The sequence below is a fragment of the Tistrella mobilis KA081020-065 genome, from assembly GCF_000264455.2.
In the GTDB taxonomy this organism is placed as follows: Bacteria; Pseudomonadota; Alphaproteobacteria; order Tistrellales; family Tistrellaceae; genus Tistrella; species Tistrella mobilis.
In genome coordinates this window covers 589817-647487 of the sequence record NC_017956.1, presented here as the reverse complement: position 1 = coordinate 647487, position 57671 = coordinate 589817, and the positions used below count along the sequence as shown (strand labels likewise).

The window sequence follows — 57671 nt, the reverse complement described above, 5'->3', positions numbered from 1 at the left end:
GGAAGCGGTGGACGAGCTTGGTCACGAACGGCCTCTCAGGGTCGGTTTTGAAGAACGGCTCGGGGGTAGAGAATGGCAGCGGCCACCGGTTCAGCCAAGCCCTGCGGCCGGGCGGCCGATCGAGCTGTAGGCGAAGCCGCGGGCGGCCATCTCTTCCGGCTTGTAGACATTGCGCAGATCGACCATGACCGGAGCCTTCATCGCCGCCTTGACCCGGTCAAGGTCGAGCGCCCGGAACTGGTTCCACTCGGTGACGAGCACCGCGACATCGGCGCCGGTGACGGCATCATAGGCATCCTCGGCCCAGACCACACGGTCGAGCAGGCGGCGCGCCTCGGCCATGCCTTCGGGATCATAGGCCCGGACGGTGGCGCCGGCGCGGATCAGCGCCGGCACGATGTCCAGGCTCGGCGCCTCGCGCATGTCGTCGGTGTTGGGCTTGAAGGTCAGGCCCAGCACGCCCACGGTCTTGCCGGCAAGGCTGCCGCCGGCGGCGGCGATCACCCGGTCGGCCATGCGGCGCTTGCGGGCCTCGTTGGACGCCACGACCTGCTCCACCAGCGAGAGAGGCGCGTTGTATTCCTGGGCGGACGAGACCAGGGCGCGGGTGTCCTTGGGGAAGCAGGATCCGCCAAAGCCCGGGCCGGCATGCAGGAATTTGCGGCCGATGCGGCCGTCCAGGCCGATGCCGCGGGCGATGTCCTGCACATTCGCGCCCACCTTCTCGCACAGATCCGCCACTTCGTTGATGAAGGTGATCTTGGTGGCGAGGAAGGCGTTGGCGGCATATTTGATCAGCTCGGCGCTCTCGATCGTGGTGTGGACGATCGGCGTCTCCGCCAGGAAGAGCGGCCGGTAGAGTTCGGTCATCAATTCGCGCGCCCGCGCGGTTTCGGTACCGACCACCACGCGATCGGGGCGCATGAAGTCTTCGATCGCCGAGCCTTCCCGCAGGAATTCGGGGTTCGAGGCGACGTCGAAGGGAAGATCCGGACGGGTTTCGGCCAGAAGCGCCTTCACTTTGGCACCGGTGCCGACCGGCACGGTGGACTTGGTGACCACCAGCCGGTAGCCGTCGGCAGCCATCGCCACCTGGCGCACGGCCTCGAAAACATAACTGAGATCGGCATGGCCGTCGCCGCGGCGGCTGGGCGTGCCGACCGCGATGAACACGACCTCGGCATCGCGCACGGCCTGGGCCAGATCGGTGGTGAAGCCCAGATGGCCCGAGCGCACATTGCGGGCGACCAGATCGTCGAGGCCGGGCTCGTAAATCGGGATCTCGCCGCCGAGCAGCCGCTCGATCTTCGACCGGTCATTGTCGACACAGACGACCGAATGGCCGAATTCGGAGAAGCAGGTGCCCGACACAAGGCCGACATAGCCCGTGCCGATCATCGCGACGCGCATGGAAGCCAATTCCTTTGCCAGTGAGCGCGAACGGCGCGCAAAGCCCCCGATCCTGCCCCCTGGAGGACGGGATCGCGGGCCCTGCGCGCCGAACTATAGCCTTACTGGGCGGCGTCGCGGTAGGTCGAAAGGCGCTCGGCCAGGAAGTCCTTCACCTGGTCGCGCAGATCGACGCGGGCCAGCGAGAAGGCGATATTCGCCTGGATGAAGCCGGCCTTGTCGCCGCAATCGAAGCGCTCGCCATCGAAGCGCACCGCATGGAAGGGGTGGCTTTCGACCATGGCGCGGATCGCGTCGGTCAGCTGGATCTCGCCGCCCGAACCGCGCTCGTGGCGGCCCAGATGATCGAAGATCTCGGGCTGCAGGATGTAGCGACCGATCACTGCGGTGCGCGAAGGCGCCTCGTCGGATTTCGGCTTCTCGACCATGCCGCGGGCGGTGACCAGACGGCCATCATCCTGGGCGATGTCGATGATGCCATAGCGCGAGGTGTGCTCAGGGGCGACATCCATCGCAGCCACGACATTGCCGCCCTTCTGCTCGTAGACCTCGACCATCTGGCTGAGGCACGGGCGGTCGGCAAGGACCAGATCGTCGGCCAGCAGCACGGCGAAGGGCTCGTTGCCGACCAGATGCCGGGCGCACCACACGGCATGGCCCAGGCCCATCGGCTCCTGCTGGCGGGTATAGGACACATTGCCGGCCTTCGGCAGCCAGCGGCGCAGCTGGGTCAGCTGGTCGTGCTTGCCGCGCTCCTGCAGCGTCCACTCCAGTTCAAACGACTGGTCGAAATGGTCTTCGATGGCGGTCTTGTTCCGGCCGGTGACGAAGATCAGCTCTTCGATGCCGGCGGCACGCGCCTCTTCCACGGCGTACTGGATCAGCGGCTTGTCGACGACCGGCAGCATTTCCTTGGGCATGGCCTTGGTGGCCGGAAGGAAGCGCGTGCCCAGGCCACCGACGGGGAAGACGGCTTTGCGAACGGGCTTGGTGTTGCTCATGGACCTAATCGCTGGATCGAATTCTTGAGGCGTTCTTCGGAACGATCGTCCGACCGGTCACGTGTCATTCGATATCGCGGCTCATGCTGCCCACATGGTCCGCAGCGGATGCACGGCACTGCCTCGCCTCGGGCAGGCGCACCGTCGATCCGCCGATCGACCCTACATATATTGCATCGCAACAGAACACGATGCGACGCCTATTTTGACCTGCCCCCAATTTGTCACCAGAGGCGATCTCACGGCATCGATGGTCACATGTCTGACCGACGAACGGCACAACTTATAGCCTTGAACGGCCGCAGACGCAAATCGCAGCCCGCGGGCGGAAGGGGCGGCCGCCCCCGGATCACGCACGCGACCGGGTGCCCAGAAGGCGATCGCGGGCGGCATTTACCCGCGCTGCAAGAGCTGCACTGCCCCCATGATCGGGGTGCACCCGGGCCATCATCCGTCGCCACGCGGCGGTGATCTCGGCGGCCCCGGCACCGGCCTCCACCCCCAGAATGGCGCGCGCCTCGGCCTCGGACATCTCGTCCGCAGCCGTAGCATCGTTCCCGGTACCGGCGCTGCCCGGAGAAGGGTCGGACCAGCCCGGCCCATAGGTCCGCTCCCCCCAGTTTTCCAGCAGACGGGCGCCGTCCGGATCCTCCACCCGCAACCGCCGCAGCAGCGCGATCAGCGTCTCGACGCGCAACTCCTCAAGGCCCTGCCCCCGCTCCGGCCCGTCCAGGACCACGCCCGACATGGCGCCGGTATCGGTCTCCAGCGTCATGCGCAGGCTGCGGGTCTCGATCGTGCGCAGGCGGCTGCGGGCCGTGCCTGCCGTCCCGAGCCCCGCCCCGCCCTGGGGCCGGGCCCGGCGAAACAGGTGCCAGACGGGCACAAGCCCGAGGGCGGTGCGCGCCAGCCGCATCACCACCGGCAGGGTCGCCGCCGCCACGGCGGCAACGGCCGGCCATTTGCCGGTTACGGCAAGCAGAACGGCAGCAACCGCCGCCAGCACCACCAGGCTCCACAGGCCGATGCGCTTCAGCACGGCCCGATCCACCCGCCCCAGACGTCCGCCCAGGGTCAGCACGGCAATCAGGCTGACGAAACCGGCAAGCAGGGCCCAGATCACCACCTCACCCCCATAACGCTCACCTCTCGCCCATGCGCCCGATCAGCAGGCTGAGCGCCTTGGGATCGGCCCGGCCCGGCCGCTCCAGGGCCGCCGCCCCCCGGGTTGCAACCGCAGCGACGGCGCCCAGCAGAGCCCGCAGCCGGTCGGGGGCAGCGGGATCGAAGGGCAGCAAGGCTCCGCCGGTGATCCGGGCGATCCGTCCGAAGGCTGCGGCGACCTCGGGGTGGCCGCCTTCCTGGAACATGAAGGCCCGCACCCCCAGCATGGCCAGATCCGCCGCCCCCGCCTCCAGCGGCGCCACCGGTTCCTCCAGCGCATCGCCGACGAAGATCAGCCCGTGGACCGGGGCGGCCCGCGCCTCGGCCACGGCATGAGACAGGATGCGGGCCAGCTGGGTGCGACCGGCCCGGCAGTCGATCCGCGACATCACGCGCGCCAGGGCCAGGGCATCGCCGGCCCAGCGGCTGGCGCGGCATTCGTCGAACCCACGGTAATAGACCAGCTGGACCGCAAGCCCGCCATCGCCGGCCACGCGGAACATCTCCCCCTGCAGCCCCTGGGCAAGATCCCAGCCGGGCTGCCGGCTCTGGGTCGCGTCCATCGCCAGGATCAGGCGCGCGGCGACCCCGCCATGGGTGGTCGATCGGGGGGTGGCCGGCCGGGCCGGCACGCTCCGGCGCGCCTCGGCCAGGAAGCCATCGACCTCGGCAGAGCTGGCCGGCGGGCGCGCGGGGTGGCCGGGGCGAAGGTCTCGGGTCATGCCGGTCTCCCACAGGTCTGACGGCGCATGAAGCGGATCTTCACACACTCGTTTCCTACATGGGGGCTTGCGGCGTCGTGGAAAGGGGGCCGATCAGAGGATCAGGTCGCGGCCGTCCAGCATCGGCAGCCGCAGGGCCTCGATCAGGCCGCGCACCTCGTGCCGGGCGGCGATATGCGACATCGACAGCGAGATGTTCGCATCCACGTCGCGCAGGTCGAGCATGGTGAGCCCGCGCAGGAACAGCTCGCGATAGATCACCCGGTCGCCGAAGCCCGGCGCGACGCGGAAGCCCACACGTCGCGACAGCTGCTCCACCACCCGGCTCATATCGCGCTTGTTGCGGCTTTCGGTCGACGAGAGGCGGTTGCGCATCACCACCCAGTCGATGGTGCCGCGATCACGGATCGCCCGGGTCTTCTTCTCGTTCCAGACCATCTCGGCATAGACGCTGGGGCCCAGCACCTTCAGCGTCTCCGGGTCGACCCGGGCCAGCACGTCCAGATCGATGAAGCTGTCGTTGATCGGGGTGATCAGCGTGTCGGCGAAGGAATGGGCCAGGCGGGCAAGAAAATGGTCACTGCCGGGGCTGTCGATGATGACGACATCGTTGTCGCGGGCAAGCCGTGCAAGCGCGCCCACGAAGGCCTCGCGCTCATCCGCCTCCATCTCCGCCCGGCTCGGCTTGTCGGAGCGCGGGATGACCGCGCTTTCCGGCACCGGCATCCAGGCCTGCTGTTCGCGGGCAAAGGCGGCACGGTTCTCGATATAGCGGCTGATGGTGCGCTGACGGCTGTCGATATCGATCACGCCGACCTTCTGGCCAAGCTTCATCAGCCCCACCGCCAGATGCATCGCCGTGGTCGACTTGCCGGAGCCACCCTTCTCGTTGCCCAGCACGATGATATGCGCAGGGATCTGACCGCCCATGCCTCGCTTCCCCTCAGCCCGCGCGAACCCGGTCCTTCCGGCCGCCTCCGCACCGTCCGGACGTCATCATGACCTGAAACGTCCCGCCCCAGAAGAGGCCGCCGCACGATAGCCGGGTGAGACGGCGGGTCAAGCACCCGTTGCCCGGGGCTTCAGGAAAATCCCAGACGGGACAGAGGAATATGATCTGCCCTGCGTCGGAAGCGGCCGCAGAAAAAAGAAACGGCCGGCGGATCCTGGGATCCGACCGGCCGTAAAGTCGACAGTGTGGAGAGGTAACCGAAGAGCCTAAGCAGAAGATGGATGAAGAGGCACCAAAACTTCGAGAGGCGATCCGGGTTGAGGGTCGAGCGGAAAGCACTCACCCCCGCTTCAAGCACTCCGTCCGTGCCCTCAACCCGGCCAGTCCTGCCTTTCGGAAGGACATTCAGTCTCGTGAAGCCGTCCCTTCGAGGTGATTAGACCAACTTTACTTAGGTCGGTCAAATCTTTTTTTCGCCCTCTTAGTTTCGATACCAGTTCGTCTTCATAAGACCAGCAGGCGACACATCGAATACTGGTGGCGCGCTGTGCATCACCAGGATCCGACTGGGGCGCTCCCCGCCCCGTCACCTGCGTCCACAGGATTATTAGCAATGCCCGTGCCAAATCTCCCAAGCGGCGGAATCGCAGGGGTTTGGAGGCCACATACCGCCCCTTGCTCAGCTGTCGGCTGCAGTTCTGCACATTTTTAAGGCGACACTCCCCGATCTGGGGAAGCACCGCCCATTCATTGTGCAATGCACCCTCGCAAAAGCGAAGGGGCGCCGCCCTCGCAGGCGACGCCCCTTCCGATGCAGACGGACGGATCAGAGGAACTTGCGGCCCCGGGTCCAGTCGTCCGGCACGTCGAGGCCCAGTTCACGCAGCTGCGGCACGATATGGGCGCAGTAGCGCTGGCGGGCCTCCTCGTTGGTATATTTGCGCAGGCCCCACTTCACGTAGAGCTTCGAGCGCTCGCTCTCGGAGCGGCCGAAGAGGTCGAGCATGGTCGACCACCACACACCTTCCAGCTCGGCCTGCACCAGGGCGCGGCCCTCGGGCGTCGCGCAGAACTGCTTCACGATGCGGCGGCCCTGGGCGACGTGGTTGTACTCGTCCATGACGATCGAGATGCACATGTCGGCGATCGGCTTGTACGAGGACTGGGCCATTTCCTCGATCATCGCGAGCACGGCGCCCTCGCCGATCATCGAGAACAGACCGCGCTGCACCCAGCTGTCGATCTTGCGCACCGCATCGGTGCGGTAGTGCTGCCGCTCCTGGAAGTGCTGATCCATCATGTAGTAGACGTCGATGCCCAGATCCTTGAGCACCTCGGCACCGCGGATGAAATGGTCGACCTCTTCGGCGGCCCGCTCGCAGCACATCTTGCGCTCATACGGATCCGGCGCCATCGGATAGAGCAGCTGGGTGTAGTCGTCCGCGCCGGTCAGCTCGCCCTCGGTATGGGCGCGAAGCTGATGGATGACCAGATCCTGATATTCCTTCGGCATCTTGTAGAACTGCTCGGGCCCCTCGACGATCAGGGGGGCTTCGGCGGCGCTTGCAACGGACTCGTTCATGTCCTGTCTCCGGATTTACCTGTGATTGAGAAAATGGCCACAGTAACCCCCTGAGGCCGATTGGCTGGCGGTGCATGGCCGCCGGCTCGTTGGATCAGATCCGGGCGACCAGCCCCGTGGCGGTCGCACCGATCCGGCCCTGATCATCGACGACCGTCACCTCGACCGTGAACAGGTCGCCCTGCCGGCCGACCACCCGCCCCCGTCCCTCGAAAGGGCCGGGCTTGAGTGGTTCCGCCAGCTTGATGGCGCTTTCGAGCGTGGCGCACCGCGCCCCGCCGGCCGCCAGAATGGCGGGTACGGCCAGGGCGCAATCGGCCAGCCCCATGATCATGACCACGTTGATCACCGGTCCCGCCGCCCCCTGCTCGACATGCTCGGGGCCCGGATCCGCCACCCGCGCGACCACCGCCCCATCGGGGCCGGCGGTCACACGGATGCCGGAATGGACCAGCACATCGAGCGCGTTCAGGCGGGTGAGCACGGCGTCGGGGGTTCCCCCCTCCGGACCCGTGATCAGATCTGCAGCCGTCATCTCCCCTCCTTCCTGCGAGATGCGACCCGCAGGATGGCGATCAGTGTCCGACGCCCTGGAACTGAGCAGAGACGGGGACCGCCGGTGCATGCGGCACCCGCGCGGGCACATGGCCACCGTCCTCGACCTCTTCCACCGGCCCGGCCCGCTCCGCCTTCATCGTCTGATGGGCGGCGGCATAGGGGTTGAAGGGCGTCCAGATGAACTGATTCCAGTAGCCCTCGGCGATGCCGATCCAGGTCTCCAGCATCTCGCGGCTGTCCAGGAAGCGGTCCATGCTGACCATCAGCCAGGAATTCACCGCCTGGCTGTCACGGCAGCCGTCGCAATGGCCCGAGGTGCAGCAGAATTTCACCGTCTTCAGGTCCGCCGCCCAGGTGTTGAAGAAGGGCAGCACCGGGTTGCCGTTCTCCAGCCGCTCGGCATGATCCGGATGATCGATGCTGATCGACGGGCAGACGTCGTAGCCGAAATCGGCGCCCCAATGGGTCCGGCCGGTGATCATTGCTTCGATATAATAGGGATGGCTCAGCACCACATCCGGATAGAGCGCCTTGACCCTCAGCGCCTCGGCCAGCAGGGCATCCTGATGGGCCTGGGCGGTCGGATCGTCGGTGCCGTATTTGCTGTAGAAGTTGAACGACAGACGGTTGCCGTTCTCGGCGATGCGCCGGACGGTGTCCTCGATGTATTCGATCCCGTCCTCGGTCAGCGCATAGACGAAGTTCGCCCGCGGATCCTGGTGGTAGTTCTCGAGCACCGTCTCGAACAGGCCGGTGAACTGCCGGCCGCTCGGCTTGATCGCGCGCAACTCGTCGTCGAGCTTGCCGCCGCCGAACAGGGTCAGCATCACGTTCACGTCTTCGAACCCGTCCCAGGGCAGACGCCTGAGACCGTTCGACGAGACCGTCACATAGCGCAGGTGCTTCACGAACAGCCGCAGCCGGTCCGGGAACAGCGTCGGCTCGCCGCCGATCACCAGCGCAGCATTCACCCGCCGGCGCTTCGTCTCGTCGATGAGGAAGCTCTCCAGCGTCGCCAGATCCTTGACCTCGCGGGTGGCGGTGTCGTGGCCGTATTCGAAGAACCAGCAGCCCTTGCAGCGGATGTTGCAGGCGTTGGTCAGGTGGTATTCGGTGACCCTGACGTTCCGGGCGTGGGTCAGGATGCGGTTGAGGCGGGCCCCGAGGACGGGGTCCTCCGCCGTCAGGGCCTGGATGCGTGCCACACGTTCACGCGACCGGGCCTTTCGCAGCTCGGATTTCATCGTCGTCCCCCTTTGTCTCCGCCGTCGCCGGCAATGGCCGTGCCGGCCGTACCGATGCAGCGGTTCATGTCGCCCCGATCAAAAAGGGTCGGGTGGCCCCGCGCGGGTTGGGTCCGGTATCGGCCCGCTGTCGCTATCATTGAGGGTCATTGCATCCCTGGCGTGTATTAGAGCAACTTCCAGGATGTATTCTCAACATAAAAAGCGATCGAATTTCGCATCATGAACGCAGAAGGGGAATTGGACATATGCACATTCAGGATAGTTTCGGATTGCGCAACTCTCCCATGGGGCGCAAGCGCCACGGATCAGGCACCACAACCACCTGTTTTTCAAAGAAAAAGGCGAGACCCGCGCACACCTGCGCAGGACCCGCCCGATAGTCCATTACATGGACTTCTACAGTCTATCGTAGGTATTAATCATACAATGGAATGAGATTCATCTGCCTGCCCGGATAGGCAGATTTAGCCAGGAATCCGAGGGTTTACGGGCACTTCCCTGACGGGTGTGAACACCGTTTCCATCCAGGCCGCATGGGTCAGCAATGCTGCCTCATCCGCCGGCCGGCCGACCAGTTGCAGACCGAAAGGCAGATCGCCCGCCATGCGTCCGGCCGGCAGCGACATTGCCGGCGTGCCGGTCAGCGTGATCGCGAAGGTGAGCGCCAGCCACGAGACATAGGTCTCGAACCGATGCCCCTCGATTTCCTCCAGCGCCCGGATCGTGTGCGGGAAGGGCGGGGTCAGCACGGTGGGGGTCAGCACCAGATCGACGCGTGAGAGTTCATCGATCAGATCCAGCGTCATTTTCGCCCGCGCCCGCTCGGCCCGGCCAAGCGTCGCGGCATCCAGCCCCAGCCCGTGTTCGATATTCCAGACCAGATCCGGCTTCAGCCGGTCACGATGGGCCTGCAGCATATCCTCGTGCAGGGTGGCCATCAGCCCGGCGCGGAGCGCCTTGAAGGCGCTCTCGGCCTCGGCAAAGCTGGTCTCGAGCGGCACGATCTCGACGCCCTCGGCCGCCAGCCGGTCGACCGCGCGACCGAAGGCGGCGCGCACCTCCGCCGCCACCGGCACGATCCCCAGATCGACGGAAACCGCCACCCGCCGCGGCTTGCGCGGCGCAGTCGCCGCCGCTTCGAACAGCCCCGCCTCCGCCTCGCGCGACAGGGGATCGCGCGGATGAAGGCCGGCCATGGCATCGAGCATCAACCCCAGATCGGCCACGTCGCGCGCCATCGGCCCCTCGACCGACAGCGTCGAGAAGGGCGAGACCGAGGGGCCGTGGGGCACGCGGCCCGGGGTCGGGCGCAGACCCACAACGCCGGTAAAAGCGGCAGGAATGCGCAGCGAGCCGCCCAGATCCGACCCCTGCGCCAGCCAGGCCGTGCCGCTGGCCAGTGCCACGGCCGAGCCGCCCGACGAGCCGCCGGGGGTCAGGCTGGTGTTCCACGGATTGGTGGTGGTGCCGAAGACCTCGTTGAAGGTCTGGGCGCCGGCGCCGAATTCGGGCGTGTTGGTCTTGGCGTAGATGATGCCGCCGCGCTCTTCCAGTCGGGCCGCAACGTTGTCCGATTGCGCCGGCACATTCCCGGCGAAGAGCGGCGAGCCATAGGTGGTACGAATGCCAGCGGTCGCGGTCAGATCCTTGATCGCCACCGGCAGCCCGTGCAGCCGGCCCGGCTGACGGCGGCGATCGGTCGTCGGCATCCAGTGTCGGGCGGCGGCGCGGGCCTGATCGAAGGCGCGGGTAACCACGGCGTTGACGGCGCCATCCACCGCCTCGACCCGTCGCTCCAGCGCATCCAGCAGGTCGTTCGGGGTCACCTCGCCGCGCGCCAACCGCGCGACCAGATCGCGGGCGGTCGCCCTGATCAGCTCGTCCATGGGGATTTCCTCGGGCATCGGTTGCAGATCCCGGCCTCTGGCGGGCCGGGTATCGGGATCGGCGGTCAAGACAGGCTGGTCGAGATCGCGAGGCCGGATTTGAGCGTCAGCGTCACCGGCGTGCGCTCGGCGATGTCGGCCAGGCGCGCGCGCTGATCATCGTCGAGCGGGCCGTCGAGGGTCAGCACCCGCTCGATCCGGCCGGTGCCGTTCTCGACCAGATAATGCAGCGCGACCTTCGCCTGGTTGAGCGGCCACTGCTTGCGCTCGGCATACATCTTGAGCGTGATGGCGGTGCAGGCGCCCAGGCTCGCCAGCAGCAGGTCATAGGGCGCCGGGCCGGCATCGGCGCCGCCGAGCTTCTGCGGTTCGTCGGCAACGAGCTGGTGGTTGCCGGTCCGGATCGAAACGGCATAGCGTGCGGCACCGATTGCCGCCTCTGCTCTGGCCATGGGTCGGGGTCTCCTGCACGTCGGTCGGTGCCCCCCATCAGACCCCTACATGCGCCCGGCTGCAAGCCGGACGGAGGGCGCGCGCCGGCGCCCCTCCCCCCCCGGGGCCGCCCGTGGGTCCGGCTCAATCCGCGTAATCGGGCTCGCTGCGCGCCAGGATCCGCTTCACGCTTTCCAGATGCAGCCGGGCGCTTTCGGCATCCTCGTCACGCATCTGGGCGTTGGTCATGGCCGCCACATCCGCCGGCACCGGGATCAGCGGACGACCGGTCTGCAATGCCCGGATCTGCACCTCGGCGGCACGCTCCAGAAAATAGAGATCGTCCCAGGCTTCGGCGATCGAGGGGGCGGTGACCATCACGCCATGGCTGCGCATGAACAGGATGTCGGCATCGCCCATGGCCGCGGCGATCCGGTCGCCTTCGGCCGTATCCAGCGCCAGCCCGTTATAGACCGGGTCGACCGCGGTCCGGCCGAGGAATTTGAGCGCGGTCTGCCCGGCATGAGCGAGCGGTTCGCCCTCGATCATGGTCAGCGCGGTGGCATTGGGCATATGGGTGTGGAAGGCGGCCCGCGCGCCGGGCTTCTTCATGTGCAGCCGGGCATGGATGTAGAACGCCGTCGCCTCGGGCCGGCCCTCGCCCTCGATCACATTGCCGTGGAAATCGCAGACCAGCAGGCTGGAGGCGGTCACCTCGGCGAAGGCGAGGCCATAGGGGTTGACCAGGAACAGATCATCCCGCCCCGGGACCAGCGCCGAGAAATGGTTGCAGATCCCCTCGGCAAAGCCCAGCCGTGCCGCCATGCGCAGGCTGGCGGCCAGATCGATGCGCGCCTGGGCCAGCGCCGCCCGGTCGATGGAGGAATTGCGCAGCACCGCGGGTGCTTCGCCGGTGATCGTCAGTTCTTGAGCCATGGCGGTGCGACACTCCGGAAGGGGCTGCTCTCAGGACGAAGCTTTCATCGCCCGGGCGGCGGTGTCCGAGATCCGCTGCACCATGGCGTAGAAGCCGTTGCGGCGGTTGGGGCTCAGATGCCGGTCCAGACCGATGCGGTTGAAAATGTCGTTGATGTCGGTGGCGATGATCCGGTCGGCGGGCTCGCCGGAATAGGCGGTCATCAGCACTGCGATCAGCCCGCGGACGATCTGGCTGTCGCTGTCGGCGCGATAGCGGATCACCGGTGGATTGCCCGGCTCCACCTCGCTCAGCAGCCAGACCTGGCTCATGCAGCCTTCGACCTTGCTTTCGGGCGTGCGTTCAGCCTCGGGCAGGTCCGGCAGTTTGCGGCCCAGATCGATCAGATAGGCGTAGCGCTCCTCCCAGTCGTCGAACAGGGAGAAGTTCTCGATCAGCTCTTCCGTCGCGGCATTGGCCATGGGGCAGAGGTCTCCGGACCTGGCTTGGAGCAGGATGTCCGGCACCATATCGAGCAGAGCGGGAGAAGTGCAAGACAACGGTCATCCGATCCCCCGATTCGGCTCGTACATCCGTCATTCCGGCGCCATATGCTTCTTCTTCATCAACATCAACAAGACCAGCCCGACAGCGGAGCACGGCAGGAGGACGCGATGAACGAGATGAACCCCCAAGGCGGCAAATGCCCCGTCATGCATGGCGGCAACACCACCGCCGACAGCTCGGTGACGGCCTGGTGGCCGAAATCGCTGAAGCTGGAGATCCTGTCCCAGCATGACACCAAGACCAACCCGCTCGGCCGCGGCTACAGCTATCGCGAGGCGCTGAAGACGCTCGATTTCGAGGCGCTGAAGCAGGATATGCGCGCGCTGATGACCGACAGCCAGCCCTGGTGGCCGGCCGATTGGGGCCATTACGGCGGGCTGATGATCCGCCTGTCCTGGCACGCTGCCGGCAGCTACCGCATTTCCGACGGCCGCGGCGGCGGCGGCACCGGCAACCAGCGTTTCGCGCCGCTGAACAGCTGGCCGGACAATGTCAGCCTCGACAAGGCGCGGCGCCTGCTCTGGCCGATCAAGAAGAAATACGGCAACAGGGTCAGCTGGGCCGATCTGATCGTGCTGGCCGGCACCATCGCCTACGAGACCATGGGCCTCAAGACCTTCGGCTTCGCCTTCGGCCGCGAGGACATCTGGCATCCGGAACTCGACGTCTATTGGGGCCCCGAGACCACCTGGCTCGGGCGGGAGCGCTATGCGAGCGAGGCCGAAACCTCGCTGGAAAACCCGCTCGCCGCGGTGCAGATGGGGCTGATCTATGTGAACCCGGAAGGTGTCGCCGGCCAGCCCGACCCGCTCAAGACCGCCCAGGCGATCCGCGAGACCTTCGCCCGCATGGCGATGAACGACGAGGAGACCGTGGCACTCACCGCCGGCGGCCATACCGTCGGCAAGACCCATGGCAATGGCGATGCCGGCCTGCTGGGACCCGAGCCCGAGGGCGCGCCGGTCGAGGCGCAGGGCCTGGGCTGGGCCAACCCCACCGGCCGCGGCATGGGCCGCGACACGATCACCAGCGGCATCGAGGGTGCCTGGACCACCCATCCGACCCGCTGGGACAACGGCTATTTCCACATGCTGTTCAACCACGAGTGGGAGCTGTGCAAGAGCCCGGCCGGCGCCTGGCAGTGGGAACCGGTCGAGATCCGCGAAGAAGACAAGCCGGTCGATGTCGAGGACCCCTCGATCCGCTGCATGCCGATCATGACCGATGCCGACATGGCGATGATCAGGGACCCGGCCTATCGCGCGATTTCCGAGAAGTTCTACGCCGATCAGGACTATTTCTCCGAGGTCTTCGCCCGCGCCTGGTTCAAGCTCACCCATCGCGACATGGGCCCCAAAATCCGCTATGTCGGCCCCGACGTGCCGGCGGAAGACCTGATCTGGCAGGACCCGGTGCCGGCCGGCCCGACCGGTTGGGATGTCGACGCGGTGAAGGCGAAGATCGCCGCCGCCGGGCTTTCGGTCGCAGACATGGTCAGCACCGCCTGGGACAGCGCCCGCACCTATCGCGGCTCCGACATGCGCGGCGGCGCCAATGGCGCGCGCATCCGGCTTGCCCCGCAGAAGGATTGGGAGGGCAACGAGCCCGCCCGCCTCGCCCGGGTACTGGACGTGCTGGCCCCGATCGCGGCGGAAAGCGGCGCCAGCCTCGCCGATGTCATCGTGCTCGCCGGCAATCTCGGCATCGAACAGGCGGCCAAGGCGGCCGGGTTCGACATCACCGTCCCCTTCCACCCGGGCCGCGGCGATGCCACCGACGAGATGACCGACGCCGACAGCTTCGCCCCGCTGGAGCCGATCCACGACGGTTACCGCAACTGGCTGAAGGCCGACTATGCCGTCAGCCCGGCCGAGCTGATGCTCGACCGCACCCAGCTCATGGGCCTGACCGCCCCTGAAATGACCGTGCTGGTCGGCGGCATGCGCGTGCTCGGCACCAATCACGGCAGCACGAAACACGGCGTCTTCACCAGTCGCGCAGGCGTGCTCTCCACCGACTTCTTCGTCACCCTGACCGACATGTCCCTGACCTGGACGCCTGCCGGCGGCGGCCTCTACGACCTCCGCGACCGCGCCACCGGCACCACCAGATGGACCGCCACCGAACTGGACCTGACCTTCGGCTCAAACTCGATCCTGCGGGCCTATGCGGAACTCTATGCGCAGGACGACGCGCAGGAGAAATTCGTCACGGATTTCGTGGCGGCCTGGGCGAAGGTGATGAACGCGGATCGGTTTGATCTGGTGTGAGGTGAGGCGGGCGGCCGTGGCGCGGGAGCGCCACGGCCGCTGCGCACCACCGACACGAAGACGCAGCCATCTCCAAGACCCTCTCTTCCGATCGAAGATGCACTTGAAATTTAATATGTATCGCCAAAAATAAACTAGAAGGACCATATCCAAAGGAGCGTCTGGCATGGGTAGCAGCGGTTCTGGCAGGTTAACAGACTACCCAGGATCTCAATCGAAAGGAACAGGTAATGAAGTTGGTAGCGGCGCAAGCGGAGGTGACCGTTGTGGACGTGCATTCTCTTGCATTTTGGAAGAGGTAGAGCTTTGTTCCTATTTTTTAAAACATAAATCCGCCCCGCCTACGAATACAATTTTATCCATAATACATCAGCGGAGACTATTCACAGTGGACGCGAATGGAGAATCCGTGGGCGCCTTACCGACAAAATTTAACTACATAGCGGATTGCATTGTGGCGGGCTTCACCTATAAGGGCCGAGTCGTAACATCGTCATCAACTCCATTCACTTCTATTAGCGTTGATTTTGCCCCGGGTGAACCATGAGCGAAAATTCCGCACTTCTACTGATCGGCGAGATTTACATAGATTTTACCCTACCCACGACAGGTACAAGCAGTAAGTTACGGCTTGGTGGCATCATACATGCAGCACGTGGTCTCTGGGCTATCAACGCCAGCTATGCAGTAGCCGCGATCTGCCCAAGATATCTAGTAGATCAAGCACGCCACTTCCTCCAAGAACTTCAATGCAGTAATTTCATATGGCTCGGAGAAGTTAAGGGGGCCCCGAATGTTATGGTGATTAGGGACCCTCTCGAAATTGGAGACCAAAACTATGAAGATCTTCTCCTAGAAGAGAAATATTGCGAAATAAATGATGGCGAAGCAAATCTCGAAAATTATAGTTCCTGCCTGATATTTCCAGGAAAATATAACATCGGAGACCTAAAGAATATATTAGCTGATAAGGCGCAGATCAGCATAGATATCGCTTACGACATTCCCGATATTGATATTCTCTCCCCGTTTTCAGGACAGATATCTGCTCTTATTACGTCAACTTCCTCCAGATTTTTTTTAGAAAGAGCATCGGATGATATATCGGCGCTGCTGAATTGCCTACGTCACCTATCTCCGGATGTTGTTCTCTTGAAAGAAAATCGCGGTGGTAGTCGGGTATTTGATCTCCGTACTGATCAAGGGGACGAAGTCCCAGCCCTTCTTGGTCAAACTACCAATTCAGTGGGCGTAGGTGATGTTTATTCCGCTGTATTTACTTACTTGATCAGCACAGACGTATTCGGCGCAGCATGGAAAGCGGCGAGAGCTGCGACATGCTATGCGCAAACTACATACCCTGACGATTTTCGGAGAGATGTTCAACGCAGCTTGGCACTCACAGTCGAGCAAATGCGTGATCTTGGAGGAACAAATCTATCTTGGCACGTGCGACGGCTTTTTCCAATATACTTTGCAGCCCCCGATTTTTCATACATAGATCGAACGTATATTGAGGAGGTTATCAATGCCCTCAATTATCATAATTTCCTACTTCGCAGGCCGATACAAGAAAATGGAGAACTCAACCCTAACAGTGCGGAGCATCATATGCATAAAATTTACGCCGAGGACCTAAATATTCTCAGTCAGTGTGCCGTAGTATTCGCCTTACCTTTGGGACGCGATCCGGGTACTCTTATCGAGATGGGAGTGGCCATTGCAAATAAGAAGCCTCTAGTTACCTATGATCCGCTCCAAGAAAATGCCAACACTATGGTAATAGTGGGGAGCACCGTTTATTCAAGCAACCTCGATATATGCTTAAATGGTCTTTTTGATGTCCTATCAAAATTGCAGGCTGGCAACCCATGAAAAAAGCTGTCGTAATGGTCTCGGGCGGCCTAGATTCAACCACTGTGTGCTACCTACTCACCAAAATGGATATTAAAATTCAGCCAATATTTTTTGACTATGGACAGCATTGCGTTGAGATAGAGTGGAAAAATGTTAATGAATTACTGCCGCCAGAAGTCTTAAGACCTGAGCGTCTAAATATTTCGGACATTTTTATTGGATCACGCTCTCGGATGATCTGCGAGGCAGATCTTTGGAGAGAGTCAGTATCAGATGATGATCTTTACCTGCCATATCGGACCATGCTATTCTTTGCCGTGGCAGCGGCCCGTGCACAGACTCTTGGAATTCTCGATGTATATTCTGGTTTTATCAATAGCAATCATGCCAAAGAAATAGACTGTAGTACCGAGTTTATGAATGGTCTTGATGAGCTATCCAGGGGGGTGGGTGCTGTGCGTTTCCATGCACCGTTTCGAAAAAATACTAAAGCTGATGTTATACGACGAGCCCTGGAACTTAACGTGCCAATCGGTCGCACTTTCTCTTGTCAGGCCTCAAGCTCGTTTCCGTGCGGAGCTTGTCCAAACTGCGTCGAGAGATTAAAAGCCTTAGCGGAAGCGTCCACTGTGTAGTGGGTTGAGGAAAATGACGCGAAAATTAACGTATATAGATGCACTATATGCTGCACGACGCGTTGCTGATCGCGCTGTGGAGACTGGCATCATGCTGAACCGGCCCCCCTGCAGACCTATTTATCACCACATGGGCGCTGTACTAGCTGATGCTACACTTCAGGCAGGGCTAAGTTACGAGAAAATTATAAGGCCCCGGATCCATTACATACTTGAAAGATTTCCTCACGCATCGACCACTGGCTCGGTAATACAAATTATGCAGGATGAAGGAACTTCAAAATTCCTACAGTGGACGCATAATGAAAAAATATCCCGATTTGAGAATGTAGTTTCTTTTATATCAAATGCTCGAATTGAGAATACTGACGAACTTCTAATGTCTTTACGGGAGGAGACTTTTTGCTCAGGTTTGCAGAAAATCCACGGTATAGGGCCCAAAACCATTGACTATATGGCATGCTTGGTTGGCATGGATTGTGTCGCTGTGGATCGACACGTTCAGAATTTCGCAGAACTCGCGGGACTGGAGAATAACGGCTACGCTTATCTCCGAGACGTCTTCAATTTTGCGGCGGACTTACTGGATATTTCACGGCGTGATTTTGATTCACTTATCTGGCACTATCAAGCTGCCCAATATAAAAAACAATTAGAACTTGAATTTGACAAATAATCCCTTGATAAAATGACGGCTTGCCGCACAATAGAGCTGCTTAGTCCTTCAGTTATGCAGAAAATTCCTCCACTCCTATAAGTTGTCTTATTCTTCATTTTAAAACTATTATTTCTCTGCTATTCTCCCTCATGAAGCTGATCGCCGCAATCTGCTTCAGGGCGTGAGAAACCCTTCACATGCGGTAATCCGGCCTTTTCGCCCCAGGCCGGACGACTGCTTGCGGCCGGGGGCCCGAACGATGTCCAAGGGCGGTGGCCTGAAAAGTTCGGGGGCCGATATTGCATGATCGGCTGAATACCCCCGGTCGAAGCTTCGGCAGTCCAGGATGATGACCGAAGGGCGGAGGTACGCCTCCGCTCAACGCGTCTTCATGCCGGTTTTCCTGGCGGTGGACTTCCCCGCATTTCAGCACCGGATACATCCGCACCGCGATATTCCATGCGGCTAGAATAATAAAAGCTGCGACATCCTTCAGTATTTATCGCGCGGGCCGCGCATAGAGCGGTTTTCCTTTCCGTTATCCCCACCGTCATGGCATTGTCGAGCCGGGAACCGGAGGACGCAGCCGGTGCCTGGGGCGTGAGAAACCCCTTCACATGCGGTCTGCCGAACTGGAATCGGCTATCTTGGCTCTTGCGGCCGGGGGCTCGGACGTATGTCCAAGGCTCCGCCTAAAGGTCCGAGGGCCGCTCATGTGACGGTTTTCTCAACCCCGGCCACCAAGCCAAAAGCTCAAGCGCATCTCACGGCGGGCGCGCCGTCCTGCGCTTCAGTTGGTGGACCGGATGAGAAGGACAGGAGCGGCATGCGCCGCCGCCTTGGCGGTGGCGTTGGCGTCGCCCCATGCTCTCGCCCGGGAACTGGCCGGCGAAGCACGGGTGATCGACGGCGACACATTGGAAGTTGCGGGTGAGCGGGTCCGGCTTTACGGCATCGACGCACAGGAGACGGACCAGATCTGTACCGACGGCGAAGGCCGGCCCTGGGCCTGCGGGGCGGCCGCAAGCGAGGCTTTGCGTGCACTCATACAGGGACGAGAGGTGGTCTGCGTGGTGACAGGGCGCGACCGCTATAAGCGCGCCCTCGCCCTCTGCCAGGCGAACGGCGAGGATCTGGGCGCCCGGCTGGTGCGCGACGGGCTGGCGCTGGCCTATCGTCGCTATTCCGGCCTTTACCTCACACCGGAAGCCGACGCCCGCGCCGCCGGCCGTGGCCTGTGGGCCGGCCGGTTCACGCCGCCCGAGGCCTGGCGGCAGCGCGGGCGGCAGTAGCGCCCGCTATCGGACGGGCCCGCTCCGTCTGCCATTTCGGTCAGATCCCGGGACCGAAGCGCCCCGCCATCAACCCGGGCAGCGACAGATCCACATCCAGTTCTTCCCAATGGAGGCCATACCCCCTGCCGAGGATCCGGACCGCGGCAAGCTGATCAGCGGTTGCCCCATCCAGCCCCGCAACCAGCCGCGGCGGAAAGGCGAAGACGCAGCCATTCTCCAGATCGACGATGACCAGGCCCTCGCCGCGGTCATAGCGTGCCGCCGCGGCGCGCGGTTCCTGCGCATGGGCAAGGCGGCCGCGCTCCAGGGCGGCATCGATTGCGGCATCGGTCAGTTCGGCCATGGATCCGTCTCCCGCAGGTCGGAACATGCCTCAGGCTCTCATGCGCCTGCCCCCGCACGGAATTGGCGCACGCCCGCTTGTGAGGCAATCATCACCCGCTTACAATAAAACAGGCTGCCATATGCAGTAACGCACAGAGTGAACCACCGATGCCGATCTCCCATTTTTTCGCGAGACCGGGCATCGGGCCGGTTCGCCATCTGGGGTCGCCCGAGGCCGACACCCTGCTGATCGTCATGGGCCGGAACAATTATCGGCGGGCCTCGTCGATGATCGACCGGATCATTGGCGTGATCCACGACCGGGGCATCCCGGTCTGCTGGCTGGAGACGCGCACCACCCGGACCTTCAAGCTGCTCGACCGCAGGTTCGAGGCCCTGGCCGGCCCGCAGGTCAGGGCGCTGCGCCGCCGGTGGCCTGCTCTCGGGTGGATCGTCGAACGGCTGATCAAATCGATGATCCTGCTCACCCGTCCCGACCGCTGGGACTATGCCCTCCGGCCACGGAGGCGGGCGAATGTCGTCGCGGCCCGCGATCTGCGGGACTTCCTCGACGGGCTGCCGGCAAAGCGGATCTGGTGCCTCACCCATTCCGCAGGCGGGATCGTGACCTCGCTGGCCGGCGCGGACCCCAGGATCACGCGGCTCGTCTGCTTCGGCTATCCCTTCAGGCACCCCTTGCAGGACGAAGACCCGGCCCGCACCGATCACCTCGCCCGGCTCGATACGCCCTTTCTGATCATCCAGGGCGATCAGGATCCCTATGGCACGGCGGTGGATGCCGGGCGTTATGCCCTCTCGGGAACCATCCGCATTCTGCCGGTGCCGGGCGGGCATGACTACGCCGATCTGCCGGACCAGGACGAGGCCGCCATCCTCTCGGCCATCCTCGCCTTCCTCGACCTCGCCCCGGACATGGCGGCCGGGGCATCCGCGGCACCGCCCCGGGTCGTGGCGGTCGGATGTTGAGGCGGCATACGGCAGTGACCGCCAGGGGCGTAGCTGCCGGGAAGGCGCTCCAGCTCAGTCGAGCCGGTTCTCGACCATAAGCCCAGCCCCCTGACAGGACACCCGGAGGTTCGTGTCACGGGCGCGCAGACCTTCGTCCACGTCGGGAAATGCTTCGTCAATCGGCTCCAATGTCGCCAGAAGCGCGAGCAGCCCCGGCCTGGCGACGGGTTCGATGACCAGACGGTCGCCCTCACGGTGAATGATCACCTCGTCGCCCGGCAGTTCAAAACCCTTCGGGATCCGCACGGCCTGATCAGGGCCGGCGCGGAACAGTCTGGCGTGACGCATATCCATCTTCGACATCACCGCGTCTCCCTTAGCTGCTCCCCCGACCGCCACCCTTCGGCCTGCTGCTTTCGAAAAGGCGGTTTCCCGTCCGTCAAACGGCGCGGACGGGGCACAGCCGTGACATCGCCTGCAGGGGAGGCTTGCCCGATTATGCCGCCCGATCCGACCGAAGTCCCTGGAAAATCGCGCCCGGACGCGCTACCTATCGCCCCGGGAAACCGAGACCTTTCCCGAAACGAAGCCCGTTCCCCGAACGAAGCCCTTCCCTTCCTCCGAACCCGTCCGAGCGCATGACCGACATCACCGACATCGGCGCCGAGATCGCGCGTCGCCGTACCTTCGCGATCATCTCGCATCCCGACGCCGGCAAGACCACGCTGACCGAGAAGCTGCTGCTGTTCTCCGGCGCCATCCAGATGGCCGGTGCGGTGAAGGCGCGCGGCGAGCAGCGGCGTGCGCGGTCGGACTGGCTGAAGGTGGAGCGCGAGCGCGGGATTTCGGTCTCGGCCTCGGTGATGAGCTTCGAGCATGACGGCTTCGCCTTCAACCTGCTCGACACGCCGGGCCACGAGGACTTCTCGGAAGACACCTACCGCACGCTGACCGCGGTCGACAGCGCGATCATGGTCATCGACGCCGCGAAGGGCATCGAGGAACAGACCCGCAAGCTGTTCGAGGTCTGCCGCCTGCGCGACGTGCCGATCATCACCTTCGTCAACAAGATGGACCGCGAGGCCCGCGACCCGCTGGAGCTGATCGACGAGATCGAACAGACCCTGGCGCTGGACGTGACCCCGGCCGCCTGGCCGATCGGCATGGGCCGCCATTTCCGCGGCTGCTATCACGTGCTCGACGACCGCATGGTGCTGATGGATCGCGGCGACCGGTCGAGCATCAACGACGCCTCGTTCTCGGTCACCGGCCTCGACGACCCGACCATCGGCGAGCATCTGCCCCGCGACCAGTGGCAGGAGCTGAAGGACCAGGTGACCATGGTCCGCGAGCTGTGCCCGGCCTTCGACCTGCAGGCCTATCGCGAAGGCCACATGACCCCGGTCTTCTTCGGCAGCGCGCTCAACAATTTCGGCGTGCGCGAGCTGCTGGAAGGCGTCGGCCGGCTCGCCCCCTCGCCGCGCCGCCAGCCGGCGACGCCGCGCGACGTGGCGCCCGACGAGGACAAGGTCACCGGCTTCGTGTTCAAGATCCAGGCGAATATGGATCTGAAGCACCGCGACCGCATCGCCTTCGTGCGGCTGTGCTCGGGCCATTTCAAGCGCGGCATGCGCCTGCTGCCGGTGGGATCGACCAAGGCGGTCAATGTCAGCGCGCCGGTCATGTTCCTGGCCCAGGACCGCGAGATCGCCGACGAGGCGGTTGCCGGCGACATCATCGGCATCCCCAACCACGGCACGCTGCGCATCGGCGACAGCCTGACCGAGGGCGAGGAGATCCGCTTCACCGGCATCCCCTCCTTCGCGCCGGAACTGCTGCGCCGCATCCGCCCGGAAGACCCGATGAAGGCCAAGCATCTGGGCCGGGCGCTGGAACAGCTGGCCGAGGAAGGCGTGGCCGCGGTCATGAAGCCGCGCATCACCTCCTCCGCCTGGGTGGTGGGCGTGGTGGGCTCTCTGCAGTTCGACGTGCTGGCCGACCGCATCCGCACCGAATACGGCATCCCCGTATCGTATGAAACCGTCGAGGCCTATGCGGCGCGCTGGGTGTCGGGCGATCCGGCCGAGATGAAGCGCTTCGCCGACAACAACGTCTCGGCGCTGTCCGACGACCACACCGGCCGGCCGGTCTTCCTGGCCCGCAACGCCTGGCACCTGAACCGCACGGTCGAGGACTGGCCGAAGCTGAAGTTCGACAAGGTCAAAAACCAGGTGAATTGAAGGCAGGTCTCCTGCCCGAAACAGGGGGAACCCCGCTTGCGCGGGGCTAACTCTCTGTAAAAAAAGAGGAAGCCGTCACGCCCGCGCAGGCGGGGATCCACCTTCTTCTTCTCCCCTCACCGCACCCCTTCGGGCAGGGCCGCCAGCACCGCGTCGATGCGGGCCTGGGGGTCGAGCACGTCGGCGGGCATGCGCAGCACCGGCACGTCGGGGGTAAAGCGTTCCAGCAGGCCTTCGATCAGGATCTGGAACTTGATCTGCAGCCAGCGATTGGGCGAGCGGACGCCGTCGGTGACGAAGGGTATGGCGCCCGCGGGCAGGATCACCACCAGATCGAGCGGCGCCATCTGGGCGACGGCATCCGCCGCCAGCGCATCGGTTTCGGCCTCGTCGGAGCCGAAGCCGTAATGCAGCCAGAAGCCCAGCGTGTCCAGCGGGCAACGATCGGTGACGGCGCCGCCGGTTTCGGCGATCGCGGCATCGCGTGCCGCCAGATGTTCGTCATACAGCTCGCGGATCAGCGCCCGGAACTGCGGCCATTCCAGCTTGTGCAGGTCGAGCCCGGCCTCGATCCGGCTGCGCATGTGCTCGGGCACCACCGGCAGGCCGAAATGGCGGCCGAGCGCATCGACCAGCGTGGTCTTGCCGGTGCCGGCACTGCCGGTGACGGCGATCCGCGGGCGCCGGGGCGTGGTCTCGGTCATGATGGGGGCTCCGTACACGTGACGATGGGATGACACCACGTCAGACTAGCACGGAGCCCCCTTCGGGATCAGGTATTCTGCTGATCCGGCCGCTGCCTGATCAGGCGACGCGGTCGCCCTTCTTGGCCTTCACCGCCCGGCTGTCGACGCCCGGCAGCATGTTGGCCGGATCGCGGGTGACCACCACGTCGAGCACCGTCGGACGGCCGCGCTCGGCCATCGCCGCCGCCAGCGCGCCCGACAGGTCGTCCGGATTCTCGACCCGGATGCCCTTGGCCCCCATGGTCTCGGCGATCTTCGCGTAGTTCATCTCGCGCAGATCGCTCGACTGGTAATTGCCGGTGCCGTACATCAGGTGCTGCAGCGCCTTCACATAGCCGGACGCCGCGTTGTTGACGATGATCAGGGTGAAGGCGAGGTTCATGCGCAGGGCGGTCTCAAGCTCGCCCAGCGTCATGTTGAAGCCGCCGTCGCCGGTCAGCGCCATCACCGGCCGGCCCGGAGCCGCCAGCGCACAGCCCATCGCACCGGGCAGGCCGTAGCCGATCGAGGCGAAGCCGCGATCGGGCACGAAGCCGCGGCCGGCGCGCTTGGTGTCGAACAGCAGGCCGCCCCAATGGGCCGCAAAACCGCCATCCGCAACCAGCAGGCCATCGGCGGGCAGAGCCTTGGTCACCTCGGTCATCAGCCGCGCCATGGTGATCGGCCGCTCGTCGGAGCTGAGCTTCGGCGCCACCTCGGCCCGCCACTTCGCCATGCGCTCATCGATCTCGGTGGCATAGCCCGCACGTGCGGCCCGGGCCGCCTCGGCGGTGGGCGCAAGCTTTTCCGTCAGCGCCTCGATGCCTTCGCGCGCATCGCCCCAGAGCCGGACGGTCGCGGGATAGCAGCGGTCGAATTCCTCGGCCAGGATGTCGAGATGGATCAGCGTCTTGCCCGCGGGCGGCACGCTGTAGCGCTTGGTCGCGATCTCGCCCAGCTTGCAGCCGATGGCGAGGATCACGTCGGCGGTTTCGATCACGTCGTTGGCGATGCGGCTGTAGCGGCCGAAGATGCCGAGCGACAGCGGATCGGTGCAGGCGATCGCGCCCTTGCCCGAAAGCGTGTGAGCGACCGGAATGCCGAAGGCATGGGCGAAGGCCTCCAGCGCCGGCGCCGCCTGCGACAGATGCACGCCGCCCCCGGCCAGGATCACCGGGCGCTCGGCCTTGGCCAGCAGATCAGCCGCACGGGCCAGATCGGCCGAGGCCGGGCGGCAGCGCAGCGAGGGCGCCGCCTCGGCGGCCGGATCGGCATAGAAGTCCGAGGCCTGGAAGACGATCTCGTCATGGGCGACGTCTTCCGGCACGTCGAGCAGCACCGGGCCGGGGCGGCCCGAGGTCGCGACGGCGAAGGCGCGGCGGACGAGTTCGGGGATGCGGTGGGTGCGCTCCACCCGGATCACTTCCTTGACCACCGGCCGCAGGATGTCGAGCTGGCGGGTCTCCTGGGTCATGTTCTTCCAGGAATGGTCGCGATGGGTGTCGCCGACGATGGCGACGATCGGCACGCCGGCATTGTAGCTCTCGACCAGCGCCGTCACCAGATTGGTGGCCCCCGGCCCGAGGGTGGCATCGCAGACGCCGACCCGGCCGGTGACCCGGGCATAGGCATCGGCGGCGAAGGCGCCGCAGCGCTCGTCATTGATCAGGGCATGCGAGAGGCCCAGCCGCCGGCAGGCATCGTAGAACGGCAGCAGCTGGAAGCCGCCCATGCCGAAGAGCGGGCCGATGCCGTGGGCGAGCAGCATGCGGGCGAGCGCTTCACCGCCGGTGATCGGGCCGTCGGGCAGTGCATTGGCACCGGCTGCGGTGCCTGCGTCGCGCGTCGTCATTGTCGGGTCATCCTTATGGATCAGGGAAGGTCGGGAAAAAAACCGACGGGAATCGGTGGGGATCAGAGCACACCCCACCCGTCGGGCCGCGCCTGGGAAAGGCGCAGCCCGTGGGCCGGAGGTGTCGGAAGGGTTCGTGGTTCAGGCGGGCTGTGTCAGACGACGTAGCCCAGGGTTTTCGGCAGCCAGAGGGCGAGATCCGGCACCGCCATCAGCAGTGCGAGCAGCAGCACCATGGCCAGCACCATCCAGATCACCCAGGGCACCGTCTCTTCGATCGGCACCTTGGCGATGCGGGCCGTCACGATCAGGTTCACGGCGACCGGCGGCGTGAACTGGCCGATCGCGATGTTCATCGCCATCAGCCACCCCCAGCCAGGTGAGGTTCCAGTCATAGGTCTGGGCGATCGGCACGATCAGCGGCAGGGTGATCAGATAGATCGACACCCCGTCGAGCACCATGCCGGCGAAGAGCAGGATCACCATGATCATGCCCAGAATGACCCAGCCGTTGTCGGTGAGGTCCAGCAGGCCGCGGGCTGCACTGTCGAAGGCGCCGAGCGTGCCGCCGGCCCAGGCGAAGATACCGGCCAGCGCGATGATCAGCATGATCACCGCCGAGGTTTCGGCACTTTCGGCCAGCGCCTTGTAGATGTCGCGGACCTTCAGTTCCCGGTAGACGAAGAGGCCGATGAAGATGCCGTAGAACACGGCGACGACCGCGGTCTCGGTGGGCGTGAACAGGCCGGTGCGCAGGCCGCCCAGGATGATCACCGGTGCCATCAGCCCCGGCAGCGCCTGGACGAACACGTCCAGGAAGCGGCGCCGCGGCCCCTGTTCACCCGCCTCGGCGGCCCCGAAGCCCTGACGGCGCGAGATGATCAGGGTGGGGACGGCGATGAACAGCCCCGACAGGATGCCCGGGATCAGACCGGCCGCGAAGAGCGCCCGGATATCAGTCCCCGGCACCATCACGCCATAGACGATCAGCGCGATCGAGGGCGGGATGAGGATGGCGGTGGAGGCGGCCGATGCGATGACGCTGGCCGAGAAGGCGGCCGGATAGCCGACGCGCCGCATGCTGGGGATCATCACCGTCGCAACCGCGGCGGCATCGGCGGGGCCGGACCCCGCCATGCCGCCCATGATCATGCAGACCAGGATGGCAACGACGGCGAGGCCACCCCGGCGGGGGCCGACGAAATAGGCGGCGAATTCGACCAGACGCCGGGCGACGCCCGAGCGTTCAAAGATCACCCCCGTCAGCACGAAGAGCGGGATGGCGATCAACGGGTATTTCGCGATGCTGTTATAGGTATTGGTACCAACGGTGCCGAGCGCGTACTGGTCAAGCCCGGTCAGGATGCCGGCGACACCCGAAAGGCCGAGCGCCACGGCGATCGGCGTGCCCAGCAGCAGCAGCAGCAGGAAGGCGCCGATGAGGAAGACGTTTGCGGTCAGCATCAGAAGCTCGTCCCCCGCTTCGGCCCGGGAAGATCGGCGGCGTCCCCCGGCAGCACATCATCGCCGGTGGCGATGTCGACGGCCGTCTCGTGGGTACGGAAGGCCCGCCATTCCCGGTGGGCACGGCCGACGACACGCAGGATGATCGCGATCGAAACCAGCGGCAGCCAGATGGTGTAGATCCAGCTCGGATAGGCCGAGGGCCGGCGAGGTTTCGCCGTATTCCATCTCATCCAGCGTCAGCAGCCAGCCATACCAGGCGACCAGGGCGAACATGATCACGGTCAGCAGATGGGTGAGCATGATCAGGCCCATGCGCGGCCGGCGGGGCAGGCGGTCGACGATGGCGGTGATCCGGATATGCCCGCCGCGGATGAAGGCCAGCGAGGCGCCGACCATGGTCATCACCACCAGCAGGAAGATCGAGAGTTCCTCGGTGGCTGCAAAAGAGGCGTTGGTGACGTAGCGCACCACCACATTGCCGAAACTGATCACACAGATTCCGGCCATCGCGAGGGCGGCAATGAATTCCTCGATACGACCGCTGACGACCGGACGGTCGACCTCGCGGACCGCTTCCGGTACGTCGTCATGCTCGGGGCTGGAGGCCACGGCAGTCGTTCCCCGGTTGAAGGCTGTGAGGGGCGGGCGTCCAGGACGCCCGCTTCGGCAGAGAACCGCCGGGTGAGGCCGGAGGCCGGGGCAACACCGAGGTCGCCCCGGCAGAGGCTCACTTCTTGCGGTTGGCGACCGACTCTTCCGCCGTCTTCACGAGGTCCGGACCGATCTCCTTCGCCCACTTCTCGTAGACGCCGCGGGTGGCATCGACGAAGGCCTGACGTTCGGCATCCGACAGCCGGGTGATGGTCACACCCAGACCCTCGATCTCCTTCAAGGTCGAGTCGTCCTTCTCGGTGATGCCCTTGCGCGCGACCTCGATGCCATAGGTGCCGGCATCCTGGGCGGCCTTGCGCAGCAGATCCTGATCCTCAGGGGTGAAGGTGTCCCAGACCCGCTTGCTGACGCCGAAGATCAGCGGGTCGGCGACATAGCCCCAGAGGGTGACGTGCTTCTGGCCGACATTCTGCAGCTTGGCGACGGTGAAGATGCTGAGCGGGTTCTCCTGGCCGTCGACCGCACCGGTCGCCAGTGCCGGCTGGGCATCCGCCCAGCTCATCTGGGTCGGGTTGGCGCCAAGCGCCGTGAAGGTATCAAGATAGAGCGGCGAGCCGACCACGCGGATCTTCAGGCCGTTCAGATCCGCCGGGGTCTTGATGTCGCGCTTCGAGTTGGTGAGTTCGCGGAAACCGTTCTCGGCCCAGCCGAGCGGCACCACGCCGCGCTTCTCGATGATGTCGAACAATTCCTTGCCGACAGGGCCCTGGGTCAGGGCATCGATCGCGGCATGGTCCGGCATCAGGAACGGCATCGAGAAGATGTTCAGTTCCTTGACCTGCGGCGACCAGTTGATGGTCGAGCCGACGGCCATGTCGATGATGCCCTGGCGCATCGCCGAGAATTCCTTGGTCTGGTCGCCAGAGACCAGCTGTGCGCCCGGATAGACCTTCATGTTGATCCGACCGTCGGAGCGCTCGCGGACCAGCTCGACCCACTTCTCGGCAGCAAGGCCCCACGGGAACGGCGCCGGCACCACGGTCGAGACCTTGTATTCTTCCTTGTAGTCGGCCGCCTGGGCGCCGCTCAGGGCCGTGGCCAGCAGCGCCGCGGTCGCGACCGCACCGGCAGCCGCCTTGAAGACACGCATCATCATCGTTTCGTTTCCTCCCTTGGGTTTCTTCGGCAACGGGTGCAGCTCCCGACCACACCCGTCACGGTCTCCATTCTCGGCGTTCTTTGCGCCTTTGGGAAAGCCGCAACGTATGACGCGCGTCGCGTTTTCCGATCGTTGGTCCTCGTCGATCCCAGCCCGGGTTCAGCGCCCCAGGGCCACCTTGACCGCCTTGCAGACGTCGCCGGCGGTGATCTTGAGTTCGGATTCCATCGGCGGGGCATAGGGCACCGGTGCGCGCGGCGCACCCAGGCGCCGGACCGGCCCCTCCAGACGGTGATGCAGCTCCTCGGCAATGGTCGCGGCAATCTCGGCACCGAAACCGCCGGCCTGGACCGCCTCGTGCACCACCAGGGCGCGGCGGGTGCGGGACACGCTTTCCAGCACCAGTTCCCGGTCCCAGGGCCAGAGAGTACGCAGGTCGATCACCTCGACATTGATCCCCTCGACCCCCAGCGCAGCAGCGGCATCGAGCGCCGTCCAGACCGTCGCCGACCAGGTCACCAGGGTGATGTCGGCGCCGGCCCGGCGCGCGATCCCCCGGCCGAATTCGGCCGGCGCATCGCTGTCCGCCGCGGGGCCGCTCAGCGCCCAGAGGTTCTTGTGCTCCATATGCACGACCGGGTCGTCGGAGCGGATCGCCGCCTTGAGCAGGGCATAGTTGTCGGCCGGCGTCGCCGGCACGGTGACCACCAGGCCGGGGATATGGGCGTACCAGGCTTCCAGCGACTGCGAATGCTGGGCAGCGGATGACCGCCACATCCCGATCGGTTCGCGCACCACCAGCGGCACGCGGGTCTGGCCGCCGAACATGTAGCGGGCCTTGGCCGCCTGATTGACCAGCTCGTCGACGGCGCAGAGCGCGAAATCGGAAAAGCGCATCTCGACCACCGGCCGGGTGCCGCTCATCGCAGCGCCGACGGCAGCGCCCATGATGGTCGATTCCGAAATCGGGGTGTCGACGATGCGGTTCGCGCCGAAACGGGCCTGGAGGCCGTCATACTGCTTGAACACGCCGCCGCGGCCCAGATCCTCGCCCAGCGCCCAGACCAGCGGGTCGCGGTCCATTTCCTCGGCAAGCGCCAGCCGGCCGGCTTCGAGATAGGTGATGTCGGCCATGGGTCTCAGCCTTCCCGGGTCCAGAAGCGCGCCGGCGCACCGGCATCCTGCACATCCTCGAGCGCCAGCGCCGCGGGCGCCCAGGGGGCCGCCTCGGCCGCATCCAGCGCTGCGGTCATCTCGTCGGTCGCCGCCTGTTCCAGCGCGTCGAGTTCGGCCGCGGGCACGCCTGCGGCTTCCAGCAGGGCGCGGTTACGGCGCATCGGGTCGCCGGACCAGCGGCCTTCGGCCTCGCCCGCCGGGCGATAACCCGCCGGATCCGAGGCGGTATGGCCCAGCAGCCGGTAGGTGCGGGCATGGATCAGGATCGGGCCCTCGCCGGCCCGCAGCCGGGCGACGGCATCGCGGGTCGCCTCGTCCACCGCCACCAGATCGTTGCCGTCGATCTCGATCGCGGTCACGTCCATGGAGCGGGCGCGGGCCGCGGCACCTTCGCCGGCCGTCAGGGTCGAGGTGCGGGTGGTGGCCGACCAGCCATTGTCCTCGCACACGAACAGCACCGGCAGGTTGAAAACCTTGGCCCAGTTCAGGCCTTCCATGAACGGGCCGCGATTGATCGCGCCGTCACCGAACAGGCAGACCACGACCTGGTCGCCGCCCTTCAGCCGGATCGCCTGGGCAGCCCCCACCGCGATCGGGATATTGGCGGAGACGACACCGTTCGCCCCCAACATGCCGACCGAGAAATCGGCGATGTGCATCGATCCGCCGCGGCCATCGGAGGTGCCGCCGGCCTTGCCCAGCAGCTCCAGCATCATGGCGCGGGCATCGGCACCCTTGGCCAGGGTATGGCCATGGCCGCGATGGGTGGACAGCAGCAGGTCGTCGCGGCGCAGCTGCGCGCAGACGCCCGCGGCCACCGCCTCCTGCCCGATCGACAGATGCACCGCCCCCAGCACCAGGCCGCGATTCTGCCCGGTCTCGGCCGCGCGCTCGAAGGCACGGATGCGGGCCATCAGCCCGTGGAGCGCCGTAAGGCGCGGAATGTCGTGATTGCTCGCGGTCGCCGCTGGGGCGCCGTCCTGCCCGCCGGTCATGAGCCGACCTTTCCTCCCTGTCCCGGTGTCGGTTGCGTCTTGCCCGGCCTCGGATGGCCCGGGCTCGCGTTCTTGGATCGCGGCACCATGGTGCCACGCCGACGGAACGACGATAACGGCGGCAGTCGAGGCCTGTCAAACTCAGGTCCAATATTTGGACCTTGTTATGCTGTTTCTTACGGGAGTGACCAAGTTCGGCCAGGGACTGATTGCTTTGGCATCACAAGGGGCCACAACAGAAGTTCCACATAATGGATCATTCTTCATGCCACTGTCGTCGGCCAGCCGGTGCAGCGGGTCCGTATCATGGCGCCCCGACCTCGACGGATGCGTGGCTGCCGGGCATGATGCCCGAAGTGAAGATCACGAAGCCGGGCGCGCCGCGACACCGGCCGGACGACAGGGAGAGACGTGCATGGCCGACACGATCACACCGCCTTCTGCCGCCACCAGGCCGATCGTGGCCGACAGCGTCACCCGTCTGGGCCCCGAGGCGGAAGGGGCGGTGCTGGTGGCCGCCAGCCATGGCGGCGTCTATGCCGCCTATCTGGCGGCGGTGTCGAAGGTCAGGGGGGTGATCCTGAACGATGCCGGGCTCGGCCTGGATCGCGCCGGGATCGGGGGGCTGGATCTGGCCCAGAAGATCGGCCTTGCCGCCGCCACCGTTTCCCACGACAGCGCCCGGATCGGCGACGGCCGCGACATGATGGCGCGCGGTCGCATCTCTCATGCCAATGTCGCCGCGATCGCAGCCGGGGTCGAGCCCGGCCAGAGCTGCGCCGAGGCGGCCGAACGCCTGGCAACCGCCACCCCGCCTTTCGACCGGCCGGCCCCCTATGCCGAGGCGCGCCGGGAACTGACACCGCGCGGGCCGCTGGGGCCGCGGATCGTGCTGATCGACAGCGCCGCCCTGGTGAAGGCCGAAGACGCCGGCCAGGTGGTCATCACCGGCAGCCATGGCGGGCTGATCGGCGGCGACACCTGGAATGCGCTCAAGACCGACGCCTTCGCGGCCGGCTACAACGATGCCGGCATCGGCATCGACGAGGCCGGCACCACCCGCCTGCCCGCGCTCGATGCCCGCGCCATTGCCGGCTTCGTGGTCAGTTGCAACACAGCCCGGATCGGCGAAGCCGCCTCTACCTACGAAGACGGCCTCGTCAGCCGGGTCAACCGCCGCGCCCATGCGCTGGGCCTGCGCGAGGGCCAGTCGGCGCGGGAAGCGGTGGAGATCCTGATGGACGCCATGGAAGGCCGGATCGAGACGGCCTGATCACGCGGCCCGGATCTGCCGCAGAAACCCGGCCATTTCGTCCCGCAGCCGACCGGTCTGTCCGTTCACCTCGCGCGCACCGTCGAGCAGGGCTGCGGCGCTGGTGCCGGTTTCGGCGGCCTCACGTCCCACACCGTGCGCATTGGTCGAGGCGTCGCCTGCCGCACGGGCGGCCTCGACCACCGTGCGAGTGATGTCCGCCGTGGCTGTCGCCTGCTCTTCGGCCGCCGCAGCCACGGCCGCCGACATGCCCTGAATGTCGCGGATGACGCGGCCGATGCGATGCATCGCCTCGACCATCTCCCTCGCGGCCGACTGTATGGCGCCGATCTGCCCGCCGATCTCGCCGGTCGCCTTCGCGGTCTGATTGGCGAGCGACTTGACCTCGCCGGCCACCACCGCGAACCCCTTGCCCGCCTCGCCGGCCCGCGCCGCCTCGATCGTCGCATTGAGGGCAAGCAGATTGGTCCGGGCCGCGATGTCTGAAATCAGGACGACCACGTCGTCGATGCGCGCCGACGCCTCGACCAGGGCGCGGACACGCGCCTCGGTAGCATCGGCTTCGCTAACCGCCTGGGCGGCCGTCACCGCAGCCCGCCCGACCTGCCCTGCAACCTCGCGGATCGACGCCGAAAGCTCCTCGGCCGCCGCGGCAGCCGTTTCCACATGGCTGGCCGCCCGTCCGGCGCCCGCCGACGCGGCTTCAGCCTGGGCATCCGTGCGGCGGGCCGCTTCGGCGACATTGCCTGCAACCACCGTCATGCGCGAGGTCGCGCCGGCCACGACCTCCATCGCCCCGCCGATGCTCGCTTCGAATCGTGCGGCCAGCTCAGCCAGCTCGGCCCGCCGTTCCTGCTCCGCCTGACGGCGGCGGCTTTCCTGCTCGCCACGCAGCCGGGCCGCCTCGGCACTGCCGTCGCGCAGCACCAGGACCGCCCGGGCCAAGGCGCCGATTTCATCATGCCGGGCCGTGGCCGGAACCTCGGCGTCCAGAGCGCCACCGGCAATGGCGGCGACCGTGGCGGTCAGCCGGTTGAAGGGGCGGATCACCCGATAGGCCACCAACAGCATGCCGGCAAGCGTCGAGGCCAGCGCCAGGCCGATCAGGACCATCGACGACAATCGGGCCCCCGCCTGTGCATCATGCGCCTGGCGGTAGACGGTGTCTGCCGACCTGACCTGAACGCCGATCAGACGATCGATCGAGGCCGTCACCGGATCGATCGCCGCATACAGGGTGTCGCGTACGAAACGATCGAGACCGGCGGTGTCGCCCGCCGCCACGATCGCCGCCAGACGGCCGACTTCGACATCGGCGGTGCGCATCAGCCGGTCGGCCGCACCGGCCAGCTCCGCCTCCTCTCCGCCGGAGACGCCCGCGCGGTATTCCGCCCAGCGGCCGGCGATCTGCGCGCGCGCGGCATCGATCGATGCCGCGGTCGTCGCACGATCGGCATTGCCGTTCCGAAGCTTGTGCGCCGCATCGACGATGGACACCGCATAGGCATCCGAAATCGCCTTCAGCGCCTGCAGCGGCACCACCCGGTCGACATAGACCCGTTCCAGCGCGGCATCCGCCCGAACCAGGGCACGCTGCCCGTTCATCGACACCAGGACCGCGACCATACCCAGAAGGCCAAGCACGGCAAACAGCGTGCCCCTGACCGTCAACACCCTCCGCATGCACCCTCTCCATCCGAGCGGCGGTACCACATCACCCGGCGGCCCGGGCGACGTCGGGGTCGACACGAGGTCGGGCGCCGTCGTAGCCGGAACGACCATAGAGGGCGTGGCGTATTCTGCTTCTGCGGGGGCGGGATCAGTCTATCAGACGGCGGCGCGGGCCTCGAAGGCCTGTTTATAGGGCTCGCGCAGTTCGCGCTTCAACACCTTGCCGATGGGGCTGCGCGGCAGCTCGTCGCGCAGTTCCACCGCCGACAGCCGCTGCGCCTTGCCCAGCCGCTCATTGGCCCAGGCGCGGATCTCCTCGGCCGTCGCCTGCCGGCCCGGCTTCAGAACCACCAGCCCCAGCGGGGTTTCACCCCACTCCCGGCTGGGCACGCCGATCACCGCGGCATCGGCCACGGCCGGATGGGCGAAGAGCACCGCCTCCAGATCGACCGCATAGATGTTGAAGCCGCCCGAGATGATCATGTCCTTGCGCCGGTCGAGCAGGCGGACGAAGCCGTCCTCGTCGATCGCACCCATATCGCCCGAGCGGAAGAAGACCCGGCCTTCGGCATCATGCCAGAGCATTTCCTCGGTCTTCTCGTCCAGGTTGTGGTAGCCGCTCATCATCGCGGGACCACGGCCGACCAGTTCACCGATCTGCCCCGGGGGCAGTTGCCGCCCCTCTTCGTCGATCACCAGGATCTCGGCGCCGGCCGACGGGCGACCCACGGTATCGAGCTTGTCGGGATAGGCGATGACGTCGAGCAGGCACGAGATGCCGCCCTCGGTCAGGCCGTAGATCTCGATCATGCCGCCGGGCCAGCGCCGGGCGATCTCGCGCTTCACCTCGGCCCTGAGCGGCGCACTGGTCGACAGCTTCATCTGGAAGGACGACAGGTCGCGGCGGTCGAAATCCGCATGGTCGAGGATGCGGGTATACTGCACCGGCACCAGCATGGCATGGGTCGCCCGCTTCGCCTCGGCCAGTTCCAGGAAGCGGCCGGCATCGAACTTGGCCATCAGCACCGCAAGCCCGCCGAACAGCACCGTCGGCAGCAGGGCGGCCAGCGTGGTGTTGGAATAGATCGGGGTCGAGACGATCGACACGGTGTCGGGGCCGAAGCCCATGGTCTGGATGCGCCGGGTCTGCGCACCGCGCATCTGATGGCTGTGGACGATGCCCTTGGGCACGCCGGTGGTGCCCGAGCTGTAGATGATGTTGAAGAGGTCGAGCGCCTCGATCACCACTGGGGCAGGCGTAGCGGGGGCAGAGGCCAGCCAGTCGGCAAAGCCGGTCCAGTTACCACCGGGCCACTCGCCGCCGGGCGCCATGTCGAAGCCGATCCGCCGGACATCGCCCAGCCGGTCCAGCGCCGGTTCGATCAGCGGCAGCGAATAGGCATCCACCGCCAGCAGGCGGGCGCCGGAATCCTGTACCATCGCCGCCAGCTGTTCGGCACTCGCCAGCGTCGAGAGCGGCACCGCGCAGGCGCCGGCCCGCAAGGTCGCCATATAGAGCGCCAGCACGTCGACCGCATTGCGGGCCAGCATCGCGACCTTGTCGCCGCGACCGATCCCGTCCTGCTGAAGGGCGGCGGTGATGGCATCGATCCGGGCATCGAAGCCCTGCCAGTCGAGGGCGGTGGTCTCGTCCTCGACGGCCGGTGCGCCGGGCCGTTCGGCGGCATGGGCGCGGATGGCGTCGCTGATGTTCTGGAAGGCGTCGGCGTTGTCGCGGATATGGTCGGTCAAAGTCTGGCGGCGCATGGTCTGGCGGTCCTCCGGTGCCGCGTTCTGCGCGGCGTCATGGTTGAGACCATCGAACGCCCCTGCATCACAGGGGTCAAGATGCCGGCCCGGATGTCCGCATTGCGGAATTAATCCGGCCAGGAGGCGACCCGGTCGAACAGCCTGTCCTCGTCCACCGTCTCTTCCGACACCACCCGGCCGTGGGCGCCGACCCCGGCACGGCGGACGGAAGCGGGATCGCCCGAGACCAGCGGGTGCCACCAGGGCAGATCACGGCCTTCCGCCACCAGCCGGTAGGCGCAGGTAGCCGGCATCCAGTCGAGCGCGCCCAGATTGTCGGGTGTCAGCACCACGCAGTCGGGCACGATCGCCTTGCGGTTCGGATAATCGCGGCAGTGGCAGCTGTCGCAGTCGAGCAGGCGGCAGGCGACATCGGTCGAGAGCACCGCGCCGGTGTCCTCGTCCTCCATCTTGACCAGGCAGCACTTGCCGCACCCGTCGCAGAGGGCATCCCATTCCTCGGGACTGAGCCCGTCGAGCGGCTTCGCCTTCCAGAACGGGATGCCGTCACCGGCTGCACCTGCCGACATCAGCTCACCACCAGCGGTTCCAGGGCAGCCCGCAAGGCCGGCGGCAGCGGCACCGGGCGGCGGGTGCTGCGGTCGACATAGACATGCACGAAGCGGCCTTCGGCGGCTGCCAGATCGGCATCGCCGTCGAACAGCGCGATCTCGTAGGCGACGGAGCTGTTGCCGAGCCGGCCGACGCGCAGGCCGGCGGTCACCGGCTCGGGGAAGGCGAGCGAGGCCATATAGCGGCAGGCGCTTTCCACGACCAGGCCGATGACGTTGCCGCCATGGATGTCGAGCGCGTCGCGGCGAATCAGGTACTCGTTCACCACCGTGTCGAAATAGCTGTAATAGACCACGTTGTTCACATGGCCATAGACGTCGTTGTCCATCCACCGGGTGGTGATCGGCAGGAAATGGCGGTAGTCGGCGCGGGTGCCGCGGGCCGGCATGGTCATGCGGTCTCTCCGTCCTGGAGCGGGTCTTGGATATCGCCATGGCGGGCGAGCACGGCCGCGACCCGGGGCAAGGCCCGGGCCCTGCCGGCGATGGCGCCCAGATGCGGGGCTACCCGGGCAAAGCGGGCACGCCCGCCGGCCCAGGCGCTCATCACGGCCAGATAAAGATCGATGGCAGAGAAGCGGCTGCCCAGGAACCACGGCCCCTGGGGGTCGGCCGCGGCCTCCACCATCCGCCACAACCCGTCGCGCCGGGCCTGCATGCCGGCGCGGAAACCGGCGAGCGGGTCGCCCGCAAGCCCGGTATCGTCGGCATGTTCGGGCACGGTAATCGCCGGATAGATTTCGGCGACCAGGAAGACCAGCCAGCGCAGGAAGACCGGTCGGAGCGGATCGCCCGCCGCCGGCACCAGCTCTGCCCCGCGCGCGCCTGCCAGATCGGCCAGATGCAGCAGGATGGCGGCACTCTCGGTCATCACCAGATCGCCGCCATCCGGTGCAGCGCCGGGGATCACCAGCACCGGCACCTTGCCGGTGGGGTTGAGCGCCAGCAGCCGGTCGCGGCCGGGCCCCGGCTCCCGATAGGGCAGATCCTCAAGGACATGGGGCAGCCCCAGCAGAGCGAGCGCCATCTCGACGATCGCCGAGCCACAGCCCGGCGATCCGATCAGGGTAAGCGGGGCTGCCTCATCCGTCATGTCAGAGCGCTGCCTCATAGATCGCGCGGGCATCGTCGAGCGTCACCTCGCGCGGGTTGTTGACCAGCAGCCGGGTCTGCTTCATCGCATCCTCGGCCAGAAGCGGCAGGTGATTATGGCCGACGCCGACCTGGGCCAGCCGGGTTTCCAGCCCAAGCTCTTCGGTCAGCCCCGCCAGCGCATCGGCGAACCGCGCCGAAACCGCCTTGTCACCGCCGGCCCGATCGAGATCGGGGAAAACGATCGGCGCCAGCTCGCCATAGGCCCGCGCCGCCGTCTCGCTCTCCAGATTGAAGCGCAGCACATGCGGCAGCACCAGCGAGTTCGACAGCCCGTGCGGCACGTGGAAATGGCCGCCCAGCGGATAGGCGAGCGCGTGGACCGCGGCGACCGGGGCATTGGCGAAGGCCTGGCCGGCAAGCAGCGCGCCCAGCATCATGTCGGCACGGGCGGCACGGTCGCGACCATCGGTGCAGGCACGGCGGATGGCGCCGCCCAGCAGGCGCAGCGCCTCGCGCGCCAGCACGTCCGACAGCGGGTTCTTCTTGTGCGCACTGGTATAGGCCTCAATCGCGTGGACCATGGCGTCGACGCCGGTCGCCGCGGTCACGTTCTTCGGCAGGCCGAGCGTGAGATCGGCATCCAGCAGCGCCACATCAGGCAGCAGCAGGGGCGAGACCACGCCCTTCTTCTCGGCCGCCCCGGTGGTGACGATCGAGATCGGTGTCACTTCAGAACCGGTGCCGGCCGTGGTCGGGATCTGGACCAGCGGCAGGCGGCGGCCTTTGGCATTGCCGACGCCATAGATCGTGTCCAGGGCGACAGGGGTTGCGACCAGGAAGGCCACCAGCTTGGCCACGTCCATCGAGCTGCCGCCGCCCAGGCCGACCACGCCGTCGACACCGGCATCACGGGCCTCGGCCGCGGCGGTCTCGACCACCTCGGCCGGCGGGTCGGCGACCACGCGGTCGAAGATCACCGGTTCCAGCCCGGCGGCGGTCAGGCTTTCGAGCGCGGCGTCGGTCAGGCCGAACTTCCGCACCCCGGGGTCGGTGACGACCAGCACCCGCGTCGCCCCGAGATCGCGCATGATCTGGCCGAGCCTGGTGCAGGCCCCTGGCTCGCTGACGATGCTGCGGGTGGTCTCGAAGACGAAGGACGGTACGGACTGCGGCGACATGGCGGGCGACCTCCCAGGGGTAGCCGGCATCGGGGCCGGCGGTTCGTTCGTTGATCAGGCGCCGGCAGGCCTCGCCGGTCCGGCGGTCAGGATGAGAGCCCCGGCCCCCCGGGTCAAGTCGCTGGCGCACGCGCCACCATGGCATGCATATCCTGCAGGTGGGATCACTCCCAGGTGTATGTCGGTCCACATGGCGTTCGAACGGTGTCTGGTACTTGACGCATCGGCCGGCCGCGCATCACCATGGCATGTATGGACCGGTCGTGAGCTGTCCGTGGCGGGAGATGCCTTTTCCAGAGGCCTGCCCGCCCGCCGCTACCGAAGAGGCAGTGCACCGGCGCCCGGTGCCGGGCCGGTCCCGTGCCAGTGGTCGCGAGGGAGAGGTAAGGTGGCGGTTTCCGCCGCCCGTCCTGTCGTTTCCCGGACGGCCGCAAGCTCCCAGGGAGGACGGGTCGACGATGGCGACCAGCGATACCGGAACCGCAGAGGCCCGGTCGGAGACCAGCGCCACCACTGCCGCGACCGCCGCGCCGAAGGTGACGCTCGACGACAAGTACACGCTGCCCCAGGGCCGCATCTATGTGACCGGCACCCAGGCCCTGGTCCGTGCCCTGCTGCTGCAGGCGGAACGCGACCGTGCGGCCGGGCTGAACACCGGCGGCTTCGTCTCGGGCTATCGCGGATCGCCGCTGGGCGGCGTCGACCAGGCGCTCTGGCAGGCACGCAAACATGTCGACAAGGCCGGGATCGTCTTCAATCCGGGTGTGAACGAAGACCTGGCTGCGACCTCGATCTGGGGCACCCAGCAGCTTCATGTCGGCGGCGGCACCTCCGACAAGGACGGCGTTTTCGGCCTCTGGTACGGCAAGGGCCCGGGCGTCGACCGCTCGGGCGATGCCATCAAGCACGCCAATCTCGCCGGCACGGCGCCGGTCGGCGGCGTGGTCGCGGTGTTCGGCGACGACCATACCGCCAAATCCTCCACCGTCGCCCATCAGTCCGAACCCGGGCTGATCGCAGCCCATGTGCCGGTGCTGAACCCGGCGACCATCGGCGAGCTGGTCGACTATATCCTCGCCGGCTTCGCCCTCTCCCGCGCCTCGGGCTGCTGGGTGGGGGTGAAGGCGCTGGCCGACACGGTCGAAGGCTCGGCCTCGATCGAGATCGATCCGGCGCGCCATGCCTTCCGCCTGCCCGACGACGTGACCCCGCCGCCCGGCGGTTATCATATCCGCTGGCCCGACCCGCCGGTCGACCAGGAAGCCCGGCAGTTCCGCCACAAGCTGCCCATGGTCCAGGCCTGGGTGCGGGCAAACGGTCTCGACCGCGTCACCCACGACGCCCCCGGCGCCGCTTCGGCATCGTTGCGGTCGGCAAGGCCTGGGGCGACGTGCTGGAGGCGCTCGACCTTCTGGGCGTCGACGAGGCCCGCCTTGCCGCCCATGGCATCGCCATCTACAAGCCGGCCCTGGTCTGGCCGCTGGAGCCGGTCAACGCCGTGCGCTTCGCAAGCGGCCTCGACGAGGTGCTGGTGGTCGAAGAGAAGAAGGCGATCGTCGAGGAACAGCTCGCCCGCCTGCTCTACGGCCTGCCCGACGCCGACCGCCCGCGCCTCTCGGGCAAGACCGATGCCGAAGGCCGGCCGCTCTTCCCCCAGGATGGCGCGCTCGACCCGCTCGCCATCGCCCGCGCCATCGCGGTGCGCTTCGGGCTCGACGATGCCTCGAAGGCGCTCGCCGCGGCCTGCGGCGGTGCCGCCGCGGGGACGGCTGCCTCTGCCGGCAACGAGCCGCCGCTGCCCGGTCGCTCGCCCTGGTTCTGCTCGGGCTGCCCCCATAACAGCTCGACGAAACTGCCCGAGGGCAGCCGCGCGCTGGCAGGCATCGGCTGCCACGGCATGGCGATCTACATGCCCAACCGCCGCACCACGCTCTGGAGCCATATGGGCGCCGAAGGGGCGGCCTGGATCGGCCAGGCGCCGTTCTCGAAGGACGGCCATATCTTCCAGAATCTGGGCGACGGCACCTATTTCCATTCGGGCCTGCTCGCCATCCGGGCGGCGATCGCGGCCAAGGTGAACATCACCTACAAGATCCTCTACAACGATGCGGTGGCCATGACCGGCGGCCAGCCGGTCGACGGCCAGCTGCTGCCCTGGCAGATCACCCGCCAGGTTTCGGCCGAAGGGGCCGCCCGGGTGGTGGTGGTGACCGACGAGCCCGACAAATATCCCGCCGGCACGCCCTGGGCCGAGGGCGTGACCATCCGCCCGCGCGACGAGCTGGACCAGGTCCAGCGCGAACTGCGCGAGACGCCGGGCGTGACCGTGCTGCTCTACGACCAGACCTGCGCCGCCGAAAAGCGCCGGCGTCGCAAGCGCGGCACCATGGCCGATCCGGATCTGCGCGCCTTCATCAATCCCCGGGTCTGCGAGGGCTGCGGCGATTGCGGCACCACCTCCAACTGTGTGTCTGTGAAGCCGCTGGAGACCGCCTTCGGGCGCAAGCGCCAGATCGATCAGTCGAGCTGCAACAAGGATTTCTCCTGCGTCGAGGGCTTCTGCCCCAGCTTCGTGACCGTGACCGGTGCAAAGCCGGCGAAGCGCGCAGCGGCCCCGAAGCCCAAGGCAGCCGGTAGCGAGGGCCCGGCCCCGGATGAAGGCCTGCCGCTGCCGAAGGTGCCGCCGGTCGCAAGTGGCCGGGCCAATATCCTGGTCACCGGCATCGGCGGGACCGGCATCGTCACCATCGGCGCGCTGATCGGCATGGCCGCCCATATCGAAGGCCGGGCGGTTTCGGTGCTCGACCAGACCGGCCTTGCCCAGAAGAACGGTGCCGTCACCTCGCATGTCCGGGTGGCGCCGGTTACGGCCACGCTCCCCGGCGGACGGGTGCCGCCGGCCTCGCTCGATGCGCTGATCGCCGCCGACATGGTCGTGGCCGCCGGTGCCGAAGCCCGCGCCACCTATGCCGCCGGCCGCACCCGCGGCGTCGCCAACACCCATGTCGTGCCGCTCGCCTCTTTCGCGATCCAGCCCGACATGAAGCTGGGCGACGGCGCGACCGCGATGGCGGTGGAGGCCTCGATCGGCCGGGATGCGCTGGAGCGGATCGATGCCACGCGCATCGCCCGGGCGCTGTTCGGCGACAGCCTTTATGCCAACCCCTTCCTGCTCGGCCTCGCCTGGCAGAAGGGGCTGGTGCCGGTGGGGCTGGAGGCGCTGCGCGAGGCGATCCGGCTGAATGGTCAGGCGGTGGCGATGAACCTGCAGGCCTTCGCCTGGGGCCGCAAGGCTGCCGTCGACCGCGCCGCGGTGCTGCGGGCCGCCGGGCTCGACCAGCCGGCCGCCGAAACCGCCCTGCCGCAGGTGACAGGCGGGCCCGATCCGGACACGGCCCCCCTGCCCGAACTCCTGGCCTTCTATGCCGACGAACTGGTGCGCTATCAGGATGCCGCCTATGCCGCCCGCTACCGGTCGGTGGTGGAGCGGGTGGAGGCGGCAGAGCGCGCCCTTCTGCCGGGCGGCGGCGATCTCCGCCTCAGCAGGGCAGTGGCCCGCGCGCTCTACAAGCTCATGGCCTACAAGGACGAATACGAGGTCGCCCGACTCTATACCGACGGCAGCTTCGCCAGGGCGCTCAAGGCCGAACTCGACGGCGGCCGGAAGATCACCCTGCATCTGGCACCGCCGATCCTGTCGAAACCGGATCCGGTGACCGGCAAGCCGCGCAAGACCACGTTCGGTCCGTGGATGTTCAGCGCCATGCGCCTGCTCGCCCGGATGAAGCGGCTGCGCGGCACGGCCCTCGATCCCTTCGGCCGCACGGCGGAGCGCCGGGCCGAACGGGCGCTGATCGAGAGCTATATCAGCCGGATCGACGGGCTGCTGCCGCGGCTGACCACGGCCAATCGCGACCTGATCCGCGACATTGCCGCCGTGCCCGAGAAGATCCGCGGCTATGGCCATATCAAGGAAAGCGCCATGCGCACGGCCGAGGTTGAGGAGAAGCGCCTCCTCGCCCGCCTCGATGCCGGGCCGGAGGCGAGTCGCGCCGCCGCGGAGTGACCGCCGTCAATCTCCGGGATCATCCTCGCCGCCGGCTTGGGCGGGGATGATCCCGGTTGCCGTTTCGGCACCTTCGCAAACTTCGCAATTCTTCTGCCACCATCTTCGCAAACTTCGCAAGACGACCGCCCGCGTCAACCGCGGGCGAGAAGATCGCGCGCCGCCTCTTCGACCCCGGCTTCCGACGCCACCACCCGGGCCGGAACACCGAAGGCCTTCTCGGCCATCAGCGCCTGAGCCTCCATCACCAGCCGCCGGCTGCGGCTCTCCTCGACGACGATCATGCCCTTGCAGATCAGGCCCAGCACCTCGCGGCTGCGCTTGAGCCAGAGCGCCCGGCGCCTGCGGTCCTCGTGCGTCTCTTCCGGCTGCGGGCCTGAGAAGATCACGACGAAAGGCGTGCCGCGGTCGAGCAGGGCCTGCATCTCTTCTTCCCAGGCGACGGCATAGCCGGGCTGCACGGCATCGGGCCGGGCGCGGACCAGCGGGAAGGCGGACAGGTCGTGAACGATGAACCGGAGATCGGCGCCGGGGATAGCGGACATGACGGAAGGGTCTCCTCTGACGGATCGGGGCACGGATGCGCCCTGACGATCACGCTAGACGCCCGGGCGCTTGCAGCGGTAACCGCATCCGGACAATAAATGTTGAGAAGCTGCCAGATCGCAGGGGAGATGCGCTGCGCATGGATCCGTTCGACCGCCCCGACGGCCCGCCGGTCATCGCGTTCGCGAGCGGTATCGGACTTCAGAACGATTTCCCGCTCGGCAGCCATGAAGTGGACTGGCATGCCCACCGCCGCGGCCAGCTGATCTGCATCGAGACCGGGCTGATGCACAGCCGCACGCCCCATGGTTCATGGCTGCTGCCGCCTCACCGGGCGGGATGGATGCCGCCCGGCATACCTCATTGGGGAGCGATGACCGGCGTCACCTCGGGCTGGAGCGTGCTGGTGGCACCCGAAGCCTGCGCCGGGCTGCCGGCCGGACCGCAGGTTCTGGCGGTGAGCGAGGTGATGCGGGCGCTGGTGCGCCGTGCCGCAGGCTGGTGGCAGGCCGACCGGCTGGATGCCCGCCAGGAACGGCTGACCGCCGTGCTGCTCGACGAGATCGCAGCCGCCCCGGCCGAACCGCTCCACCTGCCCATGCCGACCGAGCGGCGGCTGGCCCGGATCGCGACCGCGCTTGCGGCCGATCCAGCCGATGACAGAACCCTGGAAGACTGGGCGAGCCAGGTGGGGCTGTCGCCCCGCACGGCCCGCCGGGCCTTCATCACCCAGACCGGCATGACCTTCGGAGAATGGCGCCGGCAGGCGCGGCTGGTGCGGGCGCTGGAGATGCTCGCGGCCGGCGAGCCCGTGGCGATCGTCTCGGATGCGCTGGGCTATGCGGGGCCGAGCAATTTCATCGCCATGTTCCGACGGTGCTTCGGCACCTCGCCCGCCCGCTATTTCGCCACCACGACATCGAAGCCGTAACCGCCATCGGCCCCCTGGGCCATCACCAGGTCGGGCCGGAAGATCCGGTCGCGATCATTGCCGGGCTCGTCCGCGAAATAGATCTGAGTGGTCAGCACCGGCCCGCCCGGAGCCTGAACCCGGATGTGGATATGGCGGGTGCGGCCGGGATAGAGACCGGGCTTAAGCGTCGTCAGGCGGTAGCGCCCGGCATCGTCGGCGAAGTGGTGGCCGCGCATGCGGAAGCCCTGATTGTCGTAGGCACCTGTCGGATCGGCATGCCAGATGTCGAGCAGCGCGCCCGCAACCGGCCGGCAGTCGGTATCGAGCACCCGCCCGCTGACCTGCATCACCTCGCCATCAGACGCATCGGCCGTGAAATCCGCCTTCTGCGGTGATCCCGGGCTGAAATAGGGGCCGGCGGTCTGCCGGGGCGTGGGATCCCCTGCCCCGCAGGCCGGCGTCGCGGCACGCGTCATGCCCGGCCGGACGAGGCCCGCAAAGGGCAGCAGCACGGCCGCACCGGCCGAGAGATGCAGCAGGCGCCGCCGCGACGGCTGTCGATCCCGGATATCGGCCATGACCTTCCCCCTCCCCCATCGATGGTCTGAGACAGGGCATATCGGGTCGCCATCGCCGGCAGATCAGGGGGTGGCGGACGCCCCCGTGGGCTTTACCACGCCGGAGCCGTCGAGCAGCGCCCGGTCGCGGGCACAGGCGCCGATCACCGCATCCATGACCGCCCGAACCCGGGGGGAGCGGCGCAGATCGGCATGGACAAGCAGCCAGATGTCGCGGCCGGCCTCGCCTTCGGTGTCTTCCACCACCCTGACCAGCCGGGGATCGGGATCGGCAAGGAAATGCGGCAGGGCGGCGAGCGCCAGGCCGGTCGCCGCATATTCGGCCAGCGCCGCCAGATCATTGGCCCGCAGCCGGACCGGCCGGCCGGCCGCCTGGCGGATCAGCCAGCGCTGCTGCGCCACCCCGGCCAGACGGTCGTCATAGCCGGCGAATTCCCAGCGCGCCGGCGGACGGGCGGCATGTTCGGGCGTGCCGTAGAGAGCGAAGCCCATCCGGCCCAGATGCCGGCTGATCAGCTCGCCGTCGCCGGCGCGCTCCAGCCGGACCGCCAAATCCGCATCCCGGCGCAGCAGGCTGACCGCGCCGATATCGCCGGCCAGTTCCAGTTCAAGCTCAGGGTGGGCAAGGGCCAAGGGCGCCAGCCGCGGCGCCAGGAAATGCGCGCCGAAGACCGGTGGTACCGCCACCCGCACCGTGCCGGCAAGCCCGCCCGCCGCCGCACCGGCACGGCCGAGAGCGATCACCCCCTCTTCCACCCGTTCGGCGGCCGGCAGCAGACGCTCACCGTCGGCCGTTGGCACCCAGCCGCGCGGCAGCCGGTCGAAGAGCCTGAGGCCGAGCGCGGTTTCCAGCGCGTCCACCCGCCGGGCAACCGTGGTGTGGTCGACCTTGAGCACCCGCGCCGCCCCCAACAGCGACCCGCTGCGCTGAAGCGCCAGGAAATAGCGCAGATCGTCCCAGTTCATCGCCCGCTCACGCCCGGATCTGTGGATAATTCCACAGAGATTACGCAAAGCTGCCAGCTGTTTGGGTGGATGTCCACAGATCTATCCTCAGCCTCAGGGCCGCAGCACCCCGCCGCGGCCGGGACTGAAGGAGATCCGTTCCATGTCCGCTGTCGCCACCACCCGCGCCGTCCGCCTTCATGCGGCCGGGGGCACCGAAGGTTTCCGTGTCGAGGAGCTGCCGGTGCCGGCCCCGGGGCCGGGCGAGATCCTGATCCGCCAGACGGTGGCCGGGCTGAACTTCCTCGACATCTACCACCGCCGCGGGCTCTATCCGCTGCCGGCCCTGCCGACGGTGATCGGCGCCGAGGCCGCCGGCGTGGTCGAGGCGGTGGGCGCAGATGTCACGGGGCTGACGCCGGGCGACCGGATCGCCTGGGCCGGCGCCCCTTATGGCGGCTATGCCACCCATCACCTGCTGCCGGCCTGGCGGGCCCTGAAGCTGCCGGATGCCGTCGGTGACGACATGGCCGCCGCCTCTCTGCTGCGGGCGCTGACGGTCGAGATGCTGTTCACGCGGGTGCGGCCGATGCAGTCGGGCGAGACCGTGGTGGTGCACGCCGCCGCCGGCGGGATCGGCCGCATGGCGATCGCCCATGGCCGGCGGTTGGGGCTGCGGATGATCGGCATCGCCGGCGGGGCCGAAAAGGCGGCGCTCGCCCGCGCGGCCGGCGCCGATCTGGTGATCGACCGCAGGGCGGAAGACCCGGTGGCTGCGGTGCAGGCGGCAACCGGTGGTGGCGCCCATCTGGTGATCGACGGCATCGGCGGCGACATGCTGGCCCGGAGCTTCGGCATGGCCCGCCGTTTCGGTATGGTCGCGAGCCTGGGCGAGGCGGCGGGGCGGATCCCGCCGGTCTCCGTCTACGATCTGGGCCCGGCGCGATCCATTGCCCTCGCCCGGCCGAGCGTGATCGGTTTCATCTCGGACAGCGACGCCTATCGGAGCGCCGGCACCGCCGTGATCGCGCGCATGGCCGACGGGCTCGTGGTGCCCGTCGGCGGTCGTTTCCCGCTCGACCGCATCGCGGACGCGCATGACAGGCTTGAATCCGGTCTCGGCACCGGCGCCCTGCTACTCGATACCGGCGCCTGATCTTCAGCCGAAACGACCGACGGCCCGCCAAGGGGGGCATCCCCGGCGGGCCGTCATGGGCCCGGAACCTCAATGGCTCAGGACCTGATCGGTATGGGCGGTCGGCGATCAGTGCGACATCAGCACCGGCACGGTCATATGGCCCATGATGTGGCGGGTGACGCCGCCCAGCACCAGCTCGCGCAGGCGGCTGTGGCCATAGGCGCCCATCACCAGCAGATCGATATCGTTCTCGGCGACATGGTTCAGCACCGCATCGCCGATGCCGACATCGCTGGTCGACATCTTCTCGACCGCCACCTCGACCTTGACACCGTGGCGGGCCAGATAGCGGGCCATGTCGTGGCCGGGGGCCTCGCCATGGCGGCCGGGCTTGGGATTGATCACCAGCAGCTTCACGGTATCCGCGGTCTTCAGCATCGGCAGGGCATCGACCAGGGCGCGGGTGGCCTCGCGGCCGCCGTCATAGGCGGCGAGCACCTTGCTGCCGACTTTGCCGCCCTTGGGCAGGCCGATATAGGGGACGACCAGCACCGGCCGGCCGGCACCGAACATGGTCTCCTCGATCAGCAGATCGCCAGCATCGTCGGTGCCGGGCTCGGGCTGGCCCAGGATGGTCAGATCGGCATAACGGGCATGCAGGGCGACGCGGTCGATGTAATCGGTGGCGATCACGCTCTCGGAGCGCATCTCGACGGTCATGTGCCGCCGCTGCAGCATCGTGTCGATTTCGGCCAGGCGCTGCTTCGCCTGCTTCTTGCGCTCTTCCGCCGCAGCTTCCAGCACGCTGGAGGGGACATGCTCCATCATGTAGCCGGGCATCACCACGTCGACCGAGAGGTAGACGGCGGTGAGATGCGCGTCGAACCGCTCCTGCAGCATGCGCGCGACGTCGAGACGGGCTTCGGTCGACGGACGATCATCGACATGGACGAGCAGGCTCTTGTAGGACATTGACCGGACCTCCTGGGGGGACTGCGCGAAAGCTCCACCGGCGACCGCCGGTGCGGCACCGGGCGGGGCTGGCATCCCGTCCGATGGCCATCACTCTAAACCCTGGATGCATCCGAACCTTGATCCGGATCAAGCCTTCGCAAAACCTTCGGGAAAAAGTGCCGCCAGCGGTGCCGAGGCCTTGAGCGCCACTTCATCGATCTCGGCCTCGGGGTCCGACAGATGGGTGATGGCACCGCCCGCCCCCACGGTCGCACCGTCGCCATCGACCACGGCCGTGCGGATGACCATGGAGAGGCGCATCGAACCGTCGAGGCCGATGCGGCCGATGGCGCCCGAATAGACCCCGCGCGCCTCGCCCTCCAGCCGGTGGATGATCTCGAGCGTGCGACGTTTCGGCGCACCGGTCATGGACCCGCCCGGGAAGCAGGCCCGCAGCAGCTCCCCCGCCCGGCGCCCCGGCGGCGCGGATGCCAGCCGGGCGGTGACGGTGCTCACCAGCTGATGGACGGTGGCGAAGCTCTCGATCCCGAACAGCACCGGCACCGCCACCCCGTCGGGGCGCGCAACCCGGCCCAGATCGTTGCGCATCAGATCGACGATCATCAGGTTTTCGGCCCGTTCCTTCTCGCTCGCCGCCAGTCCCGCGGCAAGTTTCGCATCCTCGACGGGATCGGCGGCCCGCCGGACGGTGCCCTTGATCGGCCGGGCGGTCGCGATGCCCGCCACCGGATCCAGATCGAGGAAAAGCTCGGGCGAGCCCGACAGCACCGCCATGTCGCCGAAGCCCAGCCAGGCCATCAGCGGTGCCCGTGCCGCGCGGCGCAGCCGGCGATAGCTCTGCCAGGGATCGATCGCCCCGCGCACCCGGAAGCGGGTGGTCAGACAGATTTCGAAGGACTGGCCCATGCGGATCAACCGCTGGGCAGCGCGGATGCGGCGGCGATAGGCGACGCGATCATGGGCTGCCGCCACCGGCAGGGCGACGGGGGTCATGTCGGGCGGCGGCAGAGGGCCGGCCGATGCCAGACGGTCGGCCCAGGCCTCCGCCCAGGCATCGGCCTGAGCGGATGCCCCGGCATCGCCTGCCGGCACCAGCATCACCGCCTCGATCGCATAACGGCCATCGGCGCCGGCCCGGGCCATCAGCAGCCGGTCGGCCAGGATCAGGCGCAGATCATCCCGGCCGGAGGGGTGGTGGGCCACGCCGGTGGACAGCTCCGCCAGTTCGTAGCCCAGATAGCCGTAAAAGCCGGGACCGGGCAGCCGCCCGCCGGCGCCGTCGGCAAGCGGCGCCAGCGGACCAATCCGGTCGATCGCCGCCCCCAGCAGATCGAAGGCGTCGCCCGCAACCTGCCCCAGCCGCTGCCCGCCGCCGTCCGCAACGGTCATCCGGCGGTCGGCGACGCGATAGGACAGACGCCGTGCCAGCGGTCCCTGATCGGGGATCAGCACCGGCTGCGCCGCCGGATCGCCATCGGCGGGATCCAGCCAGACCGACCAGCCGCTCAGCCGGCGGACAAGGTCGGCCGCCGCCTCGATATCGACGCCCTCGGCGAGCGGCCGGCGCAGCACCCTCCACCCCTCTGCCCCGGCTTCGGGCAGCAGGCCGGACGGCCAGGGATCGTCTACCGGCGGCACTGCAAGCCGCTGCACGGGGACCGCCGCCGCCACGGTCCCGGGGCCGGCCAGGCCGGCGAAATTCGCCAGCAGTCGCGCACCATCGGGCGTCAGGATCGATTCCGGATGGAATTGCAGGCCGTAGACCGGCGCCGAGACATGGCCGAGCGCCATCACCGCGCCGTCATCGCCGGCGCGGGCCAGAACCTCGACCCCATCGGGCAGCGGTTCGGCGGCGATCAGGGAATGGTAGCGCACGGCGTCGAAAGGCGAGGCCACGCCCTGGAACAGCGGATGGCCCTGATGATGCACGGGACTGGTCCGGCCATGGCGCGGCTCTGCCGCCCGCACCACCCGCCCGCCGGCCGCCGCGGCGATGCCCTGATGGCCAAGGCAGATGCCGAGCACCGGCAGCCGGGCGCCGGGGCTGAGCGCCATTTGCAGCACCTCGGCCCCCAGCCGGAAATCCGCCGGCGTGTCCGGCCGCCCGGGGCCGGGCGAAATCAGCACGGCCTCGAAGCCCTCTGCCGCAAGCTCCGCCCAGCGCGCGGCATCATGCGGCACCACCAGCGGCAGCTGCCCGGTGACCTGCCACCACAGCCGGGCCAGATTGCCGGTGAAGCTGTCATGGTTGTCGATGAGCAAGGCCCGCATCGGTTCCTGCCAGTCCCCCACTGTTCCGTGCTGTCAGCATATAGCCGGAGCGATCGACCCTGGCGACGGGGAGTTGGCCGATCACGACACTTGCCTGCCAAATGACCCATTGGTAAGTTCCCATCCCAAGAGACGATCCCCACGCCGGAGCTGCCCGACCATGCGCGACGTCTATATCATCGGTGCCTTCTCGACCGCCTTCGGCAAGAAGCCCGAGACCGGCTTCAAGGCACTGACCCGCGAGGCCTATACCGGCCTCCTGGCCGATGCCGGGCTGGAAACGGGGGCCGGGATCGAAACCGGCTGGTTCAGCAATTGCGGCATGGGCAGCTGGGGCCAGCGCAACATCCGCGGTCAGGTCTGCTTCACGCCGCTGGTGCGCGACGGCCTGTTCCCCGAGCGGGTGCCGATGGTCAATGTCGAGGGCGGCTGCGCCTCGGCGATGATGGCGCTGTCGGGCGCGTTCAAGGATGTCGCCTCGGGCGAGGTCGAGCTGTCGATGGCGATGGGCGTCGAGAAGACCTTCGTGCCCGGCGATGCCGAACGCACCAAGGAGATCTTCGAGGGCGGCATCGACCAGATGGACCCGGACGAATGGCGGCAGTACTACGCCGCGGCCGGCGAGACCGCCAACAAGCCCTTTGAATACGGCCCCGACCGGACGGTGTTCATGGACACCTATGCCATGCAGGCCTGCTATCACATGGCGAAATGGGGCACGACCCAGCACCAGATCGCCATTGCCGCCTCGAAGAACCACTGGCATGGCAGCCTGAACCCCAAGGCCCAGTACCGGTTCGAGGTTTCGCCCGACGAGGTGCTGGCCGACCGGCCGGTGAGCTTCCCCCTCACCCGGTCGATGTGCGCCCCCATCGGCGACGGTGCCGCCGGTGTGCTGGTCTGCTCGAAGGATTATCTCGATGGTCAGCCCGCCCATATTCGCGACCGCGCGATCCGCATCGCCGGCCTCGCCATGTCGGGCGGCAAATATCGCGATCTCGACGAGCCGGGCCTGAGTTCGGTGGCGGCAAAGAAGGCCTATGCCCGCGCCGGGCTCAGCCCCGCCGACATCGATCTGGTCGAACTGCACGACGCCACCTCGTTCTGCGAACTCTATCAGCTGGAGATGCTGGGCTTCTGCGAGCCCGGCACCAGCGGCCGCTTCATCGAAGCGGGCGAGACCCGGCTCGGTGGCCGGCTGCCGGTCAATACCTCGGGCGGGCTGGTCTCCAAGGGCCATCCGGTGGGAGCGACCGGTCTGTCGATGGTCTCGGAACTGGCCACCCAGCTCCGCCACGAGGCGGGCGACCGCCAGGTGGCAGATGCGAAGATCGCCCTCGCCGAGAATGGCGGCGGCGTGGTCGGCTTCGACGAAGCCGCCTGCGCGGTCGCCATCCTGGCCCGCGCCGACGCCTGACCGGTACCACAAGGGTCCGGCGCACGCGCCATGATCTTTCCGGCCGCGCTCGCACGTCCCTGGCAGCAGCGGCTCTCTTGCGGGGCGGCCCCTTATCCCCCGGGCCGTCCCGCATTTTTCTCTCGCCGGCTGGACGACGCCGCACAGGCATGACAGCCTCGGGCACCCGCCCGGAGGAGATGCCTTATGACCGCCCCCGCCCTCGTGATCCGTCCGGCCACCGAAGCCGATCTGCCAGCAATCGTCGCCCTGCTCGCCGATGACGTGCTGGGCCGGACCCGCGAGGATCCGCGCCTGCCGCTCGACCCCGCCTATGTCTCGGCCTTCCGGGCGATGGCCGCCGATCCGAACCAGATCCAGCTGGTCGCGGACGCGGCGGGCCAGATCCTCGGCACGCTCCAGCTCACCATCATTCCGGGCCTCTCGCGCAAGGGCCGCATCCGCGGCCAGATCGAGGGCGTGCGCGTCGCCGGCACCGCCCGCGGCCAGGGCCTGGGCGAAACCCTCATCCGCCACGCCATCGGCCTTGCCGCCGATCGCGGCTGCAGCCTGGTTCAGCTGACCACCGACCTCACCCGCAAGGACGCCCACCGCTTCTACGAAAGGCTGGGCTTCACCGGCAGTCATCTGGGGATGAAGCTGGAGCTTTGATCACCTCCGGCATCCGGAATCGGGCGCGGTACTCGGCCGGTGTCACGCCCAGCCGGCGCAGGAAAGCAGCCCGCATCCGGTCCACGCCACCGAAGCCGGATGTCCAGGCTATTGCCTTCAGCGGCGCATCATCCGCCTCGAGCAGGCGGCGAGCGGCATCAATTCGGGCGCTCTCAACAAAGTCACGTGGCGTAGTACCGGTCTCCCGGAAGAAGAGCCGCGTGAAATTGCGAGGACTCATGCTCGCGATGCGCGCGAGATCCTCCGATCCATGCGGCGCTGACGGCTGCTCCATCACATGGGCCTGGACCCGGGCGACAGGCGAACGTTCGTCGGCAGGAGCGGTCAGGAACGGGCTGAACTGCGACTGGCCGCCCAGACGCTGTGCCACCACCACCAACCTTCTGGCGACAGCCAGTGCCGCCGCACGCCCATGCGCCTCGGCAACCATGCCGAGAGCGAGATCGATACCAGCGGTCACACCCGCTGACGTCACCAGACGGCCATCACGTATATGTATGCGGTCGTGTTCGACCCGAGCCGAGGGGAACATGCGGGCAAGTCGGGCCGCGTTCTGCCAGTGGGTGGTAACCGACCGGCCGTCGAGCAACCCGGCATGGCCCAGGACGAAGGCGCCGGTACAGATCGAGCCGTAAAGTGGCGCGGCTTCTGCCACCTGCCTCAGCCAGCGCGTCACAGCGGCATCAGGCACAGCCTCGGGGAGGTCCGGCCCGCCCGCGACCAGAACTGCATGGTAGTCGAGGCCCGCTTCATCGACAGACAAATCGGCTGACAGGCGGAGGCCCGCCGTGGCGCGGACAGAGCCTGCACGTCCCGCAACCAGCACGATCTCGTAGTCTGCCTTGGCGTCGATAAAGCCGTTGGCCTCAGCGAACACGTCTGCCGGGCCTGCAACGTCGAGCAGTTGCACACCCTCGTGGATCAGGATCGCTACACGCTGCGCTGTCATTCCCCTTATGCCTCCGCCCGTTCGTCCGAAAAGCACGCACAGACGGCCGGAAACCGCGGACTGGTCGCGTTGCCCAGGCTCCGGCACGCCTGCAACACTCAGCACGCATGAGATGGCTGCGGACCGGCCACTCTCCTCCACTACATTTTCGATAACAAGAGGCAGCCATGACCAGGACCGTCGCCGGAATCCGTATCCCTGACAGCGCACTTGCCCGCCAATGCGATCAGCTGGTGCGCGATACCGAGTCCGATCTGCTGTACCACCACTCCAACCGGGTTTTTCTGTTCGGCGCGCTGACCGGACGCCGCAAGAAACTGCCGGTCGATCACGAACTGCTCTATGTTGGCGCGATGTTCCACGACATGGGCCTTCAGCCACCCTATGCCAGTGCCACAGAACGTTTCGAGGTCGACGGAGCCAATGCCGCCCGCGACTTCCTGCGCGGCCACCATATCGACGAAGGCGATATCGATGATGTCTGGGACGCAATCGCCCTCCACACCACGCCCGGCATTCCTCAGCACAAGCGCCCCGTGGTCGCACTCGTCACCGCTGGCGTGGAAGCGGATGTGCTCGGCATCGGCTATCACGATTTCACTACCGAGGACCGGGACGCGGTCTGCGCATGCCATCCGCGCGGCCACGGCTTCAAGGAAGGCATCATCCGCGCCTTTGCGAATGGTACCCGGCTCAAGCCCGAGACCACTTTCGGCAATGTGAAGGCTGACGTGCTGGCCCGCAACGAGCCCGGCTATCGCCGGACGGACTTCTGCAGCCTGATCCTCAACGCACCCTGGACAGAGTAGGCGGTATCAACGATCAAGCCGTCAGCACGGCGTCGAGCTTTGCCCCCGCGCGCCGGAAGCCGGTGGCGGCGACGGTGATGCCACCGCGGACCAGGCTTCCGGCCGTCACTCCAACCGTTCCCGAAGGCGGTGCTTCTGCCGCGACACTCACGGCGCCACAAGCCGCATCTCGATCCGCTCTTTGCCCTTGCCGACATTCACCCGCTTGAGCGTGATCGCGCCCACTTCGCCGGTGCGCCGGAGATGGGTGCCGCCGCAGGGGACCCGGGCGACACCCTCGACCTCCCAATAGCGGCGGCCGGCCGCCTGATCCGAGAAGGCCGAGATGATCGGGAGGTCGGCGGCGACGAGTTCGGCCACATCGGCCAGGAAGGCCGGCAGCAGCGGCGTCACGGGGGTGGGCCAGAGGAAGTCGATCCGCGCCTTGTCTTCGGCGATATGCGCGCCGATCTTGGCCGCCCCCGGCATGTGCCGGTCGGCCAGTTCCAGCACCAGCTCGGCGGCGAAGTGCAGCCGCATCAGCCGGTAGCGGCGGGTCATATCGATCTCGGCCATGACCGGGGCCCCCGGTTCAAGGCCGTGATCCGGGGCGAGGCGGTAGCGGATTTCAGGCCCGTCCGCCACGGCCTCGAGCACGTCATGGCCGCCGATCCGGCCCCGATCGCTCTCCTGACCACCAGAGAAGGCAAAGAAGATCGTCCGGTCGAGGGTGATCCAGTCGCCGTCGACCGCCGCCACCCTGCTGTCCAGCCGGTCGAGATAGGGATCTTCCCAGAAAAATCGCACGGTCATCAGATCCCTCCGCTATGGCGATACGACAGGCCGCGACGGCCGGCGACCACTATGCCGCCCGACATCATGCCGTACCAGCTTCGGGCGCCTTGACCGGCGCCTGAGCGGCAGCAAGGGCCGCCTCGTCGATCCGTCCGTCGGCATCCCTCGCCATGCGGTCGACCAGAGCGCGGGTGTCGGGGTCGGTCAGGGTGTCGACGAAGAGCGTGCGCTCGGCCGCAAGCCCCTGTTCCAGCGTGCCGTCGAGGGCGGTGCGGACCAGCCGCTTGGCATGGGCGATCCCCAGCCGCGGCAGGGCGGCAAGGTCCGCGGCGAGCGCAAGGGCGGTACTGGTCACGTCTCCGCCCTCGGGCACCAGTGCCGAGAGCAACCCCAGCCGATCGGCCTCGGCCGGAGAGACGATGCGGCCGCGGAGCACGAAATCCAGCGCCCGCGCCTCGCCCAGCAGGCGGGTCAGGCGCTGGGTGCCGCCGCCGCCCGGCAACAGCCCGGCGCGCACCTCGGGCAGGCCGAACTTCCAGGGCCCGTCGAGCGCCACCCGCAGATCGCAGGCCAGCGCCAGTTCGAAACCGCCGCCCATCGCCCAGCCGTTCAGCGCGGCGATCCAGGGTTTGGGGCTCGCCTGGATCCGGTCGAGACAGGCATTGAACGGGGCGGGTTTCACCGGCCGCGACAGGTCGTTGAACCGCCGGCCGGAGGCCGCCACCTTCTCCGCCGTTGCCCCGAGTTCGATCAGGCTGTAATGGCGCACGAACATGCCCGGCGCTGCGCCGGTCAGCACCACGGCCCGCACGCCCGGATCGGCATCGAGCGCCGTGACCGCACCGGCAAGCGCATCGGCGGCGGCGGCATCCATCAGCCCCTCGGGGCCCGGATCGATGCGCACCAGTGCCACGCCCGGCGCCGGGCGGTCGATCTCGATCAGGGGCGTCTCGGGCGTTTCAGAGGTCTCGGCGGCGTCGGCTTCACGGGTCATCGGGCGGGCGTCTCCTGGGGGTCGGCTTTTGATTGAGCCCCCAGCTTACCTCAGGCCGCCGCCGATTTGACCGGCCGGAAGTGCACCGGCAGCGAGGTGATGCCGCGCATGATCAACGAGTCATGCCAGTCGGGGGCGGTGGTGCCGAGGGTGAGGTCGGGGATGCGCCGGGCAATCTCGCGACAGGCGATCTCGGCTTCCAGCCGGGCGAGCGGCGCGCCCAGGCAGAAATGGATGCCCTGGCCGAAGGTCAGATGGCGGTTGGGGCTGCGGTCGATGACGAAGTCGTCCGGCGCCTCGAAAACCCGCGGGTCGCGGTTGGCGGCGTTGAGCATCGCGAAGACCCGGTCGCCCTCTTTCAGTTCCCGCCCCTCCATCTCGTGGGTCACCCGCACCACCCGGGCAATGCCGCCCGAGGGGCCGTCATAGCGCAGGCATTCCTCCACCGCCGTCGCCAGCAGCTCAGGCGAGGGATCGGCCACCAGCCGCGCCCAGGCATCGGCATGCATCCGCATCGAATAGATGCCGTTGGAGATGAGGTTGGTGGTGGTCTCGTGGCCCGCGAACAGGAACAGCATGGCGGCGGCGATCAGTTCGTCCTCGGTCAGCCGTTCCTCGGGCGTGCCGACGGCGATCAGGGCGCTCAACACGTCTTCGCCCGGCCGCCGGCGGCGATCGGCGATCACCTCGCGGAAATAGGACGACATCTCAAGGGCCCCGCGACGGGCGCGCTCATACTTGTCGGGCACGTCGCGGGCACTGCCCAGGAACAGCGCCAGATCGTCGGACCAGTCCTTGAACCGGTCCAGCTGATCATGCGGCACGCCCAGCATGTCCATGATCACCGTCGCCGGCAGGGGATAGGCGAAATCCCGCACCAGATCCATCTCCCCCCGCGGCAGCAGATCGTCGAGCAGCCGGCCGACGATCCGCTCGACATTGGGGCGCAGCCGCTCCACCGCTTTGGGGGTGAAGGCCTCGTTCATCAGCCGCCGCAGCCTTGTGTGCTCGGGCGGGTCGCGGAACACCATCCACAGGTTCAGATAGCGGATCAGCTCTCCGACCACGCCGCGCCGCGCCTCGGGCAGGCTGTCGTAGAAAGGCGTCAGGCGGTCGGGCGACATCCGCCTGCTCAGGGCCACCTTGCGAACATCGGCATAGCGGGTGATGACCCAGGCGCGCAGATGCGGGTTCCAATGCACCGGATCCTCGTCCTGCAGACGGCGGAACGACGGGAAGGGGTTGTTGCGGATCTGCGGATCGCGGGGGTCGTAGTCGACGGTCATCTTGTCGCGGCCTTGGTCTCGGGTGAGATTGGGGATTGAGCGAACGAACGTTTGGTGCCATTCCTCCGAAGCTAGCAGGTGAATCTTAACCAAACAATTGTTTGTTAAATGGCCAGCTGCCTGCCTGCGCCGATCCGCCGGCTTGCCGCCCTCCGCGGAGGTGCCTATACAGGAGCGCGGCAATTCAATCGGCGTTGGGTTTCATGCGGCTTCGGGACGAGGCCGGGCTTTGACGACAGAGACGGGAAACGGGCATGGCGATCGAGACCGAAGGCAGCGAGGCGCAACGCCAGAACAACCGCCGGGACAAGCTGCTGGAAGCGGCCGCCCAGCTGTTTTCGAGCCAGGGCTACGAGGCGACCTCGATGCGCGACATCGCCGGCGCGGTCGGCATGCTGCCCGGTTCGGTCTATTATCACTTTCCGTCGAAAGAGGATCTGTTCGTCGCGGTCCACGACGAAGGCGTGCGCCAGATCACGGACTCGGTCCGCGAGGCGGTCAAGGGTCTGACCGACCCGTGGGAGCGGCTGGAGGCCGCCGCCGCGGGACATATGGACGCCCTGCTGGCCGATAACGGCTTCGCCTCGGTGGTGACGCCGGAATATTCCACCAAACTCGGCCAGGCGACCGAACGGCTGATCGCCCAGCGCGACGCCTATGAGCGGATGTTCGCCACCTTCGTCGATGCCCTGCCGCTGCCCGCAGGGGCCGACCGGCCGATGTTCCGGCTGGGGCTGCTCGGCATGCTCAACTGGGCACGGACCTGGTATCGCCCGGGACGCAAGACCCCGGCCGAGATCGGGCGCGAGATGGTGCGCCTGCTCAGGCAGGGGCCGATGGGCTGACGGGCACGTCCAGAAAGCCTACCGGCCGGCCGCACGGGAGGCCCGACAGCTCGCCCTCGCGCATCACCACCTGCCCGCGCAGAACGGTCGCCATCGGCCAGCCGGTCACCTCCATCCCGTCATAGGGCGTCCAGCCGGCCAGGCTGGCAATGTCGGCATCGGCGATCCTGCGGCGCGCGCCCAGGTCGACCAGCACCAGATCGGCATCGGACCCGACCGCGATC

At 67.0% G+C, this 57671-nt stretch carries 50 protein-coding genes and 3 pseudogenes (2 of these 53 running past the window's edge); 15 read left to right on the top strand and 38 right to left on the bottom strand.

All coding sequences use genetic code 11. From position 1 onward, the window contains the following. From pgmG to TMO_RS02890, 13 genes are all read right to left on the bottom strand, one after another. Window positions 1-25 carry the 5' portion of a phosphoglucomutase/phosphomannomutase PgmG gene (gene pgmG / locus TMO_RS02950; protein ID WP_014744098.1) on the bottom strand. It extends 1385 nt beyond the left edge of the window, so the window shows 25 of its 1410 coding nt (coding positions 1-25); its start codon is at window positions 23-25; its stop codon lies beyond the left edge, outside the window. 65 nt (window positions 26-90) lie between these two features. After that, on the bottom strand, window positions 91-1410 hold the full coding sequence (locus TMO_RS02945) for a UDP-glucose dehydrogenase family protein (RefSeq protein ID WP_014744097.1): 1320 nt from the start codon (window positions 1408-1410) through the stop codon (window positions 91-93). Window positions 1411-1511: 101 nt separating this feature from the next. Further along, the gene (gene galU / locus TMO_RS02940; protein ID WP_014744096.1) at window positions 1512-2411 is read right to left on the bottom strand and encodes a UTP--glucose-1-phosphate uridylyltransferase GalU; all 900 of its coding nucleotides are present in this window, start codon (window positions 2409-2411) and stop codon (window positions 1512-1514) included. 349 nt (window positions 2412-2760) lie between these two features. Beyond that, window positions 2761-3537, bottom strand: a complete 777-nt coding sequence (locus TMO_RS31035; protein WP_014744095.1) for a Heat shock protein DnaJ-like protein — start codon at window positions 3535-3537, stop codon at window positions 2761-2763. Between the two features lie 16 nt (window positions 3538-3553). Continuing rightward, entirely contained in the window at window positions 3554-4297 is a 744-nt protein-coding gene (locus TMO_RS02930) for a hypothetical protein (protein ID WP_014744094.1), read from the bottom strand. Window positions 4298-4390: 93 nt separating this feature from the next. Next, window positions 4391-5227, bottom strand: a complete 837-nt coding sequence (locus tag TMO_RS02925; RefSeq protein WP_014744093.1) for a division plane positioning ATPase MipZ — start codon at window positions 5225-5227, stop codon at window positions 4391-4393. Between the two features lie 848 nt (window positions 5228-6075). Continuing rightward, the gene (locus tag TMO_RS02920) at window positions 6076-6831 is read right to left on the bottom strand and encodes a Phenylacetic acid catabolic protein (protein WP_014744092.1); all 756 of its coding nucleotides are present in this window, start codon (window positions 6829-6831) and stop codon (window positions 6076-6078) included. Window positions 6832-6925: 94 nt separating this feature from the next. Next, a complete protein-coding gene (locus TMO_RS02915; protein WP_014744091.1) occupies window positions 6926-7366 on the bottom strand; it encodes a PaaI family thioesterase in 441 nt (146 codons plus the stop codon). 40 nt (window positions 7367-7406) lie between these two features. After that, window positions 7407-8633: a radical SAM protein gene (locus tag TMO_RS02910; protein ID WP_014744090.1), complete on the bottom strand. Its 1227-nt coding sequence runs from the start codon at window positions 8631-8633 to the stop codon at window positions 7407-7409. 467 nt (window positions 8634-9100) lie between these two features. After that, window positions 9101-10522: an amidase gene (locus tag TMO_RS02905; protein ID WP_041604804.1), complete on the bottom strand. Its 1422-nt coding sequence runs from the start codon at window positions 10520-10522 to the stop codon at window positions 9101-9103. A gap of 65 nt (window positions 10523-10587) precedes the next feature. Further along, window positions 10588-10974, bottom strand: coding sequence for an OsmC family protein (locus TMO_RS02900; protein ID WP_014744088.1), 387 nt, complete (start codon window positions 10972-10974; stop codon window positions 10588-10590). 124 nt (window positions 10975-11098) lie between these two features. Further along, window positions 11099-11890, bottom strand: coding sequence for an aldolase (locus TMO_RS02895; RefSeq protein WP_014744087.1), 792 nt, complete (start codon window positions 11888-11890; stop codon window positions 11099-11101). A gap of 30 nt (window positions 11891-11920) precedes the next feature. Then, the gene (locus TMO_RS02890) at window positions 11921-12352 is read right to left on the bottom strand and encodes a SufE family protein (protein WP_014744086.1); all 432 of its coding nucleotides are present in this window, start codon (window positions 12350-12352) and stop codon (window positions 11921-11923) included. Between the two features lie 192 nt (window positions 12353-12544). Between TMO_RS02890 and katG the strand changes: the two genes are divergently transcribed. The 5 genes from katG (at window position 12545) to TMO_RS02880 (ending at window position 19149) form a co-directional block, all read left to right on the top strand. Continuing rightward, window positions 12545-14707 (top strand): catalase/peroxidase HPI, encoded by a 2163-nt coding sequence (katG, locus tag TMO_RS02885; protein WP_014744085.1) that lies wholly within the window; start codon window positions 12545-12547, stop codon window positions 14705-14707. A gap of 543 nt (window positions 14708-15250) precedes the next feature. Continuing rightward, window positions 15251-16582, top strand: a complete 1332-nt coding sequence (locus TMO_RS30180; RefSeq protein WP_086015128.1) for a nucleoside 2-deoxyribosyltransferase — start codon at window positions 15251-15253, stop codon at window positions 16580-16582. Next, window positions 16579-17199 (top strand): 7-cyano-7-deazaguanine synthase, encoded by a 621-nt coding sequence (locus TMO_RS30175; protein WP_081598742.1) that lies wholly within the window; start codon window positions 16579-16581, stop codon window positions 17197-17199. The genes TMO_RS30180 and TMO_RS30175 overlap by 4 nt, the downstream gene beginning before the upstream one ends. Window positions 17200-17290: 91 nt before the next feature. Further along, window positions 17291-17875: a hypothetical protein gene (locus TMO_RS30170; RefSeq protein WP_228382257.1), complete on the top strand. Its 585-nt coding sequence runs from the start codon at window positions 17291-17293 to the stop codon at window positions 17873-17875. An 833-nt stretch (window positions 17876-18708) separates the two neighbouring features. Beyond that, a complete protein-coding gene (locus TMO_RS02880; protein ID WP_187297806.1) occupies window positions 18709-19149 on the top strand; it encodes a thermonuclease family protein in 441 nt (146 codons plus the stop codon). Here the strand turns inward: TMO_RS02880 and TMO_RS02875 are convergent. Beyond that, a pseudogene (locus TMO_RS02875) lies at window positions 19050-19495 on the bottom strand (DUF2442 domain-containing protein). The gene TMO_RS02880 and the pseudogene TMO_RS02875 overlap by 100 nt on opposite strands. Window positions 19496-19644: 149 nt before the next feature. Between TMO_RS02875 and TMO_RS02870 the strand changes: the two are divergent. Further along, on the top strand, window positions 19645-20463 hold the full coding sequence (locus TMO_RS02870) for an alpha/beta family hydrolase (protein WP_014744082.1): 819 nt from the start codon (window positions 19645-19647) through the stop codon (window positions 20461-20463). Window positions 20464-20517: 54 nt separating this feature from the next. Here TMO_RS02870 and TMO_RS02865 read toward each other — a convergent pair whose 3' ends face one another. Continuing rightward, the gene (locus TMO_RS02865; protein WP_014744081.1) at window positions 20518-20808 is read right to left on the bottom strand and encodes an antitoxin; all 291 of its coding nucleotides are present in this window, start codon (window positions 20806-20808) and stop codon (window positions 20518-20520) included. 275 nt (window positions 20809-21083) lie between these two features. Between TMO_RS02865 and TMO_RS02860 the strand changes: the two genes are divergently transcribed. Continuing rightward, entirely contained in the window at window positions 21084-22685 is a 1602-nt protein-coding gene (locus TMO_RS02860) for a peptide chain release factor 3 (protein ID WP_014744080.1), read from the top strand. A 116-nt stretch (window positions 22686-22801) separates the two neighbouring features. Here the strand turns inward: TMO_RS02860 and TMO_RS02855 are convergent, their stop codons facing one another. The 7 genes and pseudogenes from TMO_RS02855 to TMO_RS02825 all read right to left on the bottom strand — a co-directional run bounded on the left by TMO_RS02855 (window position 22802) and on the right by TMO_RS02825 (window position 30671). Beyond that, entirely contained in the window at window positions 22802-23389 is a 588-nt protein-coding gene (locus tag TMO_RS02855; RefSeq protein ID WP_014744079.1) for an AAA family ATPase, read from the bottom strand. A 100-nt stretch (window positions 23390-23489) separates the two neighbouring features. Next, a complete protein-coding gene (locus TMO_RS02850; protein WP_014744078.1) occupies window positions 23490-25262 on the bottom strand; it encodes a thiamine pyrophosphate-binding protein in 1773 nt (590 codons plus the stop codon). Between the two features lie 155 nt (window positions 25263-25417). Beyond that, a pseudogene (locus tag TMO_RS02845) lies at window positions 25418-26726 on the bottom strand (TRAP transporter large permease). A gap of 57 nt (window positions 26727-26783) precedes the next feature. After that, entirely contained in the window at window positions 26784-27338 is a 555-nt protein-coding gene (locus tag TMO_RS02840) for a TRAP transporter small permease (protein ID WP_014744076.1), read from the bottom strand. A gap of 118 nt (window positions 27339-27456) precedes the next feature. Further along, on the bottom strand, window positions 27457-28497 hold the full coding sequence (locus tag TMO_RS02835; RefSeq protein ID WP_014744075.1) for a DctP family TRAP transporter solute-binding subunit: 1041 nt from the start codon (window positions 28495-28497) through the stop codon (window positions 27457-27459). 162 nt (window positions 28498-28659) lie between these two features. After that, window positions 28660-29634 (bottom strand): alpha-ketoacid dehydrogenase subunit beta, encoded by a 975-nt coding sequence (locus tag TMO_RS02830; RefSeq protein WP_014744074.1) that lies wholly within the window; start codon window positions 29632-29634, stop codon window positions 28660-28662. Between the two features lie 5 nt (window positions 29635-29639). Then, window positions 29640-30671, bottom strand: coding sequence for a thiamine pyrophosphate-dependent dehydrogenase E1 component subunit alpha (locus TMO_RS02825; RefSeq protein ID WP_014744073.1), 1032 nt, complete (start codon window positions 30669-30671; stop codon window positions 29640-29642). A gap of 415 nt (window positions 30672-31086) precedes the next feature. Between TMO_RS02825 and TMO_RS02820 the strand changes: the two genes are divergently transcribed. Continuing rightward, a complete protein-coding gene (locus TMO_RS02820) occupies window positions 31087-31944 on the top strand; it encodes a hypothetical protein (RefSeq protein ID WP_014744072.1) in 858 nt (285 codons plus the stop codon). Here TMO_RS02820 and TMO_RS02815 read toward each other — a convergent pair whose 3' ends face one another. The 6 genes from TMO_RS02815 to TMO_RS02790 form a co-directional block, all read right to left on the bottom strand. Beyond that, on the bottom strand, window positions 31945-33627 hold the full coding sequence (locus tag TMO_RS02815; RefSeq protein WP_014744071.1) for a methyl-accepting chemotaxis protein: 1683 nt from the start codon (window positions 33625-33627) through the stop codon (window positions 31945-31947). Between the two features lie 144 nt (window positions 33628-33771). After that, window positions 33772-35382 carry a class I adenylate-forming enzyme family protein gene (locus TMO_RS02810; protein WP_014744070.1) on the bottom strand — a complete coding sequence of 537 codons (1611 nt, stop codon included), beginning with the start codon at window positions 35380-35382 and terminating at the stop codon, window positions 33772-33774. A 110-nt stretch (window positions 35383-35492) separates the two neighbouring features. After that, entirely contained in the window at window positions 35493-35954 is a 462-nt protein-coding gene (locus TMO_RS02805) for a YcgN family cysteine cluster protein (protein WP_014744069.1), read from the bottom strand. Continuing rightward, complete coding sequence (locus TMO_RS02800; RefSeq protein WP_014744068.1) at window positions 35954-36391, bottom strand: acyl-CoA thioesterase; 438 nt, start codon at window positions 36389-36391, stop codon at window positions 35954-35956. The genes TMO_RS02805 and TMO_RS02800 overlap by 1 nt, the downstream gene beginning before the upstream one ends. Continuing rightward, on the bottom strand, window positions 36388-37089 hold the full coding sequence (locus TMO_RS02795; RefSeq protein WP_014744067.1) for a glutathione S-transferase family protein: 702 nt from the start codon (window positions 37087-37089) through the stop codon (window positions 36388-36390). The genes TMO_RS02800 and TMO_RS02795 overlap by 4 nt, the downstream gene beginning before the upstream one ends. 1 nt (window position 37090) lies before the next feature. Then, window positions 37091-38269 carry an iron-containing alcohol dehydrogenase gene (locus TMO_RS02790; RefSeq protein ID WP_014744066.1) on the bottom strand — a complete coding sequence of 393 codons (1179 nt, stop codon included), beginning with the start codon at window positions 38267-38269 and terminating at the stop codon, window positions 37091-37093. Window positions 38270-38727: 458 nt separating this feature from the next. Between TMO_RS02790 and TMO_RS02785 the strand changes: the two are divergent. Beyond that, window positions 38728-42335, top strand: a pseudogene (locus tag TMO_RS02785) (indolepyruvate ferredoxin oxidoreductase family protein). A 134-nt stretch (window positions 42336-42469) separates the two neighbouring features. Here the strand turns inward: TMO_RS02785 and TMO_RS02780 are convergent. Beyond that, window positions 42470-42880, bottom strand: a complete 411-nt coding sequence (locus TMO_RS02780) for a hypothetical protein (protein WP_014744064.1) — start codon at window positions 42878-42880, stop codon at window positions 42470-42472. A gap of 140 nt (window positions 42881-43020) precedes the next feature. Between TMO_RS02780 and TMO_RS02775 the strand changes: the two genes are divergently transcribed. Continuing rightward, window positions 43021-43812 (top strand): AraC family transcriptional regulator, encoded by a 792-nt coding sequence (locus tag TMO_RS02775; RefSeq protein ID WP_014744063.1) that lies wholly within the window; start codon window positions 43021-43023, stop codon window positions 43810-43812. On the opposite strand, the gene TMO_RS02770 is transcribed toward TMO_RS02775, so the two are convergent. Then, window positions 43782-44372, bottom strand: a complete 591-nt coding sequence (locus TMO_RS02770; protein WP_014744062.1) for a dioxygenase — start codon at window positions 44370-44372, stop codon at window positions 43782-43784. The genes TMO_RS02775 and TMO_RS02770 overlap by 31 nt on opposite strands. A 63-nt stretch (window positions 44373-44435) precedes the next feature. Next, the gene (locus TMO_RS02765; RefSeq protein ID WP_014744061.1) at window positions 44436-45338 is read right to left on the bottom strand and encodes a LysR family transcriptional regulator; all 903 of its coding nucleotides are present in this window, start codon (window positions 45336-45338) and stop codon (window positions 44436-44438) included. 142 nt (window positions 45339-45480) lie between these two features. On the opposite strand from TMO_RS02765, the gene TMO_RS02760 reads away from it, so the two are divergent. Continuing rightward, the gene (locus TMO_RS02760; RefSeq protein WP_014744060.1) at window positions 45481-46473 is read left to right on the top strand and encodes a quinone oxidoreductase family protein; all 993 of its coding nucleotides are present in this window, start codon (window positions 45481-45483) and stop codon (window positions 46471-46473) included. A gap of 108 nt (window positions 46474-46581) precedes the next feature. On the opposite strand, the gene TMO_RS02755 is transcribed toward TMO_RS02760, so the two are convergent. Together TMO_RS02755 and TMO_RS02750 are read right to left on the bottom strand one after the other, a co-directional pair. Then, window positions 46582-47427 carry a universal stress protein gene (locus TMO_RS02755; RefSeq protein WP_014744059.1) on the bottom strand — a complete coding sequence of 282 codons (846 nt, stop codon included), beginning with the start codon at window positions 47425-47427 and terminating at the stop codon, window positions 46582-46584. 129 nt (window positions 47428-47556) lie between these two features. Next, the gene (locus TMO_RS02750) at window positions 47557-49692 is read right to left on the bottom strand and encodes a chorismate-binding protein (protein WP_014744058.1); all 2136 of its coding nucleotides are present in this window, start codon (window positions 49690-49692) and stop codon (window positions 47557-47559) included. Between the two features lie 169 nt (window positions 49693-49861). Here TMO_RS02750 and TMO_RS02745 point away from each other — a divergent pair, with 169 nt between their 5' ends. Together TMO_RS02745 and TMO_RS02740 are read left to right on the top strand one after the other, a co-directional pair. Continuing rightward, window positions 49862-51118 (top strand): thiolase family protein, encoded by a 1257-nt coding sequence (locus TMO_RS02745; RefSeq protein WP_014744057.1) that lies wholly within the window; start codon window positions 49862-49864, stop codon window positions 51116-51118. Window positions 51119-51304: 186 nt separating this feature from the next. Then, window positions 51305-51769 carry a GNAT family N-acetyltransferase gene (locus tag TMO_RS02740; protein WP_014744056.1) on the top strand — a complete coding sequence of 155 codons (465 nt, stop codon included), beginning with the start codon at window positions 51305-51307 and terminating at the stop codon, window positions 51767-51769. Here TMO_RS02740 and TMO_RS02735 read toward each other — a convergent pair. Then, window positions 51732-52739 carry a GlxA family transcriptional regulator gene (locus TMO_RS02735; protein WP_014744055.1) on the bottom strand — a complete coding sequence of 336 codons (1008 nt, stop codon included), beginning with the start codon at window positions 52737-52739 and terminating at the stop codon, window positions 51732-51734. The two genes, TMO_RS02740 and TMO_RS02735, sit on opposite strands and share 38 nt — an antisense overlap. Before the next feature lie 167 nt (window positions 52740-52906). Between TMO_RS02735 and TMO_RS02730 the strand changes: the two genes are divergently transcribed. Continuing rightward, window positions 52907-53548: an HD domain-containing protein gene (locus TMO_RS02730; RefSeq protein WP_014744054.1), complete on the top strand. Its 642-nt coding sequence runs from the start codon at window positions 52907-52909 to the stop codon at window positions 53546-53548. 147 nt (window positions 53549-53695) lie between these two features. On the opposite strand, the gene TMO_RS02725 is transcribed toward TMO_RS02730, so the two are convergent. The 3 genes from TMO_RS02725 to TMO_RS02715 form a co-directional block, all read right to left on the bottom strand. Continuing rightward, complete coding sequence (locus TMO_RS02725; RefSeq protein WP_014744052.1) at window positions 53696-54340, bottom strand: alanyl-tRNA editing protein; 645 nt, start codon at window positions 54338-54340, stop codon at window positions 53696-53698. Window positions 54341-54404: 64 nt separating this feature from the next. Further along, the gene (locus TMO_RS02720; RefSeq protein ID WP_014744051.1) at window positions 54405-55316 is read right to left on the bottom strand and encodes an enoyl-CoA hydratase/isomerase family protein; all 912 of its coding nucleotides are present in this window, start codon (window positions 55314-55316) and stop codon (window positions 54405-54407) included. Window positions 55317-55366: 50 nt separating this feature from the next. Continuing rightward, window positions 55367-56602: a cytochrome P450 gene (locus TMO_RS02715; RefSeq protein ID WP_014744050.1), complete on the bottom strand. Its 1236-nt coding sequence runs from the start codon at window positions 56600-56602 to the stop codon at window positions 55367-55369. 254 nt (window positions 56603-56856) lie between these two features. On the opposite strand from TMO_RS02715, the gene TMO_RS02710 reads away from it, so the two are divergent. Then, entirely contained in the window at window positions 56857-57447 is a 591-nt protein-coding gene (locus TMO_RS02710; RefSeq protein WP_014744049.1) for a TetR/AcrR family transcriptional regulator, read from the top strand. Here TMO_RS02710 and TMO_RS02705 read toward each other — a convergent pair. Then, window positions 57425-57671, bottom strand: partial view of a dihydroorotase gene (locus TMO_RS02705; RefSeq protein WP_014744048.1) — the 3' end only. The gene runs 1109 nt beyond the window's last position; 247 of the gene's 1356 nt are visible here — the last part of the coding sequence; its start codon lies off the right edge, out of view; the stop codon is at window positions 57425-57427. The genes TMO_RS02710 and TMO_RS02705 overlap by 23 nt on opposite strands.

Coding starts and splice junctions, on each gene's coding strand:
- TMO_RS02835 (WP_014744075.1), bottom strand. CDS start 28,497: ATGATGATGCGTGTCTTCAAGGCGGCTGCCGGTGCGGTCGCGACCGCG.
- TMO_RS02945 (WP_014744097.1), bottom strand. CDS start 1,410: ATGCGCGTCGCGATGATCGGCACGGGCTATGTCGGCCTTGTGTCGGGC.
- TMO_RS02915 (WP_014744091.1), bottom strand. CDS start 7,366: ATGACGGCTGCAGATCTGATCACGGGTCCGGAGGGGGGAACCCCCGAC.
- TMO_RS02905 (WP_041604804.1), bottom strand. CDS start 10,522: ATGGACGAGCTGATCAGGGCGACCGCCCGCGATCTGGTCGCGCGGTTG.
- katG (WP_014744085.1), top strand. CDS start 12,545: ATGAACGAGATGAACCCCCAAGGCGGCAAATGCCCCGTCATGCATGGC.
- TMO_RS02930 (WP_014744094.1), bottom strand. CDS start 4,297: ATGACCCGAGACCTTCGCCCCGGCCACCCCGCGCGCCCGCCGGCCAGC.
- TMO_RS02830 (WP_014744074.1), bottom strand. CDS start 29,634: ATGGCCGACATCACCTATCTCGAAGCCGGCCGGCTGGCGCTTGCCGAG.
- TMO_RS30170 (WP_228382257.1), top strand. CDS start 17,291: ATGCTGAACCGGCCCCCCTGCAGACCTATTTATCACCACATGGGCGCT.
- TMO_RS02710 (WP_014744049.1), top strand. CDS start 56,857: ATGGCGATCGAGACCGAAGGCAGCGAGGCGCAACGCCAGAACAACCGC.
- TMO_RS02805 (WP_014744069.1), bottom strand. CDS start 35,954: ATGTCGGCAGGTGCAGCCGGTGACGGCATCCCGTTCTGGAAGGCGAAG.
- TMO_RS02850 (WP_014744078.1), bottom strand. CDS start 25,262: ATGACGACGCGCGACGCAGGCACCGCAGCCGGTGCCAATGCACTGCCC.
- TMO_RS02795 (WP_014744067.1), bottom strand. CDS start 37,089: ATGACGGATGAGGCAGCCCCGCTTACCCTGATCGGATCGCCGGGCTGT.
- TMO_RS02895 (WP_014744087.1), bottom strand. CDS start 11,890: ATGGCTCAAGAACTGACGATCACCGGCGAAGCACCCGCGGTGCTGCGC.
- TMO_RS02890 (WP_014744086.1), bottom strand. CDS start 12,352: ATGGCCAATGCCGCGACGGAAGAGCTGATCGAGAACTTCTCCCTGTTC.
- TMO_RS02755 (WP_014744059.1), bottom strand. CDS start 47,427: ATGTCCTACAAGAGCCTGCTCGTCCATGTCGATGATCGTCCGTCGACC.
- TMO_RS02815 (WP_014744071.1), bottom strand. CDS start 33,627: ATGCGGAGGGTGTTGACGGTCAGGGGCACGCTGTTTGCCGTGCTTGGC.
- TMO_RS02720 (WP_014744051.1), bottom strand. CDS start 55,316: ATGACCCGTGAAGCCGACGCCGCCGAGACCTCTGAAACGCCCGAGACG.
- TMO_RS02820 (WP_014744072.1), top strand. CDS start 31,087: ATGGCCGACACGATCACACCGCCTTCTGCCGCCACCAGGCCGATCGTG.
- TMO_RS02910 (WP_014744090.1), bottom strand. CDS start 8,633: ATGAAATCCGAGCTGCGAAAGGCCCGGTCGCGTGAACGTGTGGCACGC.
- galU (WP_014744096.1), bottom strand. CDS start 2,411: ATGAGCAACACCAAGCCCGTTCGCAAAGCCGTCTTCCCCGTCGGTGGC.
- TMO_RS02735 (WP_014744055.1), bottom strand. CDS start 52,739: ATGACAGCGCAGCGTGTAGCGATCCTGATCCACGAGGGTGTGCAACTG.
- TMO_RS02865 (WP_014744081.1), bottom strand. CDS start 20,808: ATGTCGAAGATGGATATGCGTCACGCCAGACTGTTCCGCGCCGGCCCT.
- TMO_RS02900 (WP_014744088.1), bottom strand. CDS start 10,974: ATGGCCAGAGCAGAGGCGGCAATCGGTGCCGCACGCTATGCCGTTTCG.
- TMO_RS02810 (WP_014744070.1), bottom strand. CDS start 35,382: ATGCGCCGCCAGACTTTGACCGACCATATCCGCGACAACGCCGACGCC.
- TMO_RS02925 (WP_014744093.1), bottom strand. CDS start 5,227: ATGGGCGGTCAGATCCCTGCGCATATCATCGTGCTGGGCAACGAGAAG.
- TMO_RS02745 (WP_014744057.1), top strand. CDS start 49,862: ATGCGCGACGTCTATATCATCGGTGCCTTCTCGACCGCCTTCGGCAAG.
- TMO_RS02715 (WP_014744050.1), bottom strand. CDS start 56,602: ATGACCGTCGACTACGACCCCCGCGATCCGCAGATCCGCAACAACCCC.
- TMO_RS02740 (WP_014744056.1), top strand. CDS start 51,305: ATGACCGCCCCCGCCCTCGTGATCCGTCCGGCCACCGAAGCCGATCTG.
- TMO_RS02780 (WP_014744064.1), bottom strand. CDS start 42,880: ATGTCCGCTATCCCCGGCGCCGATCTCCGGTTCATCGTTCACGACCTG.
- TMO_RS02855 (WP_014744079.1), bottom strand. CDS start 23,389: ATGACCGAGACCACGCCCCGGCGCCCGCGGATCGCCGTCACCGGCAGT.
- TMO_RS30180 (WP_086015128.1), top strand. CDS start 15,251: ATGAGCGAAAATTCCGCACTTCTACTGATCGGCGAGATTTACATAGAT.
- TMO_RS02920 (WP_014744092.1), bottom strand. CDS start 6,831: ATGAACGAGTCCGTTGCAAGCGCCGCCGAAGCCCCCCTGATCGTCGAG.
- TMO_RS02870 (WP_014744082.1), top strand. CDS start 19,645: ATGCCGATCTCCCATTTTTTCGCGAGACCGGGCATCGGGCCGGTTCGC.
- TMO_RS02800 (WP_014744068.1), bottom strand. CDS start 36,391: ATGACCATGCCGGCCCGCGGCACCCGCGCCGACTACCGCCATTTCCTG.
- TMO_RS30175 (WP_081598742.1), top strand. CDS start 16,579: ATGAAAAAAGCTGTCGTAATGGTCTCGGGCGGCCTAGATTCAACCACT.
- TMO_RS02775 (WP_014744063.1), top strand. CDS start 43,021: ATGGATCCGTTCGACCGCCCCGACGGCCCGCCGGTCATCGCGTTCGCG.
- TMO_RS02825 (WP_014744073.1), bottom strand. CDS start 30,671: ATGACCGGCGGGCAGGACGGCGCCCCAGCGGCGACCGCGAGCAATCAC.
- TMO_RS02730 (WP_014744054.1), top strand. CDS start 52,907: ATGACCAGGACCGTCGCCGGAATCCGTATCCCTGACAGCGCACTTGCC.
- TMO_RS02760 (WP_014744060.1), top strand. CDS start 45,481: ATGTCCGCTGTCGCCACCACCCGCGCCGTCCGCCTTCATGCGGCCGGG.
- TMO_RS02860 (WP_014744080.1), top strand. CDS start 21,084: ATGACCGACATCACCGACATCGGCGCCGAGATCGCGCGTCGCCGTACC.
- TMO_RS02765 (WP_014744061.1), bottom strand. CDS start 45,338: ATGAACTGGGACGATCTGCGCTATTTCCTGGCGCTTCAGCGCAGCGGG.
- TMO_RS02725 (WP_014744052.1), bottom strand. CDS start 54,340: ATGACCGTGCGATTTTTCTGGGAAGATCCCTATCTCGACCGGCTGGAC.
- TMO_RS02790 (WP_014744066.1), bottom strand. CDS start 38,269: ATGTCGCCGCAGTCCGTACCGTCCTTCGTCTTCGAGACCACCCGCAGC.
- TMO_RS02770 (WP_014744062.1), bottom strand. CDS start 44,372: ATGGCCGATATCCGGGATCGACAGCCGTCGCGGCGGCGCCTGCTGCAT.